The sequence below is a fragment of the Streptomyces sp. GS7 genome, from assembly GCF_009834125.1.
GTDB lineage: Bacteria > Actinomycetota > Actinomycetes > Streptomycetales > Streptomycetaceae > Streptomyces.
This window is the reverse complement of sequence record NZ_CP047146.1, coordinates 7,335,208-7,392,878: the sequence shown is the minus strand read 5'-3', so window position 1 is coordinate 7,392,878 and position 57,671 is coordinate 7,335,208. Positions and strand designations below refer to the sequence as shown.

Here is a 57,671-nt window from a genome sequence, read left to right as displayed (position 1 = left end):
AGCGGCTGCTGCGCGAGCAGTTGACGCTTTTCGCGGCCGGCGAGCCCGTACGGAACGTGGTCGCGACCGCCCCCTCACGGCTTGCGGGTCGCTCTACGAAGCCGTAGGACTGCAGGGGGTGTTCACTCTCCGCAGGGCTGTCACGCTCCGTAGAGAGGCTATGTCCCTGAGTGACGGATCTGGTGTATCGTCCCGATCGGGGATCGCGCCGGGATCGTGACGGCGCGGTACGAAAGATCCGGAACCGAGGGGGGCGACGGGCGATGTACTGCCGATGGATGATCCGCGAGACACGCGATCCACGAGTGCCCGCGGGAATGCCACAGGAACCCCGGGTGCGCCGGTCCCGAAGCGGTCCGTCGCGGTGGAACGGGAGAGAGCGGTGAGCGCCCAGGGGGCGACGCTCTCGCGGTCGCCCGCGCAGGTCGGCGGTCAGCCGAGTGCCGTCCCGCAGATCGCGCTGGCCGCCGTCTGCGGTGGCTACGCCATCGGCGCCTCCGTAAGCTGGGGTTCGGCGTATCTCGCCATGTTCATGGGGGACTTCGGGCTCAGCGTGGCCGCCCTCGTGGCGGCCGTCTCGTGCGGTCTGTACGCCCGCCGGTACCGCACCCCCTTCCGCCCGGCTTGGGCGCTGTTCGCCGTCTCCTCCGGCATGGCCGGTCTCGGCAACGCCGTCTGGGGCTGGTACGAGGTCATCAAGGGGGCCAGCGTGCCCAGCCCCTCGCTGGCCGACTTCTGTTTCCTGCTGTTCGCGCCGCCGGCCATCGTCGGGCTGCTGGTGCTCGCCAAGCGGCCGGTGACCCGGGCCGGTTGGGTCTGCCTGGGGCTCGACGCCTGGCTGATCGCCGGTTCGCTGCTGACCCTCTCCTGGAGCCTGGCGCTCGCGCACACCGCGCACTTCCAAGGCCGCTCGGTCGCCCGCAGCGCCCTGTCGCTGGCGTATCCGCTGCTGGACATCGTGCTGGTGAGCATGGTGCTGGCACTGCACTTCCGGCGTTCCTCCGTGCACCGCTCCGCGGTCAACACCGCGATCGCCGCACTGGCGTTGACGGTGCTGTGCGACGCGCTGTTCAGCTCGCCGCTGCTGCGCGACCACTACCGCTCCGGGCAGATCCTGGACGCCGGCTGGTTCGCCGGTTCGATGCTGCTCGCGTACGCCCCGTGGGTGGCCCGCCGCTCCGGCCGGGAGCTGGCCGGCGAGGCCGTCGCGCAGGCGGTGCGCCGCCCGCAGCCGCCCCCCGGCAGCCGCCCCATCGCGGGCTCGCTGGCGGCGCTCACCCCGTATCTGGCCGCCGCCGTCTGCACCCTCGGCATCCTCACCAACGTCCTGGACGGGCGGCGGATCGACCGCGTGGTGCTCTTCACCGGCTGCGCGGTCGTCCTGGCGCTGGTCGTCAGGCAGGGCATCATGCTGCTCGACAACATCACCCTCACGCAGGAACTGGCCCAGAAGGAGAACCACTTCCGCTCCCTGGTCCAGGGCTCCAGCGACGTCATCATGATCGCCGCCCCGACCGGTGTGCTGCGCTACGTCAGCCCGGCCGCCGCCGGTGTCTACGGCCGCGACGCCGAGGAACTGGTCGGCTCCGAGCTGGCCTCGCTGATCCACCCCGAGGACCTGGGGCGGGTGGTCCACGAGGTGCGCCGGTTCCTCGCCGCCTCGCCCGAGGCCGAGCCGACCACCCGTATCGAATGCCGCTTCCGGGCCGGCGAGCAGCGCTCCGGCGGTGACGGCTGGCTGAACGTCGAGTCCACGGTCAACCGCCACCACGGCGGCCTGATCTTCAACTCCCGCGACGTCACCGAGCGGGTCCGGCTCCAGGCCCAGCTCCAGCACAACGCCTCGCACGACGCGCTCACCGACCTGCCCAACCGCGCGCTGTTCACCGAACGCGTCACCAAGGCCGTCACCGGCCGCCGTGCCAGCGACCACGGCACCGCCGTGCTCTACATCGACCTGGACGGCTTCAAGCAGGTCAACGACACCATCGGGCACCAGGCGGGCGACGAGCTGCTGGTCCAGGCGGCCCGCCGGCTGGCCGAATCGGTGCGGGCCGGCGACATAGCGGCCCGGCTGGGCGGCGACGAGTTCGCCGCGCTCATCACCGGCGACGGCACCCGCGACCGGGCGGCCCGCGAGCACCGCATCCACGAGATCGCCGACCGGCTGCGCATCCGGCTCTCCGACCCGTACCGCATCGACGGGCGGGACGTCCGGGTCGCGGCCAGCATCGGTGTCGCCTTCGCCGACCCGGGCGTCAGCCCGTCGGGCCTGCTGCGCAACGCCGACCTGGCGATGTACCGCGCCAAGCAGGCCGGCAAGGGCCGGGTCGAGCTGTACGCCCCGCAGATGCAGGACGAGGTCACGCACCGCGCCGAGCTGGCCACGAAGCTGCGGACGGCCCTGCACGACGGGGAGTTCGCGCTGCTGCACCAGCCGGTGGTCGAGCTGGCCAGCGGGCGGATCACCGCGGTCGCCGCGCAGGCCCGCTGGCGCTCCGCCGAGGGCATCCTCTTCACCCCCGCCGAGTTCCTCCGGGTCGGCGCCCGCGGGCGGCTCACGGACGAGGACGGCGAGCGGGCCGCGGAGCTGGGCCGGTGGCAGCTGGAGGAGGCGGTCGCGCAGGCCGCGGTGCGGCACCGCGCCGGCCACAAGGCCCCGGTCGCGGTCCGGCTCTCCGCCCGCCGGCTGCTGGACCGCGCACTGCCCCCCAAGAGCATCGAGGCGATGCTCGTCCGGCACGGCCTCCCCTCGGGGGCGCTGGTGCTGGAGTTGTCCGAAAGTGATCCCCGCATTCCGCTCGACGACCTGGAGCGCCGGCTGGCCGCGCTCCGCCGGCTCGGCGTACGGATCGCGCTGGACGCCTTCGGCAGCGGCTGCGCCGCGATGGGGGCGCTGCGCCGGCTGCCCGTCGACGTGCTGCGGCTGGACCGCGAGCTGATCGACGGGGTGGTGGAATCCCCCCGGGTGCACAAGATCACCGCGGGGCTGCTGCGGATCGCCTCCGACCTCGGCATGCAGTCGGTCGCGGAGGGCGTCGACCTGCCCGAGCAGGTGCTCGCGCTGCGCTCCCTGGGGTGCACGCACGGCCAGGGCATGGCCTTCGCGGGGCCGATGGACGAGCACCGGCTGCGGCGGGCGCTGACCCGGGGGAGCTACCCGGTCCCGGACCTCACGGGCCCCGGCCGGGCGGTGGTGCTCAGCGGCAGCGGCCGGTCCGCCCGGCACGGCGGCGCGGCCGGTCCGGACACCCTGGCGCATCCCCCGTTGCGCTCAAATAGTGAGACCTCCGTCCCACCCACTTGACACTCGGTGCGCACCGGGGGGAGGGTCAGTGCCATGCGCACCCGAATTCTCGTACTTGGAAAGCGCGTCGGCTGAAGCTGGGCCCCTGACGAAGTCCAGCTGACCACACCGGCGCGCTCCCCTCGCTTGCCTCACGGCACGAGGGGTTTTTTGTTGCACAGCAACCTCACAAATCCGTCAAAACCCTCAGCTTCGAGAAGAGACGCAGATGACCGAGCAGGCCACCGGGGCCCACCATCCGCAGCCGCGGGCCCGTAACTCCGGCGGAGCGCAGAAGCCCGCGACCGTCGAGCACGTCACGGGCGCGCAGTCCCTCATCCGTGCGCTGGAGGAGGTCGGGGCCGACACCGTGTTCGGCATCCCCGGCGGTGCGATCCTTCCCGCGTACGACCCGATGATGGACTCCTCGAAGGTCCGGCACGTGCTGGTGCGGCACGAGCAGGGCGCGGGACACGCCGCCACCGGATACGCCCAGGCCACCGGCAAGGTCGGCGTCTGCATGGCGACCTCCGGGCCGGGCGCCACCAACCTGGTCACCCCGATCGCGGACGCGCACATGGACTCCGTCCCGCTGGTCGCGATCACCGGCCAGGTGGCCTCCAAGGCGATCGGCACGGACGCCTTCCAGGAGGCGGACATCTGCGGCATCACGATGCCGATCACCAAGCACAACTGGCTGGTCACCGACCCGGCCGAGATCCCCCGGACGATCGCCGAGGCGTTCCACGTCGCCTCCACCGGCCGCCCCGGCCCGGTCCTGGTCGACATCGCCAAGGACGCCCTCCAGGCGCAGACCACCTTCGTCTGGCCGCCGCACACCGACCTGCCCGGCTACCGCCCGGTCACCAAGCCGCACGCCAAGCAGATCCGCGAGGCCGCCCGGCTGATCGCCGAGTCCCGGCGCCCGGTGCTCTACGTCGGCGGCGGCGTCATGAAGGCCGGCGCCACCGCCGAGCTGAAGGTGCTCGCCGAGCTGACCGGCGCCCCCGTCACCACGACCCTGATGGCGCTGGGCTCGTTCCCCGACACCCACCCGCAGCACCTCGGCATGCCCGGCATGCACGGCTCGGTCGCCGCGGTCACCGCGCTGCAGAAGGCGGACCTGCTGATCACCCTCGGCGCCCGCTTCGACGACCGGGTCACCGGCAAGCTGGACTCCTTCGCGCCGTACGCCAAGGTCGTGCACGCCGACATCGACCCGGCGGAGATCGGCAAGAACCGCGCCGCAGACGTGCCGATCGTCGGCGACGCCCGCGAGGTCATCGCCGACCTGATCGTCGCGGTCCAGGCCGAGCACGACGCCGGCCACAAGGGTGACTACAGCGCCTGGTGGAAGGACCTCAACCGCTGGCGCGAGACCTACCCGCTGGGCTACGACCTGCCGGAGGACGGCAGCCTCTCCCCGCAGCAGGTCATCGAGCGGATCGGCAGGCTCGCCCCCGCCGACACCATCTACGCGGCCGGCGTCGGCCAGCACCAGATGTGGGCCGCCCACTTCATCGACTACGAGCGGCCCTCGACCTGGCTCAACTCCGGCGGCGCCGGGACCATGGGCTACGCGGTGCCCGCGGCGATGGGCGCCAAGGCCGGGATGCCGGACCGCACGGTCTGGGCGATCGACGGCGACGGCTGCTTCCAGATGACCAATCAGGAACTCGTCACCTGCGCGCTCAACAACATCCCGATCAAGGTCGCGATCATCAACAACGGCGCGCTGGGCATGGTCCGCCAGTGGCAGACGCTGTTCTACAACCAGCGCTACTCCAACACCGTGCTGCACAGCGGCCCGGACGCCGGCGCCGGGGCGCCCGGGAGCGGCTCGGCGGCCGGCACCCGGTGCCCGGACTTCGTCAAGCTGGCCGAGGCCATGGGCTGTGTCGCGATGCGCTGCGAGGACCCGGCGGAGCTGGACGCGGTCATCGCCAAGGCCAACGCCATCAACGACCGCCCGGTCGTGGTCGACTTCATCGTCCACGAAGATGCACAGGTGTGGCCGATGGTCGCCGCCGGCACCTCCAACGACGAGGTCATGGCAGCCCGGGGCGTGCGTCCCGACTTCGGCGACAACGAAGACGACTGAGCCAGGACGTCACGGACGCACGGAAGAAGAGAGAAGACGACATGTCCAAGCACACGCTCTCCGTCCTGGTGGAGAACACCCCCGGCATCCTCGCCCGGATCGCCGCGCTGTTCTCCCGCCGCGGCTTCAACATCGACTCGCTCGCGGTCGGGGTCACCGAGCACCCCGACATCTCCCGCATCACCATCGTGGTCAGCGTCGAGTCGCTGCCCCTGGAGCAGGTCACCAAGCAGCTCAACAAGCTCGTCAACGTCCTGAAGATCGTCGAGCTGGAGCCCGGTTCGGCCATCCAGCGCGAACTCGTCCTGGTGAAGGTGCGCGCCGACAACGAGACCCGCTCGCAGATCGTCGAGATCGTCCAGCTCTTCCGGGCCAAGACCGTCGACGTCTCCCCGGAGGCGGTCACGATCGAGGCGACCGGTTCCAGCGACAAGCTGGAGGCGATGCTCAAGATGCTGGAGCCGTTCGGCATCAAGGAGTTGGTGCAGTCGGGCACCATCGCGATAGGCCGTGGTGCCCGGTCCATCACGGACCGCTCGCTGCGTGCCCTGGACCGCACGGCCTGATCCGGCGGACCGCCGGACCGTATGCCGAGACCCCGCAACTTTCCCCGCCCCGCCCGACGTACTGTGTGGGCACCCGCTAGATCCAAGGAGATACCCGAAGTGGCCGAGCTGTTCTACGACGACGACGCCGACCTGTCCATCATCCAGAACCGCAAGGTCGCGGTCATCGGCTACGGAAGCCAGGGTCACGCCCACGCGCTGTCCCTGCGCGACTCGGGCGTCGACGTGCGCGTCGGTCTGCACGAGGGCTCCAAGTCCAAGGCGAAGGCCGAGGAGCAGGGCCTGCGCGTGGTGACGCCCGCCGAGGCCGCCGCCGAGGCCGACGTCATCATGATCCTGGTGCCGGACCCGATCCAGGCCAAGGTCTACGAGGAGTCCATCAAGGACCACCTGAAGGACGGCGACGCGCTGTTCTTCGGCCACGGCCTGAACATCCGCTTCGGCTTCATCAAGGCCCCGGCCGGCGTGGACGTCTGCATGGTCGCCCCCAAGGGCCCGGGCCACCTGGTCCGCCGTCAGTACGAGGAGGGCCGCGGCGTGCCGTGCATCGCGGCCGTCGAGCAGGACGCCTCCGGCAAGGCGTTCGAGCTGGCGCTCTCCTACGCCAAGGGCATCGGCGGCACTCGCGCCGGCGTCATCAAGACCACCTTCACCGAGGAGACCGAGACCGACCTGTTCGGTGAGCAGGCGGTGCTCTGCGGCGGCGCCTCGGCGCTGGTCAAGGCCGGCTTCGAGACCCTGGTCGAGGCCGGCTACCAGCCCGAGATCGCGTACTTCGAGTGCCTCCACGAGCTGAAGCTGATCGTGGACCTCATGTACGAGGGCGGCCTGGAGAAGATGCGCTGGTCGGTCTCCGAGACCGCCGAGTGGGGCGACTACGTCACCGGCCCGCGGATCATCACCGACGCCACCAAGGCCGAGATGAAGAAGGTGCTCGCGGAGATCCAGGACGGCACCTTCGCCAACAACTGGATGGCGGAGTACAACGCCGGCCTGCCGAAGTACAACGAGTACAAGAAGGCCGACGAGAACCACCTGCTGGAGACCACCGGCAAGCAGCTGCGGAAGCTGATGAGCTGGGTGGACGACGAGGCGTAAGCCCTCGGGACAGGGGGCCGCGGGGACTCCTCGCGGCCCCTCGTCCCTGCGCCGCCACCCCTTGTCCACCGCGTAGAACCACGCATGGGTGATCCTTACGCTTCGGTGCAGACTTCGCCCGGCTCCGGCTCCACCCCGGTGGTAAGGTCGGGCCGTGCTGAGCGAGAGCCAAGCCAGCGCAATAGCCTCCAATCTTTTTGGGGAAACCGGGCTGGTTCCAACCCGGCTGGTGTTGATCGCGTAAGACTCGATCGCTCGCTGAGCGGCCGGGCGGCGTGAGCCAGGAATCCCCTTCGTTCACCGAGGGGGAGGGTTCAAAAGCGCGTCAGGCTCACAGCGTCGTGCGTCTTCCACGCGGCTTTCCCCCCTTCACCGCCTTCGGCCGTCGGGACGGCCGTCCGCGAAGGACCAGTGAGGACTGAAGACCACGTGAGCACTGCCAACCCGGGTAAACCCGTTGTACTGATCGCCGAGGAGCTGTCGCCGGCCACCGTCGACGCCCTCGGCCCGGACTTCGAGATCCGGCACTGCAACGGCGCCGACCGCGCCGAGCTGCTGCCCGCGATCGTCGACGTCGATGCCATCCTCGTGCGCAGCGCGACGAAGGTGGACGCCGACGCGATCGCCGCCGCCAGGAAGCTGAAGGTCGTCGCCCGGGCCGGCGTCGGCCTGGACAACGTCGACGTCTCCGCCGCCACCAAGGCCGGCGTGATGGTCGTCAACGCCCCGACCTCCAACATCGTCACCGCCGCCGAGCTGGCCTGCGGTCTGCTGGTCGCCACCGCGCGCAACATCCCGCAGGCGAACACCGCCCTCAAGAACGGCGAGTGGAAGCGCAGCAAGTACACCGGCGTCGAGCTCAGCGAGAAGACCCTCGGCGTGGTCGGCCTCGGCCGGATCGGCGTGCTGGTCGCCCAGCGGATGTCCGCCTTCGGCATGAAGGTCGTCGCGTACGACCCCTACGTCCAGCCGGCCCGCGCCGCCCAGATGGGCGTCAAGCTGCTGACCCTGGACGAGCTGCTGGAGGTCTCCGACTTCATCACCGTCCACCTCCCCAAGACGCCGGAGACCGTCGGCCTGATCGGCGACGACGCGCTGCACAAGGTCAAGCCGAGCGTCCGGATCGTCAACGCCGCGCGCGGCGGGATCGTGGACGAGGCGGCGCTGGCCAGTGCCCTCAAGGAGGGCCGGGTGGCCGGCGCGGGTCTGGACGTGTACGCCGTCGAGCCCTGCACCGACTCGCCGCTCTTCGAGTTCGACCAGGTCGTCGCCACCCCGCACCTCGGTGCGTCGACGGGCGAGGCGCAGGAGAAGGCCGGTATCGCGGTCGCCAAGTCGGTGCGCCTGGCGCTCGCCGGCGAGCTGGTGCCGGACGCGGTCAACGTCCAGGGCGGCGTGATCGCGGAGGACGTCAAGCCGGGGCTGCCGCTGGCCGAGCGGCTGGGCCGGATCTTCACCGCGCTGGCCGGCGAGGTCGCGCTCCGCCTCGACGTCGAGGTGTACGGCGAGATCACCCAGCACGACGTCAAGGTGCTCGAACTCTCCGCGCTCAAGGGCGTGTTCGAGGACGTCGTGGACGAGACGGTGTCCTACGTCAACGCTCCGCTGTTCGCGCAGGAGCGCGGCGTCGAGGTGCGGCTGACCACCAGCAGCGAGTCGCCGGAGCACCGCAACGTGGTGACCGTCCGCGGCACGCTCGCGGGCGGCGAGGAGGTGTCGATCTCCGGCACCCTGGCCGGCCACAAGAACGTGCAGAAGGTCGTGGCGGTCGGCGAGCACTCCATCGACCTCGCGCTCGCCGACCACATGGCATTCCTGCGCTACACCGACCGCCCCGGCGTCGTCGGCACCGTCGGCCGCATCCTGGGCGAGGCGGGGATCAACATCGGCGGCATGCAGGTCTCCCGGGCCGACATCGGCGGTGAGGCGCTGGTCGTGCTCACGGTCGACGACACCATTCCGGCGAGTGTGCTGGCCGAGATCTCCGAGGAGATCGGCGCGACCTCGGTGCGCGCGGTGAACCTCACCCACTGAGCCACCGGCTTGCGCGGGTCGACGGGCCCGGACCCCGCTGCGGCGGAGTCCGGGCCCGTTGCCGTGCGCGCGTCGTACGGAGGGCGGGGCGGTGCCGCCCGCGGACGCCGGCCCCTGCCCCGTTCACCCGAATGGCCTAGCGGGTTCCGAGGGGGAGGGGCCCGCGAGTGCCGTTCGGCGGCCGCCGGAGCCGCCGGGCGCCGGGTCTCCCGAGTCGCTGGGGGGAGGGTCGCGGCGCGCAATGGGAACTGCGCGTGCCCCCGCCGGCGCGTGCGGAAGGAGACAGGACGCCATGAACGCACCCCAGGGTGACACTCCGCAGAGTCTGACCGGTCTGCACGTGGTGGACGCGGAGGGCGCCAAGGTGGGCATCGTCCAGCAGGTCTACCGGGACGATGCCACCAACGACCCCGAGTGGATCACCGTGCGCACCGGGCTGTTCGGCATGAAGGAGACCTTCGTGCCGCTCGCCGGGGCCCGGCGGACCGGCGACGAACTGCAGGTGCCGTACACCAAGGCGACCATCAAGGAGGCGCCGAGGATCGACGCGGACGGCCACCTCGACCCCTCCGAGGAGGAGCGGCTCTACCGCCATTACGGGCTGAAGCAGCCGGGGTCCGGCGGCGGCGACCCGGGCCCGGCCGGCGGCATCACCGAGGGCGCCGGCAGCGCCGCCGGCGCCGGCGGGGCAGCCGCGTCGGCCCGGCCCGCCGCGGCCGCCACGCCGGACCGGAGCACGCCCGGGACGGCCGGGGCCCGCGGCCGGGCCACCGGGGACCCGGTGCCGCACCGCACCCGCGCGACGGCCGGACACGGCGCGCCGGGCGGCGACCGCACCCGGGACGCCACCCGGCCGATGGCGGTGTCCCGCGGCCGTGCCGAGGGGGACGAGCGTGCCGATCGGGAAACGGCGAGCGGCACCGAACTCCCCAAGGAGGAGCGGGAGTTCGACGATGGCCGGGGCAAGGGCAAGGGCAAGGGCAAGGGCGAGGGGTCCGGGCCGGAGGAGCGGCGCTGAGCCGCGGCGGGGTCCGCCGGGCCGGGACGTCGAGCCGGCCCGCCGCCGGAACGCCGGAATCTGTACGTACGTATAAGACGCTCGTCTGGTACAGGTGTCTGGTGCGGCGGTAGGCTGCCCGCATGGGACACCGCGAAGATCTTCTGGAGGGCGCCAAGCGGTGCCTCCTGGAGAAGGGGTACGCGCGCACCACCGCCCGCGACATCGTCGCCGCCTCCGGCGCCAACCTCGCCTCCATCGGCTACCACTACGGCTCCAAGGACGCCCTGATGCGCCAGGCGGTGATCGCCGCCAGCGAGGAATGGGGCGCGGGGTTCGCCGAGGTGCCCGCGGACGGCGGGGCGCGGGCCGGGGAGGGCGAGCCGCTGGAGCGGTTCGCCGCGACCTGGGACACCGTCCTGCAACGCATCGCCACCGAGCGGGAGTTCATCGCCTCGCAGGTCGAGGTGCTGGGGCTGCTGCCGCGTGACGAGGAGCTGCGTACCGCCATCGGCGAGGTGCTGCCGGAGGGCGGCGAGGGGCTGGTCGCGGTCTTCGAAGGGGTGCCGGACACCGAGGTCGACGCGGAGACCGCCCGCGTCGTGGGGTCCTTCTACCAGGCGCTGCTGACCGGGCTGATGGTGCAGTCGCTGGTCACCCCCGACGCGCTGCCGTCGGGCCGGGACCTGGCGGAGGCGCTGCGCCGGGTGACCGCGGGCGAGGTCCTCGGCCCGGACGCGGGGGAGCGGTAGCGGGGCCCGGCGGCCACCGGAGCCCGGTGGCCGCCGTCGGCCGTCACCTGCCGGGCCGGCGCAGCAGCAGCTCCGTGTTGTGGTCGGTGGCGGCGCCGAGCTTGGCGTTCGGGGTGGCGTAGGGGTCGTTGTACGACAACTCGCGGTAGAGGGCGGCCAGTCCGGCGTCCGAGGTGTCGTGGACGTCGGTGACGTACGGGGCGGCGGACTCGACGAGCGTGGTGAACAGGGACAGTGTGCCGTCGCCGTTGTCGGCGAGCTCGATGATCCGGGCGTGCTGCGGATAGTCGACGTGGGAGGCGGTGTTGATCTCCCAGAAGGCCCGCTCGGGGACCGCGTGGCCGTGCGGGGTGATCCTGTTCTCGTGCGTGTGGCCGTTCACCCAGGCGACCACGTTCGGATAGCGCTGCAGCAGCGAGACCAGCGCCGCGCCGTCGTGGCGGAGCTCGAACGGGTGGTACGGGTCGGGCAGCAGATTGCCCATCGTCGCGCTGGTGTGGTGGCTGAACAGCACGATCAGCGAGTCGCCGGACCCGCCGCGCACGGTGCGGCCGTCGGTGTCGTACCAGCGGCTGCTGTGGGACTGCAGCTGCGACTCCAGCCACTTGAGCTGCGCGGTGCCCAGCGAACCGTCCGCGAATCCGGCCCTGTTGGTGGTGTCCAGGCTGATGCCGAGGACGCCCTTGGCGAGCGGGAAGGTGTAGTAGAGGTGGCCGCTGTCCGCCGCGTCCGCGGTGAAGCCGTGGCCGACCGGGCCCGCGCCGGTGTGCGCCGGGTCCAGGTGCGCCCGGGCGAACTCGGCGGGGCTGAACGGGCGGCGCCGCTCGTCCGGGGTGACCTTGCGGATCGCGCCCTCGCTGGTCAGCAGCTTGCCGAGCAGTGCGGCGGCCTGCCCCGGGTCGTGCTTGAGGGCGTCCGCGAGCTTGGCCGCGGTGGCGTCGTCGCAGCCCTCCAGCTTGCGGTCGCCGGTGTAGAGCGAGTTCAGCAGCCCGAGGTCGGGCAGGCTGCCCTCGATGCTGTCGTCGTGGTTGCCGACCGTGGTGTACCAGGGCATCTGCAGGCCGGGCGCGGTGAACGGGCGGCCCGCGCCCGACAGGAAGCCCGGTATCTGCGGCAGCCCCTTGGCCTTGTAAAGGTCCTGGAGGGGCAGTTCGGGGTTCCAGTAGTCGACGTTGCCGGAGTTCTGCACGCCCTCGTAGCGGGACGGGTCGCCGCTGCTGGGGGTGATCCGGCCGCCGCTCATGACGGTCAGATACCAGTCGAGCTCGATGTGCTCGTGGTTGTCGGTGTTGTCGCCGGTGGCCATCACCATGCCGAACGGCATGCCGGTGTACGGGCCCCGGCGGACCGCGTTGACCCGCTCGACCAGCGAGGAGGCGCCGCGCACGGTCAGCGCCTCCTGGGGGCGGCACGCGCTGTCGTTGAACTTCGCCAGGTACTCGAACCGCACCGGCGACTCGACGTCCGCCAGATGCAGATCGGTGAACTGCACGAACGAGGCGAGCCCGGTGCGCCGGTCGTCGCGCCCCGCGCCCGCGCCCGCCAGCTCACCGCGCACCACCAGCGGCCAGCCGGGGCCCGCCACCAGCCGCTTGTACGCCCCGCCGCCCACCGGCCGCGCGGCCTGTTCGAGGGTGGTCCCCCGGGTCCGTACGGCCCGCGCCGCGGTGACCGCCAGCGCCCGGTCGTACGCCCCGGCCGACAGCAGAGCGGCACCCGCGGCGACGGCGGACATCCTGGACATGAATTGGCGGCGGTTCATCCCGTGCATGAAGTCCCCCTGGGGTGGCGGCAGTTGGCGGCGATGGGTCGGTTCGCGGCTCGCGACGCTGCGCCCGCCGGTCGGGCGCAGCCGATGCGCCGTCACGCTACTTGCCAGTAGTCACGGGCAACAGGTCTTGCGCACGACGAGAAGATGGACAGTCGGTGCCGAAGGGACTGTCCGGTGGGTCGGGGGCGCAATGGTCCTGGCGCGCGATCAGCGCGCGACCTGCGGAATCAACCCGCCCTCAGCGGCTCACAGCCTGGCCGCCTTGAGCGCCATGTGGAGCAGCAGCCGGTCCGCGCCCTCGTCCAGGTCGAGGCCGGTCAGCTTCTTGACCCGGCCCAGGCGGTAGTAGAGCGTCTGGCGGTGGATGCCCAACTGCTGGGCGGTGCGCCCGGCCTGGCCCGCGCAGTCGAGGAACGCCTCGGCGGTCCGGGCGAGTTCGGCGTGCGCGGGGGACAGCAGCGGGGCGATGGCCGGGTCGGGTTCGGTGGCGGGGAGGGCGGTCAGCAGGCGGTACGCGCCGATGCCGTCCCACTGGGCGACGGGGCCCAGCCGGGGCTCGGCGCGCGCCGCGCGGGCCGCGTCCAGCGCCTGCCGCCAGGCGGCCGGCAGATCGGTCGGCTCGCGGGTGCCGATGCCGATGCCCGCGGCGCCGGGGCCCGGCCGCGAGCCGGTGCGGCCCCCGGCGGCCGGCGCCCCGCCCGCGCGCGGGGAGCGCAGCAGATGGTCGGCCACCGTATGGGCCGGGGCGAGCGAGCCGGTCTGGCGCAGCCGGACCAGCGCGGCCAGCGCGGGCCCGGCGGCGGCCGGGTGCCGCTGCCCCGCGAGGGCGTCGCCCGGCGCGGGCAGCGGGTAGGCCGCCAGCAGGCCGGGCAGGCTCGGCAGCGGTGCGGCGTCGGTCGCCGCGGTGTCCCAGGGGAGCACGGCCACCAGGGTGAGCGGGGTGCCCGGTATGAAGCGCAGGGTGTCGCGCAGCGCGTCCCGCAGCGCGACCGCCGCGGCGGGCCGCCCCGTGGACCGGGAGGTGAGCAGCTCCCGCAGCAGCTCGGCCAGTTCGGACCCGGCGCGGGACTCGTCGGCGAGCAGCGCGCCGATCCGGGCGGCGGTCTCCATCGCCTGGGCGATCCGGGGGTCGGGAGGGGTGCCGTGGCCGCCCAGCGCGAGGTCGGTCAGATGGCCGTCGTCCAGCAGCCAGACATAGCCGTGCACGATGCCGCGGTGCCGAACGGGCAGACAGATCCGGCCTTTGAAGACGCCGGCCGCCGGGTCCGGGGGAATGCGCAGCGGAGTCGTGGCACGGGCGATGCCGAACGCCTCGAACCAGGCGCGCACCGCCGCCGAGGAGCGGCGCTGGAGGATCGAGCGGGTCCGCACCGGGTCCATGACCTCGTCGTCCTCGCCCTCGTGCGCGCCGAACGCGATCAGCCCGAAGTCCCGGTCCTCCAGCGTCGCCGGGGCGCCGAGCGCCGCCGAGATCTCGTCCACGAGCTGCTGGTAGTCACTCCGCATCCGCCGTCCGGCCCTCTCCTGTCGCCACCGCCACTCCCTCCCCATTCTCATACATCTGTCTGAGATCCCGGCCACGAAGGCGTGACAGCTGTCGATGGCCGGAAAGTGGCGCGATCCTTAAATTTCAGGTGGCTCCCCTTGCCGCCGCGCCCGCCCACAAGGCGCCCGCCCCGGCAATTGTCATCCTGAATCATGGAGGTGCCCATGCTGGGTCCCGTGCTTCTCGCCGCCGCGCGCAGCGACAGCATCCGCCGCCTCGTCGCGGCTGCTCCGGTCACCCGTCCCGTGGTGGACCGCTTCGTCGCGGGCGAGCGCCTGGACGAGTCGATGGCGGTCGTGCGGACGCTGGCCGCCCGCGGGATGGAGGTCACCCTCGACCACCTCGGCGAGGACATCACCGACCCGGCCGAGGCGCTGCGCAACCGCGACGCCTACCTCCAGCTGGCCGAGGCCCTCAAGGAGCACGGGCTCGGCGCCAGGGCCGAGATGTCGGTCAAGCTCTCCGCCTTCGGCCAGGCGCTGTCCGGCGGGCACGAGCTGGCGCTGCGCAACGTCACCCCGGTGGTCGAAGCCGCCGCCGAGGCCGGCACGACCGTGACGCTGGACATGGAGGACCACACGACGGTCGACTCCACCCTCGCCATCCTCGGCGCCCTGCGCGAGCGCTTCCCCCAGACCGGCGCGGTGCTCCAGTCGTACCTCTTCCGCACCGAGGACGACTGCCACGCACTCGCCCAGGAAGGCTCCCGGGTGCGGCTGGTCAAGGGCGCGTACAAGGAGCCCGCGACCGTCGCCTACCAGGACAAGCGGGAGGTCGACCTGGCCTACGTGCGCTGCCTGAAGATCCTGATGGCCGGGCAGGGCTACCCGATGATCGGGTCCCACGACCCGCGGATGGTGGCCATCGGCCAGGAGCTGGCGCACCGCAACGGCCGCAAGCCCGCCGACTACGAATTCCAGATGCTGTTCGGCATCCGCGAGGCCGAGCAGCAGCGGCTGGTCGCGGAGGGGCACCGGATGCGGGTCTACATCCCCTACGGCACCGACTGGTACGGCTACTTCATGCGGCGCCTGGCCGAGCGCCCGGCGAACCTGACCTTCTTCCTCAGGTCCCTGGCCACCCGCGGCTGACCGGCTCATTTGGATTCCGGTTTACCTGTTCTTTTGGAACGCTTTGGGTAGATGCTGGACCCGAGGGCCTCTCGGGGCCAGCACCACCCGCCGCCCACCCGCCGTGGCAGCGCCCGCGGCACCCGACCGACGTACACCGACGTACGTAAACCGACGATCGAGAACCGACGATCGCAAGCGTAAGGAGACACGGCCGCTATGGACGCTGTGACCCAGGTCCCCGTGCCGGTGAACGAGCCGGTGCACAGCTACGCCCCGGGCAGCCCGGAGCGATTCCGCCTGGAGGCCAAGCTCAAGGAGCTGGCCGGCAACCCGATCGAGCTGCCGATGACCATCGGCGGCAGGCGGCGGATGGGCGGCGGCGAGCGCTTCGACGTCGTTCAGCCCCACCACCACTCGGCCCGGCTCGGCACCTACGCCAACGCCACCACCCAGGACGCCCGGGACGCGGTGGACGCCGCGCTGGCCGCAGCCCCCGCCTGGCGCGAGATGGCGTTCGACGACCGTGCCGCGATCATCCTCAAGGCCGCCGACCTGCTCGCCGGCCCCTGGCGCGAGACGATGGCCGCCGCCACCATGCTCGGCCAGTCCAAGACCGCCCAGCAGGCCGAGATCGACACCCCCTGCGAGCTGGTCGACTTCTGGCGCTTCAACGTCCACTTCGCGCGGCAGATCCTCGCCGAGCAGCCGCCGGTGAACTCCCCGGGCGTCTGGAACCGCTCCGACCACCGCCCCCTCGAAGGCTTCGTCTACGCGATCACGCCCTTCAACTTCACCGCGATCGCCGGCAACCTCCCGACCGCCCCCGCCCTCATGGGCAACGTCGTGGTCTGGAAGCCGTCCCCGACCCAGACGTTCGCCGCCGTGCTGCTGATGCGGCTGCTGGAGGAGGCCGGGCTGCCGCCGGGTGTCATCAACCTCGTCACCGGCGACGGCAAGGACGTCTCCGAGGTGGCCCTGACCCACCCCGACCTGGCGGGCATCCACTTCACCGGTTCGACCAGGACCTTCCAGTACCTCTGGAAGACGGTCGGCACCAACATCGAGAAGTACAAGACCTACCCGCGGCTGGTCGGCGAGACCGGCGGCAAGGACTTCATCGTCGCCCACCCCTCGGCCGACCGCGCCGTCCTGAAGACCGCCATGACCCGCGGCGCCTTCGAGTTCCAGGGCCAGAAGTGCTCCGCGGCCTCCCGCGCGTACGTCCCGGCCTCCCTTTGGAACGCCGGGTTCAAGGAGGAGTTCGCGGCCGAGGTCGACGCGCTCTCCATGGGCGACGTCACCGAGCTGGCGAACTTCATGGGCGCGGTCATCGACGAGCGCGCCTTCGCCAAGAACAAGGCGGCGATCGACCGCGCCAAGGCGGACCCCACCATCGAGGTCGTGGCCGGCGGCACCTACGACGACAGCGTCGGCTACTACGTCCGACCCACCGTCCTGGTCTCCACCGACCCGGAGAACGAGATCTTCAAGGACGAGTACTTCGGCCCCATCCTCGGCGTCTACGTCTACGACGACGAGGCCGAGGGCGGCTACGACGCCATGCTCACCCAGATGGAGTCCGCCTCGGCGTACGGCCTGACCGGCTGCGTCATCGCCCAGGACCGGGCCGCTGCCGCCGCCACCTGCGAGAAGCTGCGCTTCGCGGCCGGCAACTTCTACATCAACGACAAGCCCACCGGTGCCGTGGTCGGCCAGCAGCCGTTCGGCGGCGCCCGCGCCTCCGGCACCAACGACAAGGCCGGCGCCAAGCAGAACCTGATGCGCTGGACCTCCACCCGCTCCATCAAGGAGACCCTGGTCCCGCCGACCGACTACCGCTACCCGCACATGGGCTGACGCCCGCGCGCACAGCCACGGCCCGGTGCCCCCTCGGGGGTGCCGGGCCGTCGGCGTGGCGGGAAGGACGGGAAGGACGGGAAGGGGCGCCGTGGCGGGAAAGTGCGCCTGCCGTCTCAGATAGTAGGAAGCCCAAGTAATTGTGCAGACATCACGGCCCCGCTGTCCTAGCTTTGTAGATGCCGAACGTATCGCTGCATCCAGCGAATGCGGATGCGGCCCGGTGCGTATGCGCAGGTGACCCCTGCCGCGCCGAGGCCCCCGCTCCTTCCGGCCGCTTCTGGATCGACGCACCCCTCACGTTCTTCTCGGGGCTTTGGCATTGGAGATGCGCAACATGGCCGAGACCACTGTCCGCAGGACCCGTCACTCCGCCCGTCAGACCAACGACGCCGACCGCCAGAACGCCGCCGCCGCACTTCAGCGCGCGCTCGACCGCCGCGACAACGGCGGCGCTACGGGGCACTGACCCGCCCGGCCGAAGACGCCGCAGGGGCGCCCGGGATCCGTTCCCGGGCGCCCCTGCGCTGTGGAGGCCCGCCCGGCCGCACCGTCGCCCAACGGCTTGTCCGCATGCCGGACGTTACGTGTCAATCACTGGGACGCGGAGTAGGGTCCAGACATGTCTCGCAGCATTCGCCTCGCAGTGATCCCCGGTGACGGTATCGGCCAGGAAGTCGTGGCCCAGGGACTCAAGGTCCTGACCGCGGTCCTCCCGCAGGACGTCAAGCTGGAAACCAAGGAGTACGACCTCGGGGCCCGGCGCTGGCACCGGACCGGTGAGACCCTGCCGGACGCGGAGCTGGAGTCGCTCAAGCAGCACGACGCGATCCTGCTCGGCGCGATCGGCGACCCGTCGGTACCGTCCGGTGTGCTGGAGCGCGGCCTGCTGCTGAAGCTGCGGTTCGCCTTCGACCACTTCGTCAACCTGCGCCCGTCGAAGCTGTTCCCGAACACCGCGACCCCGCTGGCCGTTCGCGACGAGCAAAGGGGGGCGATCGACTTCGTCGTCGTACGCGAGGGCACCGAGGGCCCGTACACCGGCAACGGCGGCAGCCTGCGGACCGGCACCCCGGCCGAGGTCGCCACCGAGGTCAGCGTGAACACCGCCTACGGCGTGGAGCGGGTGGTACGGGACGCGTACGAGCGGGCCAACGCCCGCCCCCGCAAGAAGCTGACCCTGGTCCACAAGAACAACGTCCTGGTCTACGCGGGACACCTGTGGAAGAACATCTTCGACCGGGTCGGCCGGGAGTACCCCGAGGTCACCACCGACTACCTGCACGTCGACGCCGCGACGATCTTCCTCGTCACCCAGCCCGAGCGGTTCGACGTGATCGTCACCGACAACCTCTTCGGCGACATCCTCACCGACCTCGCCGCGGCCGTCACCGGCGGCATCGGCCTGGCCGCCTCCGGGAACATCAACCCCAGCGGCGCCTTCCCGTCGATGTTCGAGCCGGTGCACGGCTCCGCGCCGGACATCGCCGGCACCGGCAAGGCCGACCCGACCGCCACGATCCTCTCCGTCGCGCTGCTGCTGCGCCACCTCGGCCACGAGGAGCGGGCCGCCCGCATCGAGGCGGAGGTCGCCGCCGACCTGGAGGCCCGGGACGGCTCGGCCCGTACGACCGAGGAGATCGGCGACGCGATCGCCGCACGCGTGGCGGGCTGACGCCCGACGCACCGCAGCACCCTCGCAGCGCCGGGCCCGCCGTGGCCCGGCGCTGTCGGCATGGTCGGCATGGTCGGCCCTGTACAACCGGCGGGTTCGGCGCGACCATCGACGCGGACCGCACACACCGGTTCCGGCGCCGGACACCCACGCGCGATAATCGGACGAGGGGCCGGCGTCCGCCGAGAAACGTGGACGTCCCAGTAACGACCGGTACGCCCAAGCGATCGTGCGCACGGCCGCGCGGCAAGGGACTACGCAGTGAAGGACACGCATTCATGACGACGCCCGCGATCGAGCTCAAGCCCTCCTCGCACCCGCTGCCCGCCGCGGAGCGGGAGCAGATCCTGGCCGCTCCCGGTTTCGGCCGGCACTTCACCGACCACATGGTGACGATCAAGTGGACCGAGGGCCGCGGCTGGCACGACGCGGAGCTGGTGCCGTACGCGCCGCTCTCCCTGGACCCGGCGAACATGACCCTGCACTACGCGCAGACGATCTTCGAGGGCCTGAAGGCGTACCGCCAGCCCGACGGCGGCGTCGCCACCTTCCGCCCGGACGCCAACGCCCGCCGCTTCCAGGCGTCCGCCCGCCGCCTGGGCATGCCCGAACTCCCCGTCGAGACCTTCATCGCGGCGTGCGACGCGCTGGTCACCCAGGACAAGGCGTGGGTGCCGAACAGCGGTGAGGCGTCCCTCTACCTCCGGCCGTTCATGTTCGCCAGCGAGGTCGGGCTGGGCGTCAAGCCCGCCAACGAGTACCTCTTCCTCGTCATCGCCTCGCCCGCCGGCGCGTACTTCCAGGGCGGCGTCAAGCCGGTCTCGGTGTGGCTGTCGGAGGAGTACGTCCGGGCCACCCCGGGCGGCACCGGCGCGGCCAAGACCGGCGGCAACTACGCCGCGTCCCTGGTCGCCCAGGCACAGGCCGCCGAGCAGGGCTGCGACCAGGTGGTCTGGCTGGACGCGATCGAGCGCCGCTGGATCGAGGAGATGGGCGGGATGAACCTGTACTTCGTGTACGGCAACCGCATCGTCACCCCGGAGCTGACCGGTTCGCTGCTGCCCGGCATCACCCGCGACTCGCTGCTGACCATCGCCGCCGACCTCGGGTACGAGGTCTCCGAGGGCCGGATCTCGGTCGAGGAGTGGCAGGGCGCCACCGAGGACGGCACGCTGACCGAGGTCTTCGCCTGCGGCACCGCCGCGGTCATCACCCCGGTCGGCAGGGTCAAGTCGGCCCGCGCCAACTGGACGGTCGCCGACGGCGAGCCCGGCGAGGTCACCATGAAGCTGCGCAAGGCGCTGCTGGACATCCAGACCGGCGTGGGCGCGGACACCCACGGCTGGATGCATCCGCTGGGCTGAGCCCGGCCCCCGGCGACGCCGCAGGCCGCCACCGACGCTCCGTCGGTGGCGGCCTGCGCCATGAGCGGGGGAGGGGCCCCGGATCAGCGGACCTCGGCGGGGGACTCGGCGGCCGGCGCCTCCGTGCGGGGCGCGGGGACCGGGCGCAGCGGCGCGCCCGGGCGCGGTGCCCGGGCGGTGAGCAGGACGTAGACGATGCCGGCGGCGGCCGCGGCGAGCACGAAGCTGATGTCGATCCCGCCGGTGAAGGACAGCAGCGGGCCCTTGTAGAAGGGCGTGTCCACGCCCATCAGGCCGACCGCCGAGCCGACCGCCCAGGCGACGGTGGCCTGGACGTTCCAGCCGGCCCGGAACCAGTAGACGCCGCCGACCGTGCCGCGGTTGTAGACCTGGAGGGAGTCCGCGTCGTAGGTGCCGCGGCAGCGCACGAAGCCGATGACGGTGATCACCGCCCACGGCGTGCCGATGGCGGTCATCAGCAGCACGAACGACGTCATGGCGTCCTGCGCGGCCCACAGGAAGTGGCCGGCGTAGACCAGCGCGGTGGAGATCGCGGCGACCACGTAGGTGGCCTGGGTGCGGGTGGCCTTCGGCAGGATCGCGTCCAGGTCGAGACCCATGCTGTAGAGCATCAGGCCGGAGTTGCCGACCGAGCCGGCGGAGGCGTTGAGCAGCAGCAGGGCCAGGTACCAGAACGGCGCCCCGGCGACCAGCGGGCCGGCGTAGTCGCTGCCGTCCGCCCCGACCGCCAGGGCGCTGAAGGTGCCGAAGAGCTGCGGGACCAGCAGGCCGACCAGCAGACCGCAGTAGGTGGCCGCGAAGACCTTCTTGGAGCTGTGCCGGCGCGGGGAGATGTAGCGGCTGTAGTCGCCGAGCAGGGTGATGAAGGCGATCGGGCCGCTGAGGCCGGCGGACACCGCGGCCAGCAGCCAGGTCTGCCAGAAGCCGCCGAGCGCGTACGAGGTGCCGGGGACCGGGCCGGTGTGGAAGGTGGGCAGGTAGGCGAGCACGCCGACCGCGAGCAGGACGGTCAGCCCGACGGAGAGCAGCTTGCTCATCCGGAGCAGCACCCGGTAGCCGTAGACCGCGCCCACCGCGGTGGCGCCGGCCAGGAGTGCGTAGACCACCGCGTAGGCGGTGCCGTCGCCCGGCAGGCCGATGAGGCGGTGCAGGCAGCCGACCATCGCGTCACCGCCCACCCACAGGGTCAGCGCCGTGTAGCCGAGCGAGAGCAGCAGGCCGATCACCGAGCCGACGAGCCGGCCGCGGACCCCGAAGAACGCGCCGCTGCTGGTGGAGAGGTTGGTCGCGCTGCGCAGCGAGACCAGCGCGAGCGGGGCGGTCAGGACGGCGCCGAGGACGGTGCCGGCCGTGAGGGAGGTGACCGAGCCCCAGAACCCGAGGCCGAAGGAGACCGGTAGCCAGCCGAAGATCACCACGCCCAGGGCCAGGTTCGACCCGAGAAGGATCGAGATGAGGTCGCGAGGAGTGCTGGTGCGCTCCTCGTCCGGGATGGTGTCGACTCCGCGTTGTTCGATCGGCATGAGGGCTCCCCTGAGAGGCCGGAACAGATGGTGAGCGGTGCTGTGCGCGGTGCTCCGTGTGGTGGACAGTGCTCCGGAGCGGTGCCCCGGAGCGGCGCTCGCTGCTGCGAGATCATTTGAACGACGCTCTAGAAACGATCAATTCACGCCATGGACTAGAGCGACGCTCAATATGAGTCATGCGTCTGGCCTAGGTCAATGGTTTCGGAATGATGAATTCCGAGTTAGAGTGATGCTCAATTCGAGCGGGAGGATGGGACCGGATGCGGCTGACCCCAACAGAACGCGACCGGCTGCTGCTGTTCGGCGCGGCCGAGCTGGCCCGGGCCCGCCGGGCCCGCGGACTGAAGCTGAACGTGCCCGAGGCGACCGCGTTGATCGCGGACACAGTCTGCGAGGCGGCGCGGGACGGGCGCCGCCTCGCGCAGGCCATCGAGGCGGCGCGCGGCGTGCTCGGCCCGGACGACGTCCTGCCGGGCGTCGCCGACGTCGTCACCGAGGTGCACGTCGAGGCCGTCTTCGACGACGGCTCCCGGCTCGCGGTGGTCGGCGACCCGATCGGCGCCGCGGCCGGCCCCGCCGCCGGCGGTGCGGACGCGCCGCCCGCGCCCGGCGCGGTGCTCCCCGGCCCGGCCGACCCGGAGCCCGAACCCGCGGTGCTGCTCGCGGTCCGCAACACCGCGCCGGTGCCGATCAGCGTCACCTCGCACTTCCACTTCTTCGAGGCCAACCCCCGGCTGGAGTTCGACCGCGCCGCCGCGTACGGCATGCGGCTGTGCGTCCCGGCGGGCTCGTCGGTGCGGTTCGACCCCGGGGGCGGCTCGACGGTCGGCCTGGTGCCGATCGGCGGCGACCGGATCGCCATCGGCTTCGCCGGACTGGTCGACGGCCCGCTCGACGCGCCGGGAGCCAAAGCCGAAGCGCTGCGGCGGGCCGCCGCCTGCGGCTACCTGGGAGCGGAGGAGCGCGCATGACCATCGATCCCCATGAGTACGCGTCGGTCCACGGCCCACGGGCCGGCGACCGGGTCGTCCTCGGCGACTCCGGACTGGTCGTCCGGGTCGAGTCCGACGCCCAGAAGCCCGGTGACGAGTTCCTCGCCGGCTTCGGCAAGACCGCCCGCGACGGACTGCACCTCAAGGCCGCCGCGGTCCGCGAGACCTGCGACGTGGTGATCAGCAACGTCCTGGTCATCGACGCGGTCCAGGGCATCCGCAAGGTGTCCGTCGGCATCCGCGAGGGCCGGATCCACGCCATCGGGCGGGCCGGCAACCCGGACACCCTCGACGGCGTCGACGTCGTCGTCGGCACGGGCACGTCCATCGTCTCCGGCGAGGGCCTGATCGCCACCGCCGGCGCCGTGGACACCCATGTCCACCTGCTCTCCCCGCGCGTGATGGAAGCCTCACTGGCCTCCGGCGTGACCACGATCATCGGCCAGGAGTTCGGGCCGGTCTGGGGCGTCGGCGTCAACTCCCCCTGGGCACTGGGCCACGCCTTCAGTGCCTTCGACGCCTGGCCGGTCAACATCGGCTTCCTGGGCCGCGGTTCGTCCTCCGGGGACGCCCCGCTGGTCGAGGCGCTCGCCGAGGGCGGCGCCTGCGGCTTCAAGGTCCACGAGGACATGGGCGCGCACGCCCGCGCCCTGGACACCGCGCTGCGGGTCGCCGAGGACCACGACGTCCAGGTCGCGCTGCACAGCGACGGCCTCAACGAATGCCTCACCGTCGAGGACACCCTCCGCGTCCTGGACGGCCGCACGATCCACGCCTTCCACATCGAGGGCTGCGGCGGCGGGCACGTCCCCAACGTCCTGAAAATGGCCGGCGTCCCCAACGTCATCGGCTCCTCGACCAACCCCACCCTCCCCTTCGGGCGGGACGCGGTCGCCGAGCACTACGGCATGATCGTCTCGGTCCACGACCTCAAGACCGACCTGCCGGGCGACGCCGCCATGGCCCGCGACCGCATCCGGGCCGGCACGATGGGCGCCGAGGACGTCCTGCACGACCTCGGGGCGATCGGCATCACCTCGTCCGACGCCCAGGGCATGGGCCGGGCCGGCGAGACGGTCCGGCGCACCTTCGCGATGGCCGGCAAGATGAAGGCCGAACTGGGCCCGCTGGAAGGCGACGGCGCACACGACGACAACGCCCGCGTACTGCGCTACGTCGCCAAGCTCACCATCAACCCCGCCATCGCGCACGGCCTTTCGCACGAGATCGGGTCGATCGAGGTCGGCAAGATGGCCGACATCGTGCTCTGGAAGCCGCAGTTCTTCGGCGCCAAGCCGCAACTGGTGCTCAAGTCCGGCTTCCCCGCGTACGGCGTCACCGGCGACCCCAACGCCGCCACCGACACCTGCGAACCCCTCGTCCTCGGCCCGCAGTTCGGGGCGCACGGCGCGACCCCGGCGGAGATCTCCGTAGCCTTCGTCGCGCGCGCCGCGGCCGAAGCGGGCGGCGACGGCATGCCCACCCGCCGCCGCCGGGTCGCCGTCCGCGGAACCCGCGGAATCGGCCCCGGCAACCTGATCCGCAACTCCCGTGTCGGACAGGTGCAGGTCGACGGGCGCAGCGGACTCGTCACCCTCGACGGCGACCCGATGCGCTCCGAACCGGCCGACACGGTCTCCCTCTCCAGGCTCTACTTCCTCTGACGCCCGGAAACCGCACCGCCGTGTCCCGGCAGCGGCGCCCCCCTCGTCGCGCCGCTGCCGCCGGTACGCACCGCCCCGCCCGCACCGACGCTCCCCCCGAACCGTGAGGACCCCGTATGAACACCCCCGCCGCCGACGGATTCCGCATGCCCCCCGAATGGGCACCGCACGAGCGCACCTGGATGGCCTGGCCCGGCCCCAACTTCACCTTCGGCGCGGAGGGCGGCGAGGCGCTCGCCGAGGCCCGCACCGCCTGGGCCGCCGTCGCCCGCGCGGTCCGGCGGTACGAGCCGGTCACCGTGGTGACCGGCCCCGGCCAGCTGGCGGGCGCCCGCGCCCTCCTCGGCGAGGACGTCGACCTGGTCGAGCGCCCCCTCGACGACGCCTGGATGCGCGACATCGGCCCCACCTTCCTCACCGACGGCCAAGGCCAACTGGCCGCAGTGGACTGGGTGTTCAACGGCTGGGGCGCCCAGGAATGGGCCGCCTGGGACCGCGACGCGAAGATCGCCGAGCAGGTCGCCGGGCTCGCCGGGGCCCGCCGCTACACCACCTCGCTGGTCAACGAGGGCGGCGGCATCCACGTCGACGGCGAGGGCACCGTGCTGCTCACCGAGACCGTGCAGCTCGACCCGGGCCGCAACCCCGGCCGCACCAAGGAGGAGGTCGAGGCCGAGATCCACGCCCACCTCGGCACCACCAAGGCGATCTGGCTGCCCCGCGGCCTGTACGCCGACTACGGGCAGTTCGGCACCCGCGGCCACGTGGACATCGTCGCCGCCTTCGCCCGCCCCGGCGTGGTGATGGTCCACACCCAGCCGAACCCCGACCACCCCGACCACGCGATCTGCAACGAGATCGCCAAGCTCCTGCGCGCCTCGACGGACGCCGCGGGCCGCCCGCTGGAGGTCGTCGAGATCCCGGCCCCCACCGTCATCGAGGAGGACGGCGAGCCGGTCGACTACTCCTACATCAACCACCTGCAGTGCAACGGCGGCATCGTGCTGTGCGCCTTCGACGACCCGCGCGACGAGGAGGCCGCCGCGATCTTCCGCCGGCTCTTCCCCGGGCGCACCGTCACCCTCGTCGACGCCCGTACGATCTTCGCAGCGGGTGGCGGTATCCACTGCATCACCCAGCAGCAGCCGAAGGTCTGATGCACCCCTGACCGACCAGCCCGACCAGCCCGTCCCAGCCCGTCCCGACCCCGGAGGTCACCGTGCCCGGTCCCGAACGCCGCCCCCGGCGGCGCCTGAACCAGCCGCGCGAGCAGGTCCTGGCCGCGGCGATGGCCACCATCGCCGCGGAGGGGCTGGACCGGCTGACCATGGCCGGACTGGGCCGCGAGGTCGGGATGAGCAGCGGCCACATCCTCTACTACTTCGGCACCAAGGACGAGCTGCTGCTCCAGACCCTCCAGTGGAGCGAGGAGCAGCTCGGCGCCGAACGCCGAGCCGCCCTCTCCCGCCGCGTCCCGGCCCGCGAGCGACTGGACGCGCTGGTCGACCTCTACCTCCCCGAAGGCCACCGCGACCCGCGCTGGACACTGTGGCTGGAGGTCTGGGTCCGCTCCCAGAACGCCGACGACGAGACCCGCGAACGCCAGCTGGACCTGGAGCTGGCCTGGCACCGCGATCTGGTGGCCCTGCTGGTCGAGGGCGTCTCGAAGGGCGAGTTCCGCCCGGTCGACGCGGAGCGCTTCGCGACCCGCACCCGGGCCCTGCTCGACGGCTTCGGCACCCATCTCGTCGTCGGCCTGCCCGGGACGACCCGCGAGCAGGTGGACCGCGCGATACGGGAGTTCCTCGACGAGTCGCTCACCGTCCCGCAGGACTGACCACCGCCGGACCGGCCCACGGCCCACCGCACGCCGCGCCCGTGACCGCAACGCACGCAAGTACGCGTGATCGTTGCACACCCGGCTCTTGCCGACCCGGCCCGCTCTCCGCGACCGTGAGCGGCTATGGGACAAGCGCAATGGAAGAAGATCTGGGTCGGCTCGGCCGGCAACATGGTCGAGTGGTTCGACTGGTTCGTCTACGCGAGCTTCGCCGTCTACTTCGCCGATTCGTTCTTCCCGAAGGGGAACGACACCGCGAACCTCATGAACACCATGGGGATCTTCGCCGTCGGCTTCTTCATGCGCCCGGTCGGCGGCTGGGTGCTCGGCCGGGTCGGCGACCGCCGGGGCCGCAAGGCCGCACTCACCCTGACCGTCACCCTGATGTCCGCCGCGGCCATCCTCATCGCCGCCGCGCCCACCTACGCCGCGGCCGGCTACGGCGGCGTCGCGGTGCTGCTGCTCGCCCGGATGCTCCAGGGGCTGTCGGTCGGCGGCGAGTACGCGGCCAGCGCCACCTACCTCACCGAGGCGTCCGCGCCCGGCAGCCGCGGCTTCGCCTCCAGCTTCCAGTACGTGTCGATGACCGCCGGCCAACTGCTGGGCCTGGGGCTCCAGATCGTGCTCCAGCGCACGATGTCGGACGCCGCGCTGCACAGCTGGGCCTGGCGGATCCCCTTCGTCGTCGGCGCGCTCGGCGCCGCCATCGTCTTCTGGCTGCGCCGCAGCATGCTGGAGACCGAGGTCTACGCCGAGGACGAGGGCGCCCGGTCCGACCCGGACCGCGGCACCCTGAAGGCCCTGTGGGCCCACAAGCGCGAGGCGTTCCTGGTCATCGCGCTGACCATGGGCGGCACCGTGGCCTACTACACGTACACCACCTACCTCACCAAGTACCTCTCGGGCAGCGCCGGGATGTCCAAGCCGACCGCCTCCCTGGTCAGCTTCTGCGCGCTGTTCCTCTTCATGTGCCTCCAGCCGGTGGCCGGCCGGCTGTCGGACCGGATCGGCCGCCGCCCGCTGCTGATCACCTTCGCGATCGGCTCGACCTTCCTGACCGTGCCGATCATGGCGCTGCTCCGGCACGCCGGCTCCTTCTGGCCGGCCCTCGGCCTCTCGATGCTGGCCCTGGTGGTGGTCACCGGATACACCTCCATCAACGCCTGCGTGAAGGCCGAGCTGTTCCCGACCGGTATCCGCGCGCTGGGCGTCGCCCTGCCGTACGCCATCGCCAACGCGCTGTTCGGCGGCACCGCGGAGTACGTCGCCCTGTGGTTCAAGAACGGCGGTATCGAGTCCGGCTATTACTGGTACGTCTCCGGCTGCGCCGCGGTCTCGCTCGTGGTGTACCTGACGATGCGGGAGACGCGGACCATCGATCTGCACCGGGTCGGCACGGCGGCCGGCGACGACTCCGGGACACGCGTGCTCGCATCCTGAGACACCCGGCGGCGCGGGGGCGGTGGTGTGCCAAACTGCCCCCGTGCTCTCGTTCGCCATGATTATTGGCAGCAGGCGCGCCGGTCCGCAGTGACCGCCCCGTAGGAACCGGCTACGGCGCGGACACCGTCGTCCCAGACCCGCGCGCAGACCTCTCGCACCCGCGAGAGGTTTTTTCGTTTCCGGCCCACCTGCCGCCGGACGCGAAGCGCGAGGGATCATGGAGGGACGGTGGAACCGGTCATTCCGGTAGACCGAGATCCCCGACAGGAGCCAGACCAGCATGACGGACGCACGCGAACCCGCCCCCTCGGCCGACGTCCTCCCCGCCGGCGCGGTGCCCGACGACTTCCACGTCTTCGACACCACCCTGCGCGACGGCGCCCAGCGCGAGGGCATCAACCTGACCGTCGCCGACAAGCTGACCATCGCCCGCCACCTGGACGACTTCGGCGTCGGCTTCATCGAGGGCGGCTGGCCCGGCGCCAACCCGCGGGACACCGAGTTCTTCCAGCGCGCCCGCGAGGAGATCACGTTCCGGCACGCGCAGCTCGTCGCGTTCGGCGCCACCCGCAAGGCGGGCGTCCGCGTCGAGGACGATCCGCAGGTCGCCGCCCTGCTGGCGTCGCAGGCCCCGGTCATCACGCTGGTCGCCAAGTCCCACCTCGGCCATGTCGAACTGGCGCTGCGCACCACGCCGGAGGAGAACCTCGCGATGGTCCGGGACACCGTCGCGTACCTGGTGGCCCAGGGCCGCCGGGTCTTCCTCGACTGCGAGCACTTCTTCGACGGCTACGCCCTGGACGCGGCCTACGCGAAGCAGGTCGTGCGCACCGCGAGCGAGGCCGGCGCCGACGTCGTGGTGCTCTGCGACACCAACGGCGGGATGCTCCCGGCGCAGGTGACCGCCGTGGTGCGGACCGTCCTCGCGGACACCGGCGCGCGGTTGGGCATCCACGCCCAGGACGACACCGGCTGCGCGGTCGCCAACACCCTGGCCGCGGTGGACGCCGGCGCCACCCACGTCCAGTGCACCGCCAACGGCTACGGCGAACGGGTCGGCAACTCCAACCTCTTCCCGGTCGTCGCCGCCCTGGAGCTGAAGTACGGGCGCCGGGTCCTGCCCGAGGGCAAGCTCGCCGAGACCACCCGGATCTCGCACGCCATCGCCGAGGTCGTCAACCTGACGCCCTCCACCCACCAGCCCTACGTCGGCGTCTCCGCGTTCGCCCACAAGGCCGGGCTGCACGCCTCCGCGATCAAGGTCGACCCGGACCTCTACCAGCACATCGACCCGGCGCTGGTCGGCAACACCATGCGGATGCTGGTCTCCGACATGGCCGGGCGCGCCTCGATCGAGCTCAAGGGCAAGGAGCTGGGCATCGACCTGGGCGGCGACCGCGAGCTGGTCGGCCGGGTGGTCGACCGGGTCAAGGCGCGGGAGCTGGCGGGCTACACGTACGAGGCCGCGGACGCCAGCTTCGAACTGCTGCTGCGCGCGGAGGTGGACGGCAGGCCGCTGCGCTACTTCACCGTCGAGTCCTGGCGCGCCATCGTCGAGGACCGCCCGGACGGCACGCACGCCAACGAGGCGACCGTGAAGCTGTGGGCGAAGGGCGAGCGGATCGTCACCACCGCCGAGGGCAACGGCCCGGTCAACGCGCTGGACCGGGCGCTGCGGGTGGGCCTGGAGCGGATCTACCCGGAGCTGGCCACGATGGAGCTGGTGGACTACAAGGTCCGCATCCTGGAGGGCGCGCTGGGCACCGGCTCGATCACCCGGGTCCTGGTCTCCACCAGCGACGGGCGCGGCGAGTGGTCGACGGTCGGCGTCGCGGAGAACGTCATCGCGGCGTCCTGGCAGGCGCTGGACGACGCCTACGCGTACGGGCTGCTGCGGGCCGGGGTCGAGCCGCAGGAGTGAGTGCCCGTGGCACGTGCGGGCGCCGCGGTTGTCCACAGGCACCGGCGGGGGCCGGTGCGGGGCGTTACCTTCACCGCATGCGTGGTGGAGGCGGGGGAGGGGCCTCGCCACGGAGGTGGGGCGGAGTGGGTGGGCCCCTCCTTGGCCGGGGTGGGGATCTCCAGGTTGGGGAGAGGGAGGGGCCCTGCCAGGAAAGCGGCGGAGGCCGGCCGCTCTCCACGGCGGACCTCAGCCCTTCCTGACCGCCGAGATGTCGAAGGTCAGCTTGACCTTGTCGCTGACCATGACGCCGCCGGTCTCCAGGGCGGCGTTCCAGGTCAGGCCCCATTCGGAGCGGAGGATCTCGGCGCTGCCCTCGAAGCCGACGCGCTGGGCGCCGTAGACGTCGGTGGCCGCGCCGTTGAACTCCAGGTCGATGGTGAGCGGGCGGGTGACGTCCTTGATCGTCAGATCGCCGGTGACGCGGTACGTCTCACTGTCGAGCCGGTCGACCGCGCTGGAGCGGAAGGTCATCAGGGGGAACTGCTCGGCGTCGAAGAAGTCGGGGCTCTTGAGGTGGCCGTCGCGGTCGGTGATGCCGGTGTCGATGCTGGCGATCCGGACGTCGATGTTCGCGGTGGAAGCGGCCGGGTTGCCGCCGTCCAGCTTCAGCAGGCCCTCGTGTTCGCCGAAGGTGCCGCGGACGTTGGTGACCATGGCGTGCCGAACGACGAAGCCGATGCTGCTGTGGGCCGGGTCGATGGTGTAGTCGCCGGTCAGCGCGGCGAGCGCGGGGTCCGCCTCCAGTACGGCGGCACCGGCGGCGGCCGGGGCGTCGGGGGTGGCGGTGCGCTTGCGGTGGAACAGAGCCATGGCTCCTCCTCGGGGACGGTGTGCAGGCAGGGGGCACATGCAGCAATGTTGTTTAACCTTCAACGAGATTTACCGTAGCGGCATCTGGTTCAACTTTCAACCTCTTCTTTCCGGACTTCCCCCGGACGGGTGCGGATGCCGGCTTCCGGCGCGGCCATTGCCGCCCCGCGGGCCGCCGTGCTAGACCATCGGGAACTCCCAAGTGCGCAGCGCCACAGTCCGGTTGACGCCGTGGAGAGGACCGACCGTGCCGCCCGAACCCGCCCTGCCCGTCTGGACGCGCCGAGGATTCCTCGCCACCTCCACCGCGAGCGCGCTGGCCCTCGCGCTCGGCCCGGACGCGCCCGCCGCAGCCCGCACCGCCGCTCCGGACCGGGCGGCCGACGGCGCCGACACGGCCGACGGCGCCGATGCGTACGCCCTCCTCCGCCGCCGCTGGTGCGCGCTCGCCCTCGGCACCGGATACGACCCCGGCGCGGCCCCCTACGCCGCCGCCCTCAAGGAGACCGGAGAGATCGCCGCCGGCTTCCGGTCCCGGATGCGGCCGGAATCCGGCTCCCTCTGGCCGGACTGCCCCTACGACCCGCCCGCCGGCATCACCCAGAGCTACGGCCGGCTCGCCACGATGGCCCTGGCCTACGCCCAGCCCGGCACCGGCCACACCGGAGACCCGGCACTCGCCGCCGACGTCGTCGCCGGCCTCGACCACCTCGACCGCACCGTCTACCACCCCGCCACCACCCGCTACGGCAACTGGTGGGAGTGGCAGATCGGCAGCCCCCGGATCCTGCTGGACACCCTCGCGATCCTCGACGAACGCCGGCCCGGCGGGGCCGGCGACGCCCTGCGCGCCCGCTGCCTGGCCGCCGTCGACCACTTCGTCCCCGACAGCGCGCTGGGCGCCTACACCGGCACCAGCACCGGCGCCAACCGCGTCGACCTCTGCCGGGTGGTGGCCCTGCGCGGTGTCCTCGGCCGCGCCCCCGCCAAGATCGCACTGGCCCGGGACGCCCTCTCGCCGGTCTTCCCGTACGTCACCAAGGGCGACGGGCTCTACGCCGACGGGTCGTTCATCCAGCACACCTGGGTCGCCTACTCCGGCACCTACGGCGCCGTCCTGCTCGACGGCCTGGGCCGGCTGTTCACCCTGCTGCGCGGCTCCCCCTGGGAGGTCACCGACCCGCACCGGCAGGTCGTCTTCGACAGCGTCGAGCACGCCTACGCGCCGCTGCTCCACAACGGACTGATGATGGACAGCGTCAACGGGCGTGCCGTCAGCCGCGGTTACCTGCGCAGCGACGAGCGGCACATCCTGCGCAGCGACCACTTCCACGGCCATGCGCTGATCGCCGCCATCGCCCTGCTCGGCGAGGGCGCGAGCGCCGCCGAACGCGACCGCTGGCACGCCATGATCAAGGGCTGGACCGCCCGCGACCGTACGCTGCCGGTGCTCACCGACCGGCAGTACGCCGTCGCCGACCTCGCCCGCCTGGGCCGGATCGCGGCGAGCGCGGTGCCCGCCGCCCCGGAACCCGTCGGCCACCGGCTGTTCCCCGCCATGGACCGCGCCGTGCACCGCCGCCCCGGCTGGGCCGCCGGACTCGCCATGGCCTCCGACCGCATCACCTACTACGAGAACGGCAACGGCGAGAACCGGCACGGCTGGCACACCGGCGCCGGAATGCTCTACTGGTGGCGCGCGGACCGCGGCGGCGACCAGTACACCGACGCCTACTGGCCCACCGTCGACCCCTACCGGCTCCCCGGCACCACCGTCTCCACCAAGCCGCTCGCCGACAACGAGGGCGGCGGCTGGGGCGAGCCCAGACCCGCCGCCCGCTGGGTCGGCGGCACCACCGACGGCGAGTTCGCCGCCATCGGCCAGGACCTGCGCGGACTCGCCTCCACCCTCACCGCGAAGAAATCCTGGTTCGCCCTCGCGGACTGCGTGGTCTGCCTGGGCGCCGGGATCACCTCCCGCGACGGCGTCCCGGCCGAGACCGTCGTCGACAACCGCGCGCTGGGGGAGTCGGGCACCGCTGCGCTCACCGTCGACGGGGTGCGCCGGCCCGGCGCCCTCGGCCGCACCACCGCCTTCCGGCGCGCCCACTGGGCCCACCTCGCCGGGCACGGCGGCTGGGTCTTTCCCGGATCCCCAGGCGGAGCCCCGCTGCGGGTCCGGCGCGAGGACCGGACCGGCGCCTGGCGCGACATCAACAGCACCTCCGCCACCGAGCCGTACACCCGCCGCTATCTCACCCTCTGGCATGACCACGGCACCGACCCCACCGACGCCGGCTACGCCTACCTGCTCATGCCCGGCGCCACCGAGCGAGCCCTCGCCGCCCGCGCCGCCGACCGGTGCTGGCTGACCCTGCTCGCCAACGACGCGGGCCGGCAGGCCGTCGCCGTCGACTCGCTCGGCCTAACCGCGGCCAATTTCTGGCGGGCGGGCCGCGCGGGGCCGCTGGCGAGCAGCGGGCCGGCGAGCGTGCTGGTCCGCGAGCGGGGGCGCGGCATCCGGGCCGGGCGCACCGCCGTGGTGTGCGCCGCGGCCCCCGAGCGCACCGGGGAAACCCTGGAGATCACCTGGTCCCGGCCGGTGCGCGCGGTGCTCCGCCACGACCCGTCCGTCGAGGTGCTGACCGTCGGCGACACCCTGCGGCTGCGCCTCACCCCGGGCACCGCCTGTACCACACACACCTGCGAGGTGCGGCTCGGCTGACCTGGTCGGGGCGCTGTTTCCTACCGTTGGTCGGCACAACATCACCCGTTCGGCGTTTGTCGGCACCGTACAGACGCTGGACACCGCGTCCACCCGGCGACAGGCCGGTAGCCGCGCCTCGTGCAGCGTGGTTCTGTATTGCCTGCCCACCAAATGGCACCCGACGTTGTACGAAACCGACATCGGTGTGCGGGGCCTCGCCCACGTACCGTCGATACATGACCACTGTCGAAGATGCGCCCGCCGGTGCCAACGACGCCCGCGGGCGCGTCGCCGAACTGCACGCGATCCGCGAGCAGGTCCGGCGAGGCCCCAGCGAGCGAGCCACCGAAGCGCAGCGTGCCAAGGGCAAGCTGACGGCCCGCGAGCGGATCGACCTGCTGCTGGACGAGGGTTCCTTCAACGAGGTCGAACCCCTCCGCCGCCACCGCGCCACCGGCTTCGGCCTGGAGGCGAAGAAGCCGTACACGGACGGTGTGATCACCGGTTGGGGTACGGTCCACGGCCGTACCGTCTTCGTCTACGCGCACGACTTCCGGATCTTCGGCGGTGCGCTGGGCGAGGCGCACGCCACCAAGATCCACAAGATCATGGACATGGCGATCCAGGCGGGTGCCCCGCTGGTGTCGCTGAACGACGGTGCCGGCGCCCGTATCCAGGAGGGCGTCTCGGCGCTGGCCGGCTACGGCGGCATCTTCCAGCGCAACACCAAGGCGTCCGGCGTCATCCCGCAGATCAGCGTGATGCTCGGCCCGTGCGCGGGCGGCGCGGCGTACTCGCCCGCGCTGACCGACTTCGTGTTCATGGTCCGCGACACCTCGCAGATGTTCATCACCGGCCCGGACGTGGTCCGTGCGGTCACCGGCGAGGAGATCACCCAGAACGGCCTGGGCGGCGCGGACGTGCACGCCGAGACGTCCGGTGTGTGCCACTTCGCCTACGACGACGAGGCCACCTGCCTCGAAGAGGTCCGCTACCTGCTGTCGCTGCTGCCGGCCAACAACCGGGAGAACCCGCCGACGGTGGCCTGCGAGGACCCCGCCGACCGCAGCGGCGACGCGCTGCTGGACCTCGTCCCGGCGGACGGAAACCGGCCGTACGACATGCGCAAGGTCATCGAGGAGATCGTCGACGACGGCGAGTTCCTGGAGGTCCACGAGCGCTGGGCCACCAACATCATCTGCGCGCTGACCCGCATGGACGGACGGGTGGTCGGCGTCATCGCCAACCAGCCGCAGTCGCTGGCCGGCGTGCTGGACATCGAGGCGTCCGAGAAGGCCGCCCGCTTCGTCCAGATGTGCGACGCCTTCAACATCCCGCTCGTCACGCTGCTGGACGTCCCGGGCTTCCTGCCCGGCGTCGACCAGGAGCACGGCGGCATCATCCGGCACGGCGCCAAGCTGCTGTACGCCTACTGCAACGCGACCGTGCCGCGCATCTCCATCATCCTGCGCAAGGCGTACGGCGGCGCCTACATCGTCATGGACTCCCAGACCATCGGCGCGGACCTGACCTATGCCTGGCCGACCAACGAGATCGCGGTGATGGGTGCCGAGGGCGCCGCCAACGTCATCTTCCGCAAGCAGATCGCCGAGGCCGACGACCCCGAAGCCATGCGCACCCGCATGGTCAAGGAGTACAAGTCCGAGCTGATGCACCCGTATTACGCGGCCGAGCGCGGCCTGGTCGACGACGTCATCGACCCCGCCGACACCCGCCAGGTGCTGATCCGCGCGCTCGACATGCTGCGCACCAAGCACGCGGACCTGCCCGCCCGTAAGCACGGCAACCCGCCCCAGTAGCCCCGTACTTCACCGTCCTTCACCGCATCGACTTCGACGGAGAATCGAGACCGCCGTGAACCCTGCCCCGGGCACCGCCGCCCCCATCCGTGTCGAGAAGGGCCAGGCCAGCGAGGAAGAACTCGCCGCCCTGACCGCCGTTCTGCTGGCCCGCGCCGCCCACCGGCCGCAGCCGCCGGCCCGGCCGCGCGCCACGGCCGCCCGCTGGCGCCGGCTGGAGCGCCAGACCGGCTTCCACGGAGCGACCAGCTGGCAGCGCTGAACCGCGCGCCGTACGCCCGTACCGGCCGAGGGGCCCCGCATCGCAGCGGGGCCCCTCGGCCGTTTTCCGGGACCGGTCCGGCGGCGGCCGGATCAAGGCGTAGGTTCACCCCAATCCCGGGGAGCAGAGCTGTTCAAGCGGAGATCCTCGTGCTGGCATGCGCTCGTCATCCGCTCCTGGTGTGCCCGCCCAGCGGGGCCAGGACGACCGGAAGGAAGAGCCCATGCTCAGCACGCTCGGTACCGGCGCCGCGGCGGCGGCCCTGCTCCTCGGATCGGCACTCCCCACCTCGTCGCCCCGGTGGGGAGACGACCCGCCGGCCGGCAAGATCGTCATAGACGTCGCCACGGTCAACGGTTCGGGCTGCAGACCCGGCAGCGCCGCCGTGGCCGTCGCCCCCGACAACACCGCCTTCACCGTCACCTACAGCGAATACCTCGCCCAGGCCGGCGGCAGCAGCAAGCCGACCGACGCCCGCAAGAACTGCCAGATCGCCCTCAACGTCCATGTCCCGCAGGGGTTCACCTACGCCGTCGCGCGGGCCGACTACCGCGGATACGCCTCGCTCGCGCCGGGCGCCAAGGGCCTGGAGCAGGCCAACTACTACTTCCAGGGCGACCCGCAGACGGCCCGCGCGACCCACACCTTCAGCGGCCCCTACGGGACCGACTGGCAGACCTCGGACCAGACCGACGTCGACCAGCTGGTCTACGCGCCCTGCGGCGAGGAGCGCTACTTCAACATCAACACCGAGCTGAGGGTGGACGGTTCGCAGGCCGACCCGAAGGCCACCAGCTACATGGCCATGGACTCCACCGACGGCAGCATCAACACCCTCTACCACTTCGCCTGGAAGCAGTGCCCCGCCACCGGGTGACGGGGATCCGGGACGTCCCGAACGGCTGACACCGGGGTCCGCACGCGCGCGCGTGCGGACCCCGCGCCGTGGCGGCGCGGCCGCGGACCGCTGCGACCCGCGGTCCGCCGGGGCGGTCTCGTGCGCGCCGCTCCTCAGGCCGTGGGCGGCACGCCGGGCCGAGACCCCGCCGCGCCCCCGGGCACGACGAAGGCCCCCGCATCCGGCAGGTGTGCGGGGGCCTTTCGTCGTACGGCGGGTACGCCGGGCACGGGGGGTGCGGCGCGAGTGGTGCCGTAGGGCCGGGTCAGCGCAGGCGGGCCATCAGGGCGTGCTCCACGAGCGTGATGAGCGCGCTCTTGGCCTCGCTGCGGTGCCGGGCGTCGGTGGTGATGATCGGCGCGTCCGGGCCGATTTGCAGCGCCTCACGCACCTCGTCCGGTGTGTAGGGCTGGTGCCCGTCGAAGCCGTTGAGGGCGATGACGAACGGCAGGCCGCTGTTCTCGAAGTAGTCGACGGCCGGGAAGCAGTCGGCGAGGCGGCGGGTGTCGACCAGCACCACGGCGCCGATGGCGCCGCGGACGAGGTCGTCCCACATGAACCAGAAGCGGTCCTGGCCCGGGGTACCGAACAGGTACAGGATCAGGTCCTGGTCCAGGGTGATCCGGCCGAAGTCCATCGCCACGGTCGTGGTCGTCTTGTCCGGCGCGTGCGTGAGGTCGTCGATCCCCGCGGAGGCGGAGGTCATCACGGCTTCGGTACGCAGCGGATTGATCTCTGAGACGGCCCCGACGAACGTGGTCTTGCCCACGCCGAAGCCGCCCGCCACCACGATCTTCGCGGAGGTGGTGGAGCGGGCTGCACCGCTAGAGCTTGCGAAGTCCACTGAGCACCCTTTCGAGCAGTGTCACATCTGGCTGTCCGCCGGCGGTCTCGTCTCCGCCGGGCTGATGGATGGCGACGAGTCCGGCCTCCGCCAGGTCGGCGACGAGGATCCGGGCGACGCCGAGGGGGATGGAGAGGAGGGCCGAGATCTCAGCCACTGATTTGATCTCGCGGCAGAGGTGGCAGATGCGCTGGTGCTCCGGCAACTGCCCCTGCAGCTTGGCGGGCTCGGCGGTCGTGCTGACCAGCGCCTCGATGGCGAGCTGGTAGCGCGGCCGGGTCCGGCCCCCGGTCATCGCGTACGGCCGCACGAGCGGGTTGTTCGAGCCCGTGGGGGCCGGCTCGGGAGCCGGCCGGTGGGGCTGCACCGGCTGGATGCGCGGTGCCTGCGGCTGGTCGTACGGCGACGGCTCGTACGGCGCGGGCCCGGAGGGCCGGGAACCGTACGGGCCGGGCTGCTGCGGGGCGCGCTGCGGCGGCTGCGGAGACTGGGGCCGCTGCTGCCTGCGGCTCGGCGCAGACGGGAAGTTGAAGCGGTTGTGATGGGTGTCGCCCTGCGGACCGGACTCCTGTCCGGGACCGTACGGGTAGCCGCTCGGGGGCGTTGCCACGTCTCCTCCTCCAACTTGCCTGTCTGACGCCGGTCGCGCCACCGAACCCTATGGCCCGGTGGCGGGAAACGCACTGCCTGTCTGTTAGTTGAGAAGGCTGCCCTGCAGTTCGGCGCGCAGGTCGGGCGTCAGGACGGTGCCCGCGCGGTCGACCAGCAGGGCCATTTCGTAACCGACGAGGCCGATGTCGCACTCGGGGTGCGCCAGTACGGCCAGCGACGATCCGTCGGAGACGGACATGATGAAGAGGAAGCCGCGCTCCATCTCCACCACGGTCTGGTTGACGCTCCCGCCCTCGAAGATGCGGGAGGCGCCGGAGGTCAGCGACGTGAGGCCGGAGGCCACCGCCGCCAACTGATCTGCTCTGTCCCGAGGGAAGCCCTCGGACATGGCGAGGAGGAGACCGTCCGCGGAGACCACGACCGTGTGGGACACCCCGGGGGTGTTGTCCACGAAGTTGGTGATCAACCAGTTCAGATTCTGCGCCGCCTGGCTCATCGGGCTCACACTAACGCTCCTGATCGTAGGTGCTGCCGGGGCCGAAGCCCTGTTGGTCATTCTGGGGGACCCCCGAGGAGGGATCCATGCCGGCACTGCGTCCCTGCTGGACACCGCGGCGCAGATTGCTCAACCTGCCGCGGACGTCCTCCGGGGCGCGGGAGACCTGGGGGCCGCCCTGCGCGGTCTGCTCCGCGTTGCCCTCGACCAGGTTGGCCTTGGGCACCCGCCGGGGAAGGCCGGATGCGGTGACCCCGCCCGCCGTCGGCTTGCGCAGTCGCTCCGCCCGTTGCCAGCGCTCGTCGTTGGCGCTGCGCCAGACAGAGCCGTCGTCCTGGCCGGTCTCCGGTTCGGTCCGCTGCTGAGCCTGCGGGGAGCCGCCTCCGCGGCGCGGAAGGCCGGCGTCGGTCAGCGAGTGGATCGCGCTCGCGGTAGGGCCGGGACGCTCGAATGTTACGCGCTCAGACGCATCAGCGGGAGCGGCAGGTCGATTCCGGTCAGATTCCGCTTCGGTTCCGAAGTGGCCGTCGTACGTGGCGCGTTCGGCCCACTCGCCCGTCGGGCCGGGTTCCGGTGCGGTGAAGGGGTGCTGGCCGGTGGTCTGCGCCGGGTCCGGATCGCCGAACGCCTGGCCGCCGTGGGAGCGGTCGTTGTAGAGCGGCTGATCGGCCTCCGGATAGGCCGGCTCGGGGTAGCCGGACTCGGGGTAGGCCGGTTCGGGGTAGGCCGGCTCGGCGTAGCCCTGGTGGCCGGACGGCACCTCGTCGCGGAACAGCGGCCGGGCGTCGTCCTGGCCGCCGATCGGCTGCCCGCCGGTCGCCTGGGCCTCCAGCGCCGCACGCCGCTCCTCGCGGAGCAGCGAGCGGCCCACCGGGTCGAGCCCGCCCGCGCCGTCGCCGTGCCCGTAGGAGTTGTCGTCGAAGCCCAGCTCGGCCGCGGTGCGGTGGTCGCTCTCGTACGGCGTGTGCTGGTGCTCGGGGACGATCCGGGAGACGGTGAAGGTCTCGTCGAACTGGTCCTCGCCGCCACCGCCGTGGGTGATCGCCTCCGGCAGCATGACCAGCGACGTGGTGCCGGCCTGCTCGCCCGAGGGGCGCAGCTGGACCCGGATCCCGTGCCGGTCGGCCAGCCGGCCGACCACGAACAGGCCCATCCGCTGGGAGATCGCGGCGTCCACGTTCGGCGGGTTCGCCAGCTTGTGGTTGATGTCCGCGAAGTCCTCGGGGGTCAGCCCGATGCCCTTGTCGTGGATCTCGATCATGATCCGGCCGTCGGGCAGCCGGGTCGCGGCCACCTTCACCTTGGTCTGCGGGGAGGAGAACGTGGTGGCGTTCTCCAGCAGCTCGGACAGCAGGTGGATGAGGTCGGTCACGGCGGTGCCGTGGATGTCGCTCTCCGGGACCCCGCTGAGCTCGATGCGCTCGTACGACTCCACCTCGGACGTCGCCGCCCGCAGCACGTCGATCAGCGGCACCGGCTGGTTCCAGCGGCGGCCCGGCTCCTCGCCCGCGAGGATCAGGAGGTTCTCGCCGTTGCGGCGCATACGCGTCGCGAGGTGGTCGAGCCGGAAGAGGTTCTCCAGCTGGTCCGGGTCCGCCTCGTTGTTCTCCAGGTTCGTGATCAGCTCCAACTGGCGCTCGATCAGGCCCTGGTTGCGGCTGGAGAGGTTGGTGAAGATCGCGTTGACGTTGCCCCGCAGCAGCGCCTGCTCGGCGGCCAACCGGACCGCCTCGCGGTGCACCTGGTCGAAGGCGCGGGCGACCTCGCCGATCTCGTCGGTGGTGGAGATCGGGATCGGCGTCACCCGGGTGTCGACCCGGCCCGGGTCCGTACGGGAGAGCTGGTCGACCAGCATCGGCAGCCGCTGCTCGGCCACGCCGAAGGCCGCGTTGCGCAGCTCCCGCATGTTGCGGCTCATCCGGCGGGCCATCATCCCGGCCACCAGGAACGCGGCGATCAGGGCGGCCAGCACGATGCCCGATTCGACGAAGGTGGACTGCTTGGCGTCCGAGGAGATCTGCCCCGCCTCGTTCACCGCCTTGTCCGCCAGGTCCTTCTCGATGGACCGGTACATGTCGAACTTGCCGGTGGCGGCCTGGAAGTAGGCGTCGGAGGTGACACCCTGTGCGGCCAGCGTCTCCGGCGCCGCGCCGGACGCGATCAGCGTCGACATCTGGTCCATCGACGGCGGGGTGCGGAACGTCTGGCCGACGGCCTGAGCCTGCTCCTTTGCCCGTGCGATCTGCTGCTGCGCCGACTGCTGGAGCGCCGCGCCGTCCTTCTGGAGCCGCGACACGTCGTCGGGCGTACCGCCGGAGGTGTACTCGCCGATGGCGATGCCCTCCAGGTAGCGGTACGACGCGAACGCGGTCAGCTGCGTCTTGTGCTCCTTGCCGCCCTGCGGGGAGGCCGGGTCGACCAGGAGGTGGGTGCCGATCGAGCGCTCCAGCGACGCGGCGGCCTTCGCCAGCGAGATGGCGTAGACGGTGCGCCCGTAGGAGGTGATGTTGCCGGTGCCCAGGCCCAGCTCGTTGGCGAACTCCATGAGCGGGTGCTGGATCCCGACGTAGCCCTCTTCGGTCTGCACGCCCTGGAGCTTGGAGGTGAAGGCGACCTGCCGCAGCTGCGCCAGCTTGGGCTCGGTCTTCTCGAACAGCGCCAGCCGGCGCTTGAGGCCCGGCTTGTCGGGCATCGACTTCGCGGCCTCGTGGAACTGCGTCGCGGCGGCGTCGGTGGCGTCCCGCGCCTGCTGGACGACCGGGTCGTCCTTCTTGCCCTTCAGCAGCGGCGCCGCGGTGCGGTCCCGCTCGTCGATCAGGGCGTTGCTGTAGGAAAGCGCGGAGCGAACGAGTTTCGCGGTGTTCTCCGCGTCCTGTGCGTCCTGCCAGGTGCCGAAAGAGCCGTTTACCCGCAGGACGCCCAATATGAGGGCGAGGAGTACCGGGATCAGCAGAATGGCGTTCAGCCGCGTGGCCACCCGCCAGTTCCGCGGGGAGTACTTCCCGCCGCTGACCGGAGGCTTCGCGACCGGGTTCTCGGACGCGTCGGAAGCCGGTACGTCACCACTGCGGGGTGGCGGGGTGAAGTTGCCCCGCCGCGGTTCCTGCGGCTCGGGGCTCGACGTGCTTCGCCTCACTCGACCAACAACCTCTCGGCGCCGGCACGGTATTGCTGTGCCGTTTCTTCTGGGCGTTACTACTCCGGAGTTCAGCGAATTTCAGCACGTCAGGGCGGTGCGTTCCAAACACTGAACAAAGCTGGAGCAGTTACCGAAGGGTGCGAGATAAAAGGGGCGTTAGGGGCGAGGCGCGGCAAAAGGCGGGAGAAATGTGAGCGCAGCGAAGCCGGGCATGCGCGTGCGGTGTCGAAAGCGACCTGATTCACTGTCGAAACGTTATGAAGCCACTTTGCAGGCGTGTCGAAGGACACAGATCGCCGTACCCGTGAACGGTACGGGTCCAGGGCAGGCTTCATAGCCCCCCGTTGACGACTGCCGTCCGGCCCGCGCCCGATGCGCGCGGGCCGTCGGCGGCTACTGGAGCCGGGCCATCAGCGCGTGTTCCACGAGCGTGATCAACGCGCTCTTGGCCTCGGCGCGGTGCCGGGCGTCGGTGGTGATGATCGGCGTCCCCGGGCCGATCTGCAGCGCCTCACGCACCTCGTCCGGTGTGTAGGGCTGGTGTCCCTCGAAGCCGTTGAGGGCGATGACGAACGGCAGGCCGCTGTTCTCGAAGTAGTCGACGGCCGGGAAGCAGTCGGCGAGGCGGCGGGTGTCGACCAGCACCACGGCGCCGATGGCGCCGCGGACGAGGTCGTCCCACATGAACCAGAAGCGGTCCTGGCCCGGGGTACCGAACAGGTACAGGATCAGGTCCTGGTCCAGGGTGATCCGGCCGAAGTCCATCGCCACGGTCGTCGTGGTCTTGTCCTGGACGTGGCTCAGATCGTCGATCCCCGCGGAGGCGGAGGTCATCACGGCCTCCGTACGCAGCGGATTGATCTCCGAGACGGCCCCGACGAACGTGGTCTTGCCCACGCCGAAGCCGCCCGCCACCACGATCTTCGCGGAGGTCGTGGCGCGGGCCGGGCTCGCCTCGTAGCCGCCGTCAGAGCTTGCGAAGTCCACTGAGCACCCTCTCCAGCAGGGTCACGTCCGGCGTGCCGCCCGCCTCGCCGCTGCCGCCCGGCTGGTGGATCGCCACCATCCCGGCCTCGGCCAGGTCGGCCACCAGGATCCGGGCCACACCCAGCGGGATGTGCAGCAGCGCGGAGACCTCGGCCACCGACTTCACCTCGCGGCACAGGTGGCAGATCCGCTGGTGCTCCGGCAGCAGACCGGGCAGCTGGGACGGGTCGGCGGTGGTGCTCACCAGCGCCTCTATGGCGAGCTGGTAGCGGGGCCGGGTCCGGCCTCCGGTCATGGCGTAGGGGCGCACCAGCGGCTGGTCACCTTCGCTCCCGTACGGCGCTGAGCTGTAGGCGCCGTACGGGCCGGAAGTGGCGGGTGGCGGTGTCATGGGTCCTCCGGACGGGACAGCGGACTGTCGTCGGGTTGGGCCGGTGGGGGGTGCGGCATGCGAATGGTTGAGGGGTTACCGGGTGCGGTGCGGCGCTGCGGACGCCGCCGCGCACTCAGTTCAGCAGGCTGCCCTGCAGTTCGGCGCGCAGGTCGGGCGTCAGGACGGTGCCCGCGCGGTCGACCAGCAGGGCCATTTCGTAACCGACGAGGCCGATGTCGCACTCGGGGTGCGCCAGTACGGCCAGCGACGATCCGTCGGAGACGGACATGATGAAGAGGAAGCCGCGCTCCATCTCCACCACGGTCTGGTTGACGCTCCCGCCCTCGAAGATGCGGGAGGCGCCGGAGGTCAGCGACGTGAGGCCGGAGGCCACCGCCGCCAACTGGTCGGCGCGGTCGCGGGGGAAGCCCTCGGACATGGCGAGGAGCAGTCCGTCCGCGGAGACCACGACCGTGTGGGACACCCCGGGGGTGTTGTCCACGAAGTTGGTGATCAACCAGTTCAGATTCTGCGCCGCCTGGCTCATCGGACTCAACTAACGCTCCTGCTGGTGAGTGGGATCGACAATGCCGTGGTTGCCGGTGGACGACGTCCCGGCCTGCCGGCCCTGCTGGATACCGCGGCGGAGATTGGTCAGCCGCCCGCGCACCTCACTGGGCGCGCGCGAGACCTGCGGACCGTTCTGGGGGGACTGCTGCTGGGCGGTGCCCGCGACGAGGTTGGCGCGGGGGACCCGGCGGGGCAGCCCGGACGTGGTCACGCCGCCCGAGGCGGGCTGGCGTATCTGCTCGGCCTGCCGCCAGGTCTCGTCGTTCGGCGAGGTGCGCCACTGCGCCGTGGCGTCGGCCGGCGCCGGCGCGGCATCGCGGGCGCCGCCGGCCGGCCCCGCGGCGGGTGCCGCGCCGTCCTGCTCGGCCCCGCGGCGCGGCAGCGGCGCCGCCTCGGCGCGGTCCGCGCGGTCTGCGCGGTCGCCGGTCCGTGGCGGTACACCGGCGGCCGCCGAGGCCGGGTGGTTGAACCAGTTGGACTCGATGGTGTCGAAGATCGGCGTACGGCCGTCCCCGGGGCCGGCGTCCGCGCCGTCGAGCACATCGCCGCCGGCCGGGGCGGGGCCGGCCGCCGGCCGGTCGCCCTCGGGGCGCGCGAACTGGCCGGTGTCGTACCGGCCGGTGTCGCTGTCGGGTCGGGCGTACTGCCCGGTCTGCCCGCTGTCGCCGTCGGGGAGCGGGAACTGCCCGGTGTCGCCGTCCGGTCGGGCGTACTGGCCGGTCTGCCCGCTGCCGCCGTCGGGGCGCGGGAACTCCCCGGTGGCCTCCGGCTGCCGGGGCGCGAACGGGTCGGCGCCGTACCTGCCGGCGGTCTCCGGCCGCCCGGTGTCGTACCGGCCGGTGTCGCTGTCGGGTCGGGCGTACTGCCCGGTCTGCCCGCTGTCGCCGTCGGGGAGCGGGAACTGGCCCGTGCCGCCCGGCCCGTCGGCCGAACCGGTCCGCGCCGGCCGCCCGCCGCCCGCGCGCGGAGCCGGCCCGCGGGCCGCATCCGGGCGCGGTGCGCCGAAGTCGGGACGGGCGAACGCCGAGGTGTCGCCGGGGCCGGCGGCCGGGGCGGGCCGCTCGAAGCTGCCGGTGCCCTCGGGGTCCTCGTGGCCGCGCGGCTGGTCCTGCGCCTCGCGGGGCGCCAGCGGCCAGTCGTCGGAGGAGCCGCGGTCGCGGCGTACGCCGAGCGAACCGTCCGTCGGCCGGGCGGTGTCCCGGGGGTCCCGGGCGTCCTGGCCGGGGCCGCTGCCCGGCAGTTCGCCCGCGGCGTTCCGCGCCGGCAGCTGGGGCCGCTCGTCGCGGCCGGGCACGCCGGCGGGCGGGGCCACGGCCGGGGCCGGGGCGCCGTCCGCGCCACGGGTGGGCAGCGCGGGCCGCGCGCCGGCCGACCGGGCGTCGCCGCCGCGGGCCGGGGCCGTACGGCTGTCGGGAGCGGCGGAGCCGAACGCGTTCGGCGCGCCACCGGGGCCGCCGCGGCCGGGCAGCGCGGGCCGCCCGCCGGGACCGGAGCCCACCTGGCCGCGCGGCTGGAGTCCGGCCAGCCGGCTGGAGGGGCCGCCGGCGACGTCGCCGGTGCCCTTGGCGTTGCTCGGCGCCGGCTTCTTGCCGCCCTGGGCGACGTCGACCGGCAGCATGACCAGGGCGGTGGTGCCGCCGGAGTCGGACGGCCGCAGCTGGATGCGGATGCCGTGCCGCAGCGACAGCCGGCCGACCACGAACAGACCCATCCGCCGGGACACCGAGACGTCCACGGTCGGCGGGCTGGCCAGCCGCTCGTTGATCGCCGACAGGTCCTCGGGGGACAGGCCGATGCCGGTGTCGTGGATCTCGACCAGGACGCGGCCGTCGGGCAGCGCGTGACCGGTCACCTTGACCTTGGTCTGCGGCGAGGAGAACGAGGTCGCGTTCTCCAGCAGCTCGGCGAGCAGGTGCACGAGGTCGTTGACGACCCGGCCGGCGACCTCGGTCTGCGGTACCGCGTTCAGCTCGATCCGCTCGTACTGCTCCACCTCGGACGCGGCGGCGCGGAGGACGTCGACCAGCGGCACCGGCCGGGTCCACCGGCGGCCCGGCTCCTCACCCGCGAGGACGAGGAGGTTCTCGCCGTTACGGCGCATACGCGTGGCGAGGTGGTCGAGCTTGAAGAGGGAGGAGAGCTGGTCCGGGTCGGCCTCGCGGGACTCCAGTTCGGAGATCAGCGAGAGCTGACGCTGGATCAGACCCTGGGAGCGGCGCGAGAGGTTGGTGAACATCGCGTTGACGTTGCCCCGCAGCAGCGCCTGCTCCGACGCCAGCCGGACCGCCTCGCGGTGCACGTCGTCGAAGGCCGCGGCCACCCGGCCGATCTCGTCCCGGCTGTGCACACCGACCGACTCGACGGAGGTGTCCACGTCCTGCGGGTCGGCCTCGGACAGCTGCTTGACCAGCTCGGGCAGCCGGTCCTGGGCAACCTTCTGCGCGGTGTCCTGGAGGCGGCGCAGCGAGCGGACCATGGACCGGGCCACGACGAACGCGCCGACCAGCGAGACGCCGAGGACCAGCAGGATCACCGCACCGTTGATGATGGCGTCCTGGGTGGCTGCGTCGCGCAGCTCGCGGGACTTCTGGTCCATCTCGGACAGCAGCGAGGTCTCGATGCGGGACATCTCGTCGATCTTGACGGTGTCCGAGTCGTACCAGTCGAGGTACTTGTACTCCTGGCTGCGGATGCCGCTGGGGCTGTTGAACGCGCGGTGCGCGAACGCGACCGCGGCCTTGATCTCGTCGTTGTTGCCGTCCAGACCGCGGGTGAGCGCGCCGGCGTTGCCGCTGTAGATCTGCGCGAAGCGGTCGCGGGCGGCCTTCTCGTCGTCCTCGGCGGTGTGGCCGGCCTGCCGGTCGTTGGCGGACAGCTGGGGGCCGCCGGAGTGCGCCAGGCCCGCGCTGACCAGGGCGCGCTGCATCGACGCGTACTCCTTGGCCGACGAGAACGCGGCCAGTGCGCGGGTGCTGCGGATCATGTCCGGGTTGCTGGTGGCCAGCGCCATGTCCTGGGACAGCTGGAGCAGGGAGTTGATCAGCTGGTTGTAGGAGGTGACGGTCCGCGCGACGTTGTTGTCGTCGTTGTACGCGTTGGCGCGGATCTCGTTGAGGGTGTTGAGCTGGCGCCCGATCTCCAGGATGGTGGCCCGGACGCCGGCCATCGTGGTGTCGTCGGCCTTGATGTCCCCGGTGGCCTGGTTGAACGACACTTTGGCGCGGTCGGTCGCCTCGCGGGGCGCGACCACGTTGGCGTCGTCCTTGGCGTTGCCCGTGCCGGCCAGCGGGCCGGCCGACTTGTCCCGCTCGACCTGGAGCGCGTCGGCGAGCTCGGTCGCCTGACGCGTCATCTCGGTGAGCAGCTGCATCTTGTCCTGCTGGTCGATGTTGTCCAGCTGGGTCGCGATGCGCATGCCGCCGAGTGTGGTCGCGGCGACGACGGGAAGCGCGAGCAGGGAGACCAGGCGGGTGCTGATGCGCCAGTTGCGCAGCGCTATTCGGTTTCCGGGCCCGGTGGGGCTGGTCTTGGGCTTGCCACCGTCCGCGGCGTCCCCGCCCGGAGTCTGTGCGCGGTCGGTCTCGCCGCGCAGCTCCGGGTCAGCCGCAGCGTTGCCATCCCTCTTGAAACGTCCCTGCACTAGCGTCGCAACCTCTGGACCAGGCGTCCCCCCGCGCCAACGGCGGGACGGTGTCGAGTCGAAGGGGACCGCAAAGCCCCCCATGGCGGTCGTGAGTGACCGGCGGGCTGCCCCCTCTGGCCGAGAGAGCGGCACCACCGCGCGGCGCTCCTTCGCGCCCGTGCGCGCCGGCTTGAACGTGCGGCGGTCCGTGGAATTCCAGCACAGTGCCGGATCTCCAACAAGAGCGGAGCCGGTCGCTGTGACATGGGTGACGCAATGTACGGGACGTGTCACGACTTGTAGAAGACGCTGCCCCAGATTTCGGACTTTTACCCGCGAGTCGCGTACCCCCGTCCCCTGTCCCAGGTGCGGTGATCAGGAGCGGAACATGCGGTTCAATCCATCAATGTCCGTTTCGCCCACGGATGTTGATCATGGGAAATGCGGCATATGTCACATCGCTCGTGAGGAAACTCACAGGAAGATCGCCGACTTTACCGGCGTTCCCCAGGGAATAGCGCGCTTAGCCTGACGCTTTACACAGTTGCGTAAAACGACAAGCGCCTGACGGCGCGGTGGTCGTGACGTTCCGCAACCCTTCCCTGACACGACGCGAGGCATACAGCAGTGAAGACGACGATGATGTTCCGCAACATAGCCAACCCGCGGCGCACCACCCTGGCCCACCTCAAGGACGCCGACGAGCTCGGCACCATCGAGGTCCAGGAACACCCCGTCGACCTGCCCGGCCAGACCGCCAATCCGCGCCGCACCGTCCTGATGGACGCCCCGAAGCAGGACGTCCCGGCCTGAAAGGTCGGCGGAGCGGCAGTGCCCCCGCGATAGCCTGGAGTGTCAACTCCGGCCAGTGATCAATGAGGGGCAGCGGCAACCCGTGCGCATCGCCAGATTCTCCATCGACGGCAACGTCGGCTTCGGCGTCCTCGAAGGCGACGAACTCGACGTCATCAAGGGGCATCCCTTCGCGGAATTCGAGCGCTCGGGCCAAAAGGTCCCCCTCGACAAGGTCCGGCTGCTGCCGCCGGTCCTCCCCAACAAGGTCGTGGGCGTCGGCCGCAACTACGCCGAGCACGCCGCCGAGCTGGGCAACGAGGTCCCGGAGGTGCCGGTCACCTTCTTCAAGCCGTCCACCTCGGTGATCGGCCCCGGCGACCCCATCGCGTACCCCTCCTTCTCCCAGGAGGTGCACCACGAGGCGGAACTCGCCGTCGTCATCGGCCGGATGTGCCGCGAGGTGCCCCGCGAGCGTGCGAAGGACGTCATCCTCGGCTACACCTGCGCCAACGATGTCACCGCGCGCGACGTCCAGCGGCGCGAGAAGCAGTGGGCCAGGGCCAAGGGCTTCGACGGCTCCTGCCCCCTGGGCCCCTGGGTCGAGACCGGCCTGGACCCGGCGGCGATCGCCGCGGGCCTCGCCATCCAGTGCACCGTCAACGGCGAACAGCGCCAGCTCGGCCGCACCAGCGAGATGATCCGCCCGATCGAGGACCTGATCGTCCACATCACCGAGGCGATGACGCTGCTCCCCGGCGACGTCATCCTCACGGGCACCCCGGCCGGGGTCGGCCCGCTCAACGTCGGCGACGAGGTCGCCGTCACCATCGAAGGCATCGGCACTCTCACCAACAAGGTGATCAAGCGTGGCTAACGCGACCCCCGTCCGCGTCCGTTTCTGTCCCTCCCCGACCGGTAACCCCCATGTCGGCCTGATCCGTACCGCCCTGTTCAACTGGGCCTACGCACGGCACAACAAGGGCTCCCTGGTCTTCCGCATCGAGGACACCGACGCGGCCCGCGACTCCGAGGAGTCCTACAACCAGCTGCTGGACTCGTTCCACTGGCTCGGCTTCGACTGGGACGAGGGCCCCGAGGTCGGCGGCCCGCACGCCCCGTACCGCCAGTCGCAGCGGATGGACATCTACAAGGACGTCGCGGAAAAGCTCCTCGCCGCCGGCCACGCCTACCACTGCTACTGCACCACCGAAGAGCTCGACGAGCGCCGCGACGCCGCCCGCAAGGCCGGCAGGCCCTCCGGCTACGACGGCGCCTGCCGCGATCTGACCGCCGAGCGGAAGGCCGCCTACGAGGCCGAGGGCCGCAGCTCGATCGTCCGCTTCCGGATGCCCGACGAGCCGATCACCTTCACCGACCTGGTCCGCGGCGAGTTGACCTTCACCCCGGAGAACGTCCCGGACTACGGCATCGTCCGCGCCAACGGCGCGCCCCTCTACACGCTCGTCAACCCCGTGGACGACGCCCTGATGGGGATCACCCACGTCCTGCGCGGCGAGGACCTGCTCTCCTCCACCCCCCGCCAGATCGCCCTCTACCGGGCGCTGATCGAGCTGGGCACCGCCACGTCGATCCCCGCCTTCGGCCACCTCCCGTACGTCATGGGCGAGGGCAACAAGAAGCTCTCCAAGCGCGACCCGCAGGCGAGCCTCAACCTCTACCGCGAGCGCGGCTTCCTCCCCGAGGGCCTGCTGAACTACCTGGCGCTCCTCGGCTGGTCCTTCTCGGCGGACCAGGACCTCTTCACCGTCGGCGAGCTGATCGAGAAGTTCGACATCGCCGACGTCAACGCCAACCCGGCCCGCTTCGACCTCAAGAAGGCCGAGGCGATCAACGCCGACCACATCCGCCGGCTGGACCCGAAGGACTTCGTCGCGGCCTGCGAGCCCTGGCTCGCGGCGCCGTACGCCAACTGGGAGCCCGAGGACTTCGACCGGGCCGCGTGGGAGGCCGTCGCCCCGCACGCCCAGACCCGCCTCACCGTCCTCTCCGACATCACCGCCAACGTCGACTTCCTCTTCCGCAAGGAGCCCGTCGAGGACGAGGCGTCCTGGACGAAGGCGATGAAGGGCGACCCGGCGGCCCTGCTCACCACGGCCCGCGCCAACCTGGAAGCCGCCGACTGGGCCGACCCCGAGTCCCTCAAGCAGGCCGTCCTCGCCGCCGGCGAGGAGCACGGCCTCAAGCTCGGCAAGGCCCAGGCCCCGGTCCGGGTGGCCGTCACCGGCCGCACGGTCGGCCTCCCGCTCTTCGAGTCCCTGGAGATCCTCGGCAGGGAGCGCACCCTCCAGCGCATCGACGCGGCGCTCGCCAAGCTGGCCGGCTGACCCCGCGAAGCACCCCCCTCGGGCCCGGAAGCCGCACGGCTCCCGGGCCCGAGGCGTATCCGGGCACAATGGCCCCACAGGCAACGGGAAGGCCGCCCATGACCGTCCGCGCCGTCCTCTGGGACATCGACGACACCCTCTTCGACTACACGGGCTCCGACCGCACCGGCGCGCTGCGCCACCTGGAGGCCGAGGGACTGGTGGACGCCTACGGAGGCGTGGAGCCGGCGCTGGCCCGCTGGCGCGCGGCCATGGAGACCGAGTTCGCCCGCTTCCTCGCAGGTGAGGTCGGCTTTCTCGACCACCGCAGGGCCCGCGCCCGGACGTTCCTGGGCACCGAGCTCTCCGACGACGAGGCGGACGCCTGGTTCGCCCGCTACGTGGCCCACTACGAGTCCGCCTGGACGCTCTTCCCGGACTCCGGCCCCGCCCTGGAGGAGCTGGCGCCGCTGGTCCGCCAGGCGGTGCTCTCCAACTCCTCGACGGCCAACCAGGAGCGCAAGCTGACCACCCTGGGCATCCGGGAGCGCTTCGAGGCGGTGCTCTGCGCCGACGAGCTGGGACACGCCAAGCCCGCCCCCGAAGCCTTCCTCGGCGCCTGCGCGGCGCTCGCCCTGCCGCCGTCCGAGGTGCTCTACGTGGGGGACAACCTCGACGTCGACGGACGGGGTGCCCGGGACGCCGGACTGGTGGCCGTGTGGCTGGACCGCACGGCCGGTGGCGCACAGCCGCCTCCGGGGGTGCGCCGGATCGGCGGCCTGGCCGAGCTACCCGAGCTGTTGCGCGGAGTTATCGGTTTTGGAGCCCCGTCCGCGATCAGGTAATGTTCTTCCTGCGCCGCCCGAGAGGGCCGAAAGGTCCGGCCGGGAAGCGCAGATCAAATCAAGCCCCCAGCCGGGGGTTGCGCTTTGATGGCCTATGGTGTAATTGGCAGCACGACTGATTCTGGTTCAGTTAGTCTAGGTTCGAGTCCTGGTAGGCCAGCTCGCAGAGCTCATCTGCAAAGCCCCCGTTGTGTAGCGGCCTAGCACGCCGCCCTCTCAAGGCGGTAGCGCCGGTTCGAATCCGGTCGGGGGTACAGATCCTTCCCGGGGAGACAGCCAGGGTCGCACCCACTGTCACTCACGCAGGATCGCTAGGGCCCCCGTTGTGTAGCGGCCTAGCACGCCGCCCTCTCAAGGCGGTAGCGCCGGTTCGAATCCGGTCGGGGGTACTGGTCTAAACCACCATGGGCTATGGTGTAATTGGCAGCACGAGTGATTCTGGTTCATTTAGTCTAGGTTCGAGTCCTGGTAGCCCAGCGCAGTGTGTCGCTTCGGCACGTGTCTCGATGACATCGCTCAACTGCAGCAAGACTTGCCCCCGTTGTGTAGCGGCCTAGCACGCCGCCCTCTCAAGGCGGTAGCGCCGGTTCGAATCCGGTCGGGGGTACAAGAAGAAGGCCCCCCGCGTATGCGAGGGGCCTTCTCGCTGTCTCAACCGCCGTGTGCGGGGCCCGGATCGGGATTCCCCCGCGGCTCGACCGGGCCGGCTCGACCGGGCCGGCTCCGCGCCGTCCGCGGCGAGTTGGGCCGCCGGTGGCGGTTGCGGCCCGCGGGCGGTGGGCAGTTGGCGCCGACGGGAGCCGGTGTGCGCCGAGGGGCGGCCGGCCGGTCGTCGCGGGGGCCGGCCGGTCGTCGCGGGGGCCGGCCGGCCGGCGGGGCGCTCAGGCGCCGTTGCGGCGCAGTCCGTCGGAGAGGCGGGCGGCGGCGTCGATGACCGCCTGGGCGTGCATACGGCCCGGGTGGCGGGTCAGCCGCTCGATCGGGCCGGACACCGAGACGGCGGCCACCACGCGGTTGGAGGGGCCGCGTACGGGCGCGGAGACGGACGCCACGCCGGGCTCCCGCTCGCCGATCGACTGGGCCCAGCCACGGCGCCGTACGCCGGACAGCGCGGTGGCCGTGAAGCGGGCGCCCTGGAGGCCGCGGTGCAGCCGCTCCGGCTCTTCCCAGGCCATCAGGATCTGGGCGGCCGAGCCGGCCTTCATGGGCAGCGTGGAGCCGACCGGGACGGTGTCCCGCAGTCCGGACAGCCGCTCCGCCGCCGCCACGCAGATCCGCATGTCGCCCTGCCGGCGATAGAGCTGGGCGCTCTCGCCCGTCACATCGCGCAGATGCGTGAGCACCGGCCCGGCCGTGGCCAGCAGGCGGTCCTCGCCGGCCGCCGCGGCCAGCTCGGAGAGCCGGGGGCCGAGGATGAAGCGGCCCTGCATGTCCCTCGCCACCATCCGGTGGTGTTCCAGTGCCACGGCCAGCCGGTGGGCCGTGGGTCGTGCAAGCCCGGTCGCCGCGACCAGCCCGGCGAGGGTGGCCGGACCGGACTCCAGAGCGCTCAAAACCAGAGCTGCCTTGTCGAGAACGCCGACGCCGCTAGAGTTGTCCATGCAACGATACTCGCGTCTCACAGTGTGAAACGCAAGTTCAATTTTCCAGGGAAGTCGTCAATCTGTAGGTGCGGCCCTCGACCAGGGCCCGGCGTCAGGCCCGTCAGGGGACATTCGCGGGCATCGCGCACAGACGAGCAAGGCCGGCACAGCGGCCGGCCGGAGGGAAAGCGATGGGACGGACACTTGCGGAGAAGGTCTGGGACGACCACGTCGTCCGGCGCGCGGAAGGCGAGCCCGACCTCCTCTTCATCGATCTGCACCTGCTGCACGAGGTCACCAGCCCGCAGGCGTTCGACGGCCTGCGCAAGGCCGGCCGACAGGTGCGCCGGACGGATCTGACCATCGCCACCGAGGATCACAACACCCCGACCCTCGACATCGACAAGCCGATCGCCGACCCGGTCTCGCGCACCCAGCTGGAGACGCTGCGCAAGAACTGCGCGGAGTTCGGCGTCCGCCTGCACCCGCTGGGCGACGTCGAGCAGGGCGTTGTCCACGTCGTGGGACCGCAGTTGGGACTGACCCAGCCCGGCACCACCGTGGTCTGCGGTGACAGCCACACCTCCACCCACGGCGCGTTCGGCGCGCTGGCCTTCGGCATCGGCACCAGCCAGGTCGAGCACGTCCTGGCCACCCAGACGCTGCCGCTGGCGCCGTTCAGGACCATGGCGATCACGGTGGAGGGCGAGCTGCCCGAGGGCGTCACCGCCAAGGACCTCATCCTGGCGATCATCGCGAAGATCGGCACCGGCGGCGGCCAGGGCTACGTCATCGAGTACCGCGGCCAGGCCATCGAGAAGCTGTCGATGGAAGCCCGGATGACCATCTGCAACATGTCGATCGAGGCGGGCGCCCGGGCCGGCATGATCGCCCCCGACCGGACCACCTTCGACTACCTCCAGGGCCGCGACCACGCCCCCGAGGGCGAGGACTGGGACGCCGCGGTCGCGTACTGGAAGACGCTGCGCACCGACGACGACGCGGTCTTCGACGCCGAGGTCGTCATCGACGCCGCCTCGCTGTCGCCGTTCGTCACCTGGGGCACCAACCCCGGCCAGGGTGCGCCGCTTTCGGCCAGCGTCCCCGACCCGGCTTCGTACGAGGACGCCTCGGAGCGGCTCGCCGCCGAAAAGGCCCTGGAATACATGGGGTTGACAGCAGGTCAACCGCTGCGCGAGATCACCGTGGACACCGTCTTCGTAGGTTCGTGCACCAACGGCCGGATCGAGGACCTGCGCTCTGCCGCGGCGATCCTGGAAGGCCGTTCGGTCGCCGAGGGCGTACGCATGCTGGTCGTTCCCGGCTCGGTGCGGGTCGCCCTCCAGGCCGTTGCGGAGGGCCTGGACAAGGTGTTCACCGCGGCCGGCGCCGAATGGCGGCACGCGGGCTGCTCGATGTGCCTGGGCATGAACCCCGACCAGCTGGCGCCCGGTGAGCGCTCCGCGTCCACCTCCAACCGCAACTTCGAGGGCCGGCAGGGCAAGGGGGGCCGCACGCACCTGGTCTCGCCCCAGGTGGCCGCCGCAACGGCGGTTCTCGGCCATCTGGCCTCACCCGCCGACCTGTCCGACGCCGTCGCCGAGCCCGCGGGAGTCTGAGAACCATGGACGCTTTCACCACCCACACCGGCCGGGCCGTTCCGCTGCGCCGCAGCAACGTCGACACCGACCAGATCATCCCGGCCCACTGGCTGAAGAAGGTCACCCGCGACGGCTTCGAGGACGGGCTGTTCGAGGCGTGGCGCAAGGACTCCGAGTTCGTCCTCAACCAGGCTGCGTACAAGGGCGCCACCGTCCTGGTGGCGGGCCCCGACTTCGGTACCGGCTCGTCGCGCGAGCACGCCGTCTGGGCGCTGCAGAACTACGGCTTCAAGGCCGTCATCTCCTCGCGGTTCGCGGACATCTTCCGCGGCAACTCCCTCAAGAACGGCCTGCTGACGGTGGTCCTGCCGCAGGAGACCGTGGACCGCCTGCAGAAGCTGGTGGAGGCCGACCCCACCGTCGAGGTGACCGTCGACCTGGTCGGACGGCAGGTCCGTGCGGAGGGCGTCACCGCGGACTTCGAGCTGGACGAGAACGCCCGTTGGCGTCTGCTGGAGGGTCTGGACGACATCAGCCTCACCCTTCGGGAGGAGTCCGCCATCGCGGAGTACGAGGCGAACAGGCCCGGATTCAAGCCGCGTACGATCGAGGTCTGACCTCGGGTTTTATGGCTCAAAGCCTTATTGCGTACGATGCGCCCCCTGTGCAGTTGGCAGGGGGCGCATCGGCTTGTCGAGGCAGCTGTTGAGGCCCCGTGAAGCGACAACTCGCCGCAGATGGCACAATTAGCGCATGGAACGCGACGACCAACTCAAGCTCTATGGTCTCGTCGCCGACCGACTCAAGGACGCACACGCAAGAGTGCGGACACTGCAAGTCCCGGAGGGCGTACGGATGGCGCTGACCCGGAAGCTGCTCGTCATCACGGCCGCGGCTAAACACGATCTTGCGGACGCGGCAAGGCGTCTGGAGTGGTTCATGCATGACCTCGACGAAGGTCGTTATCCCGAAGATGTGCATGCCGACGGAAGTCCGTGAAGGTCGAGTCCGTTGCGGCACAAGGGTGATTAGCCCGTTTCGTGTTTGATTTGCGGTATATATCTGCCTAACGTGCGAAAAAGCTTGGAAACTTTCGTTCCAGCAATGTCTCCGAAGGGGAAGACGTGAACAAGGCGCAGCTCGTAGAAGCCATTGCCGACAAGCTCGGCGGCCGTCAGAACGCCGCGGATGCGGTGGACGCCGTACTGGACGCAGTCGTCCGTGCAGTTGTCGCCGGCGACCGGGTTTCGGTTACCGGATTCGGCTCGTTCGAGAAGGTCGACCGTCCGGCCCGATACGCCCGCAACCCGCAGACGGGTGAGCGCGTGCGGGTCAAGAAGACCTCGGTGCCGCGTTTCCGCGCGGGCCAGGGCTTCAAGGACCTGGTGAGCGGTTCGAAGAAGCTCCCCAAGGGCGGCGAGGTCTCCGTCAAGAAGGCCCCCAAGGGCAGCCTGACCGGCGGCGTGGCCATCAAGAAGGCCGCGGCGAAGAAGGCCGCGGCCAAGAAGGCCGCCGCGAAGAAGGTCACCGCCAAGAAGGTCACGGCGAAGAAGGTCACCGCGAAGAAGGTCACCGCCAAGAAGGTCACGGCGAAGAAGACCGCCACGAAGGCCGCGGCGAAGAAGGCCGCACCGGCGAAGAAGGCCGCCGCGAAGAAGGCCACGGCGAAGAAGACCGCGCCCGCCAAGAAGGCGACGGCGAAGAAGGCTCCCGCCAAGAAGGCCACGGCGCGCAAGACGACCGCCAAGAAGACCACCGCCCGCAAGCGGTAATTCCGCAGCGGAACGCCATGCGCCGGGCCGGTCTCCCTTCGGGGAGCCCGGCCCGCGGTGCGCCGCCCGCCGGGCGGCCGTCTAGGCTTCCCCCATGCAGGCCACCGCGTACACCTACGACGACGAGACCCGCTCCGGCAGCGTGCTGCTGGACGACGGGACCCCGCTGCCCTTCGACGCGGCGGCCTTCGACGCCGGCGGCCTGCGCCTGCTCCGGCCCGGCCAGCGGGTCCGGATCGACGTCACCGGCGAAGGGGACGCGCGGCGGATCGTGCTCGTCACGCTCCAGACGCTGTGACCTGCGGCGGCGCCTGATCGCCCTGGTCGTGCCGGCCGCGCGCGGCGGCCGGCAGCCGGCGCGTCTGGTGCGCGGTGTGCGGGCCCACGCCCAGCACCAGCGCGGCCCGCAGGTCCTCCCCGGTGTCCACGTCCCGGCGTACCGACGGCACGTCCGGTGAGGTGATCTCGTACGCCCCGGAGGCCCGGTGGCGGACCCGCGAGGCCCCGCCGAATGCCGGGTCCAATTCCACACCGGAAGTCGCGGTCAGAAGTGTTGTCCCGATATCTGCCGCATCCGCGAGAAATGCGCGGGGAAATAGCGATGCGGAATGGAGCACCTGTGCCAGCTCGGCCGGGCGCAGTGCGGGAAGGTCGGCGTTCAGCGCGGCGATGGGCGCACCGGGGCGACGCGCCCGTACCACGGCCGCGCCATGGGCCAGTGCGGCATTCAGTCCGTTGGCCGGAGCGTCCGGCACTATGCGCGCCCCCAGAGCCGCCAAGCGCTCCCCGGCCAGCGGGTCGTCCGTGACAACCGCCACATCCCGCACGTCCGCGCAGGCCAGCGCGCCCGCGACGGTATCCAGGGCGAATGCCAGCGCCAACCGCGGCCGGAACTCGTCGCCGGCCGCCGGGGAGAGCCTGCTCTTGGCCCGCACCAGCGGTTTCAGCGGCACCACAAGGCTCCAGCCCACATCCGCTCCGTCTCTTCGCATCGGGATCATTCTCACCTGTTGCCGCCGCCTTTCCGGAGCGGCGGGGTTACGGTGTTCTCGACATAGCGGGTACCTGGGGCGACACTTGTGCGGCTGCCGGCTCGCAGCAGCTTCGCAGGTCCCACAAGGAGGGTGTCCCAGTGTCCCGCCGCAGAATCGGCTTCTGGTACCGCTTGGCCGCGGTCATCTGCAAACCGCCGCTCTTGGTTCTGTTCAAGCGGGACTGGCAAGGAATGGAGCACATTCCGGCCGACGGCGGTTTTATCACCGCGGTCAACCACAACTCGTATCTTGATCCGCTCTCCTATGCGCACTATCAGTACAACACCGGGCGGGTCCCCCGATTCCTCGCCAAGGCCGGACTCTTCAAGAGCGGCTTTGTGGGCCTGATGATGCGCGGAACCGGACAGATCCCCGTCTACCGGGAAACCACCGACGCCGCCACCGCGTTCCGGGCCGCAGTGAACGCGATCGAGAAGGGCGAATGCGTCGCCTTCTACCCCGAGGGCACCCTGACCCGCGACCCCGAGATGTGGCCCATGCAGGGCAAGACCGGCGCCGCCCGGGTCGCGCTGCTCACCAAGGCCCCCGTCATTCCGGTCGCCCAGTGGGGCGCGAACGACGCGATGCCGCCGTACGCCAAGGAGAAGAAGCTCCGGCTCTTCCCGCGTAAGACGCTGCGGGTCAAGGCGGGACCGCCGGTCGACCTCGGCGAGTTCTACGGCAAGGAGCCCACCGCCGAGGTGCTGCGGGCCGTCACCGAGGCGATCATGGCCGCGATCACCGCGCAGCTGGCCGAGGTCCGCGGCGAGCCCGCGCCGGCCGAACCGTTCGACTACCGCAAGGAGATCGCCCGGGAGCGGCGCGCCGCCCGCGAGGCCGCCAGGGCCCGGGCCGCCGCCGACGCCGCCCTGGAACCGGCCGAGTCCACCGCACCGGCCGCCCCCGCGCCGCAGTCCCTCAGCAACCGGCAGGCACAGGAGGATGAAGGCAAGTGACGCGCTGCGCCGTCTTCGGCACGGGGTCCTGGGGCACCGCATTCGCGATGGT

48 protein-coding genes and 5 tRNA genes (2 of these 53 only partly in view) are annotated in these 57,671 nt (G+C 71.5%); 39 read left to right on the top strand and 14 right to left on the bottom strand.

All coding sequences use genetic code 11. The annotated features are described in order from the left end of the window. The 8 genes from GR130_RS32045 to GR130_RS32005 form a co-directional block, all read left to right on the top strand. On the top strand, positions 1-107 hold the 3' portion of the coding sequence (locus tag GR130_RS32045) for a 2-hydroxyacid dehydrogenase (RefSeq protein ID WP_159507938.1). Its footprint begins 886 nt before the window's first position; only the last 107 of its 993 coding nucleotides appear in the window; its start codon lies beyond the left edge, outside the window; the stop codon is at positions 105-107. 275 nt (positions 108-382) lie between these two features. Continuing rightward, complete coding sequence (locus tag GR130_RS32040) at positions 383-3,307, top strand: putative bifunctional diguanylate cyclase/phosphodiesterase (protein ID WP_443043706.1); 2,925 nt, start codon at positions 383-385, stop codon at positions 3,305-3,307. Positions 3,308-3,515: 208 nt separating this feature from the next. Beyond that, positions 3,516-5,387 (top strand): acetolactate synthase large subunit, encoded by a 1,872-nt coding sequence (locus GR130_RS32030; protein ID WP_159507935.1) that lies wholly within the window; start codon positions 3,516-3,518, stop codon positions 5,385-5,387. A gap of 41 nt (positions 5,388-5,428) precedes the next feature. Further along, positions 5,429-5,953, top strand: a complete 525-nt coding sequence (gene ilvN, locus GR130_RS32025) for an acetolactate synthase small subunit (protein WP_043266247.1) — start codon at positions 5,429-5,431, stop codon at positions 5,951-5,953. 99 nt (positions 5,954-6,052) lie between these two features. Next, positions 6,053-7,051, top strand: coding sequence for a ketol-acid reductoisomerase (gene ilvC, locus GR130_RS32020; RefSeq protein WP_159507934.1), 999 nt, complete (start codon positions 6,053-6,055; stop codon positions 7,049-7,051). A 429-nt stretch (positions 7,052-7,480) separates the two neighbouring features. Then, positions 7,481-9,085 (top strand): phosphoglycerate dehydrogenase, encoded by a 1,605-nt coding sequence (gene serA / locus GR130_RS32015; protein ID WP_159507933.1) that lies wholly within the window; start codon positions 7,481-7,483, stop codon positions 9,083-9,085. A 292-nt stretch (positions 9,086-9,377) separates the two neighbouring features. Next, positions 9,378-10,103, top strand: coding sequence for a PRC-barrel domain-containing protein (locus GR130_RS32010; RefSeq protein WP_159507932.1), 726 nt, complete (start codon positions 9,378-9,380; stop codon positions 10,101-10,103). Between the two features lie 122 nt (positions 10,104-10,225). Then, positions 10,226-10,834, top strand: a complete 609-nt coding sequence (locus GR130_RS32005) for a TetR/AcrR family transcriptional regulator (RefSeq protein WP_159507931.1) — start codon at positions 10,226-10,228, stop codon at positions 10,832-10,834. Positions 10,835-10,877: 43 nt separating this feature from the next. Here the strand turns inward: GR130_RS32005 and GR130_RS32000 are convergent, their stop codons facing one another. Both GR130_RS32000 and GR130_RS31995 read right to left on the bottom strand, forming a co-directional pair. Continuing rightward, complete coding sequence (locus GR130_RS32000) at positions 10,878-12,596, bottom strand: TIGR03767 family metallophosphoesterase (RefSeq protein ID WP_328707576.1); 1,719 nt, start codon at positions 12,594-12,596, stop codon at positions 10,878-10,880. 255 nt (positions 12,597-12,851) lie between these two features. Next, the gene (locus GR130_RS31995) at positions 12,852-14,111 is read right to left on the bottom strand and encodes a PucR family transcriptional regulator (RefSeq protein ID WP_159507929.1); all 1,260 of its coding nucleotides are present in this window, start codon (positions 14,109-14,111) and stop codon (positions 12,852-12,854) included. A gap of 204 nt (positions 14,112-14,315) precedes the next feature. Here GR130_RS31995 and GR130_RS31990 point away from each other — a divergent pair, with 204 nt between their 5' ends. From GR130_RS31990 to GR130_RS31975, 5 genes are all read left to right on the top strand, one after another. Beyond that, on the top strand, positions 14,316-15,242 hold the full coding sequence (locus GR130_RS31990; protein WP_159507928.1) for a proline dehydrogenase family protein: 927 nt from the start codon (positions 14,316-14,318) through the stop codon (positions 15,240-15,242). A gap of 198 nt (positions 15,243-15,440) precedes the next feature. After that, positions 15,441-17,081: an L-glutamate gamma-semialdehyde dehydrogenase gene (gene pruA / locus GR130_RS31985; protein WP_159507927.1), complete on the top strand. Its 1,641-nt coding sequence runs from the start codon at positions 15,441-15,443 to the stop codon at positions 17,079-17,081. Between the two features lie 337 nt (positions 17,082-17,418). Continuing rightward, entirely contained in the window at positions 17,419-17,550 is a 132-nt protein-coding gene (locus GR130_RS41445) for a hypothetical protein (protein ID WP_268249797.1), read from the top strand. A gap of 153 nt (positions 17,551-17,703) precedes the next feature. Then, positions 17,704-18,756 carry a 3-isopropylmalate dehydrogenase gene (locus GR130_RS31980; RefSeq protein ID WP_159507926.1) on the top strand — a complete coding sequence of 351 codons (1,053 nt, stop codon included), beginning with the start codon at positions 17,704-17,706 and terminating at the stop codon, positions 18,754-18,756. A gap of 278 nt (positions 18,757-19,034) precedes the next feature. Next, on the top strand, positions 19,035-20,120 hold the full coding sequence (locus GR130_RS31975) for a branched-chain amino acid aminotransferase (protein WP_159507925.1): 1,086 nt from the start codon (positions 19,035-19,037) through the stop codon (positions 20,118-20,120). An 83-nt stretch (positions 20,121-20,203) separates the two neighbouring features. On the opposite strand, the gene GR130_RS31970 is transcribed toward GR130_RS31975, so the two are convergent. Then, on the bottom strand, positions 20,204-21,664 hold the full coding sequence (locus GR130_RS31970) for a cytosine permease (RefSeq protein WP_159507924.1): 1,461 nt from the start codon (positions 21,662-21,664) through the stop codon (positions 20,204-20,206). Positions 21,665-21,927: 263 nt separating this feature from the next. Here GR130_RS31970 and ureA point away from each other — a divergent pair, with 263 nt between their 5' ends. The 6 genes from ureA (at position 21,928) to cimA (ending at position 29,527) form a co-directional block, all read left to right on the top strand. Next, on the top strand, positions 21,928-22,638 hold the full coding sequence (ureA, locus tag GR130_RS31965) for an urease subunit gamma (RefSeq protein WP_159507923.1): 711 nt from the start codon (positions 21,928-21,930) through the stop codon (positions 22,636-22,638). Further along, entirely contained in the window at positions 22,635-24,323 is a 1,689-nt protein-coding gene (locus tag GR130_RS31960; protein ID WP_159507922.1) for an urease subunit alpha, read from the top strand. Before ureA ends, GR130_RS31960 begins: the two co-directional genes overlap by 4 nt. A 116-nt stretch (positions 24,324-24,439) precedes the next feature. Beyond that, positions 24,440-25,480 (top strand): agmatine deiminase family protein, encoded by a 1,041-nt coding sequence (locus GR130_RS31955; protein WP_159507921.1) that lies wholly within the window; start codon positions 24,440-24,442, stop codon positions 25,478-25,480. A 62-nt stretch (positions 25,481-25,542) separates the two neighbouring features. Next, on the top strand, positions 25,543-26,160 hold the full coding sequence (locus GR130_RS31950) for a TetR/AcrR family transcriptional regulator (RefSeq protein ID WP_159507920.1): 618 nt from the start codon (positions 25,543-25,545) through the stop codon (positions 26,158-26,160). 126 nt (positions 26,161-26,286) lie between these two features. Beyond that, the gene (locus tag GR130_RS31945; protein ID WP_159507919.1) at positions 26,287-27,603 is read left to right on the top strand and encodes an MFS transporter; all 1,317 of its coding nucleotides are present in this window, start codon (positions 26,287-26,289) and stop codon (positions 27,601-27,603) included. 283 nt (positions 27,604-27,886) lie between these two features. Continuing rightward, a complete protein-coding gene (gene cimA, locus GR130_RS31940; protein ID WP_159507918.1) occupies positions 27,887-29,527 on the top strand; it encodes a citramalate synthase in 1,641 nt (546 codons plus the stop codon). 228 nt (positions 29,528-29,755) lie between these two features. Here the strand turns inward: cimA and GR130_RS31935 are convergent, their stop codons facing one another. Next, positions 29,756-30,379: a YceI family protein gene (locus GR130_RS31935; RefSeq protein WP_159507917.1), complete on the bottom strand. Its 624-nt coding sequence runs from the start codon at positions 30,377-30,379 to the stop codon at positions 29,756-29,758. Between the two features lie 247 nt (positions 30,380-30,626). On the opposite strand from GR130_RS31935, the gene GR130_RS31930 reads away from it, so the two are divergent. From GR130_RS31930 to GR130_RS31915, 4 genes are all read left to right on the top strand, one after another. Next, positions 30,627-33,104 carry a polysaccharide lyase 8 family protein gene (locus tag GR130_RS31930; protein WP_159507916.1) on the top strand — a complete coding sequence of 826 codons (2,478 nt, stop codon included), beginning with the start codon at positions 30,627-30,629 and terminating at the stop codon, positions 33,102-33,104. 218 nt (positions 33,105-33,322) lie between these two features. Continuing rightward, positions 33,323-34,906, top strand: a complete 1,584-nt coding sequence (locus GR130_RS31925) for an acyl-CoA carboxylase subunit beta (protein WP_159507915.1) — start codon at positions 33,323-33,325, stop codon at positions 34,904-34,906. A gap of 55 nt (positions 34,907-34,961) precedes the next feature. Then, on the top strand, positions 34,962-35,168 hold the full coding sequence (locus tag GR130_RS31920) for an acyl-CoA carboxylase epsilon subunit (RefSeq protein WP_159507914.1): 207 nt from the start codon (positions 34,962-34,964) through the stop codon (positions 35,166-35,168). Positions 35,169-35,391: 223 nt separating this feature from the next. After that, complete coding sequence (locus GR130_RS31915) at positions 35,392-36,045, top strand: DUF4360 domain-containing protein (RefSeq protein WP_159507913.1); 654 nt, start codon at positions 35,392-35,394, stop codon at positions 36,043-36,045. 286 nt (positions 36,046-36,331) lie between these two features. On the opposite strand, the gene GR130_RS31910 is transcribed toward GR130_RS31915, so the two are convergent. The 8 genes from GR130_RS31910 to GR130_RS31875 all read right to left on the bottom strand — a co-directional run bounded on the left by GR130_RS31910 (position 36,332) and on the right by GR130_RS31875 (position 46,727). Then, positions 36,332-36,910 carry a GTP-binding protein gene (locus GR130_RS31910; RefSeq protein WP_073447656.1) on the bottom strand — a complete coding sequence of 193 codons (579 nt, stop codon included), beginning with the start codon at positions 36,908-36,910 and terminating at the stop codon, positions 36,332-36,334. Beyond that, a complete protein-coding gene (locus tag GR130_RS31905; RefSeq protein WP_159507912.1) occupies positions 36,891-37,520 on the bottom strand; it encodes a DUF742 domain-containing protein in 630 nt (209 codons plus the stop codon). Before GR130_RS31905 ends, GR130_RS31910 begins: the two co-directional genes overlap by 20 nt. A gap of 84 nt (positions 37,521-37,604) precedes the next feature. Then, positions 37,605-38,018, bottom strand: a complete 414-nt coding sequence (locus GR130_RS31900; RefSeq protein WP_018087204.1) for a roadblock/LC7 domain-containing protein — start codon at positions 38,016-38,018, stop codon at positions 37,605-37,607. A gap of 10 nt (positions 38,019-38,028) precedes the next feature. Then, a complete protein-coding gene (locus tag GR130_RS31895; RefSeq protein WP_159507911.1) occupies positions 38,029-41,154 on the bottom strand; it encodes a sensor histidine kinase in 3,126 nt (1,041 codons plus the stop codon). Between the two features lie 396 nt (positions 41,155-41,550). Next, complete coding sequence (locus GR130_RS31890) at positions 41,551-42,144, bottom strand: GTP-binding protein (protein ID WP_159507910.1); 594 nt, start codon at positions 42,142-42,144, stop codon at positions 41,551-41,553. Then, the gene (locus GR130_RS31885) at positions 42,125-42,535 is read right to left on the bottom strand and encodes a DUF742 domain-containing protein (RefSeq protein WP_016576235.1); all 411 of its coding nucleotides are present in this window, start codon (positions 42,533-42,535) and stop codon (positions 42,125-42,127) included. The genes GR130_RS31890 and GR130_RS31885 overlap by 20 nt, the downstream gene beginning before the upstream one ends. 115 nt (positions 42,536-42,650) lie before the next feature. Beyond that, positions 42,651-43,064 carry a roadblock/LC7 domain-containing protein gene (locus GR130_RS31880; protein ID WP_018087204.1) on the bottom strand — a complete coding sequence of 138 codons (414 nt, stop codon included), beginning with the start codon at positions 43,062-43,064 and terminating at the stop codon, positions 42,651-42,653. A 9-nt stretch (positions 43,065-43,073) separates the two neighbouring features. Beyond that, positions 43,074-46,727 carry a sensor histidine kinase gene (locus GR130_RS31875; RefSeq protein WP_159507909.1) on the bottom strand — a complete coding sequence of 1,218 codons (3,654 nt, stop codon included), beginning with the start codon at positions 46,725-46,727 and terminating at the stop codon, positions 43,074-43,076. 609 nt (positions 46,728-47,336) lie between these two features. Here GR130_RS31875 and GR130_RS31870 point away from each other — a divergent pair. From GR130_RS31870 to GR130_RS31830, 9 genes are all read left to right on the top strand, one after another. Beyond that, positions 47,337-47,522: a hypothetical protein gene (locus GR130_RS31870; protein ID WP_159507908.1), complete on the top strand. Its 186-nt coding sequence runs from the start codon at positions 47,337-47,339 to the stop codon at positions 47,520-47,522. Positions 47,523-47,604: 82 nt separating this feature from the next. Next, entirely contained in the window at positions 47,605-48,378 is a 774-nt protein-coding gene (locus GR130_RS31865) for a fumarylacetoacetate hydrolase family protein (protein ID WP_159507907.1), read from the top strand. Next, complete coding sequence (gene gltX / locus GR130_RS31860; protein ID WP_159507906.1) at positions 48,371-49,849, top strand: glutamate--tRNA ligase; 1,479 nt, start codon at positions 48,371-48,373, stop codon at positions 49,847-49,849. The genes GR130_RS31865 and gltX overlap by 8 nt, the downstream gene beginning before the upstream one ends. A gap of 98 nt (positions 49,850-49,947) precedes the next feature. Then, on the top strand, positions 49,948-50,673 hold the full coding sequence (locus GR130_RS31855) for an HAD family hydrolase (RefSeq protein WP_159507905.1): 726 nt from the start codon (positions 49,948-49,950) through the stop codon (positions 50,671-50,673). Positions 50,674-50,761: 88 nt separating this feature from the next. Continuing rightward, positions 50,762-50,833, top strand: a tRNA-Gln gene (locus GR130_RS31850). A 21-nt stretch (positions 50,834-50,854) separates the two neighbouring features. Continuing rightward, positions 50,855-50,927 (top strand) — tRNA-Glu (locus tag GR130_RS31845). Between the two features lie 62 nt (positions 50,928-50,989). Further along, a tRNA-Glu gene (locus GR130_RS31840) sits at positions 50,990-51,062 on the top strand. Positions 51,063-51,078: 16 nt separating this feature from the next. Further along, positions 51,079-51,150: transfer RNA gene (locus GR130_RS31835), tRNA-Gln, on the top strand. 57 nt (positions 51,151-51,207) lie between these two features. Then, positions 51,208-51,280 (top strand) — tRNA-Glu (locus GR130_RS31830). 274 nt (positions 51,281-51,554) lie between these two features. On the opposite strand, the gene ndgR is transcribed toward GR130_RS31830, so the two are convergent. Next, on the bottom strand, positions 51,555-52,274 hold the full coding sequence (ndgR, locus tag GR130_RS31825; RefSeq protein ID WP_159507904.1) for an IclR family transcriptional regulator NdgR: 720 nt from the start codon (positions 52,272-52,274) through the stop codon (positions 51,555-51,557). A gap of 173 nt (positions 52,275-52,447) precedes the next feature. Between ndgR and leuC the strand changes: the two genes are divergently transcribed. From leuC to GR130_RS31800, 5 genes are all read left to right on the top strand, one after another. Then, a complete protein-coding gene (leuC, locus tag GR130_RS31820) occupies positions 52,448-53,875 on the top strand; it encodes a 3-isopropylmalate dehydratase large subunit (RefSeq protein ID WP_159507903.1) in 1,428 nt (475 codons plus the stop codon). A gap of 5 nt (positions 53,876-53,880) precedes the next feature. After that, on the top strand, positions 53,881-54,474 hold the full coding sequence (gene leuD, locus GR130_RS31815; RefSeq protein ID WP_159507902.1) for a 3-isopropylmalate dehydratase small subunit: 594 nt from the start codon (positions 53,881-53,883) through the stop codon (positions 54,472-54,474). A 136-nt stretch (positions 54,475-54,610) separates the two neighbouring features. Further along, positions 54,611-54,856, top strand: coding sequence for a hypothetical protein (locus GR130_RS31810; RefSeq protein ID WP_159507901.1), 246 nt, complete (start codon positions 54,611-54,613; stop codon positions 54,854-54,856). Positions 54,857-54,981: 125 nt separating this feature from the next. Beyond that, positions 54,982-55,629, top strand: coding sequence for an HU family DNA-binding protein (locus GR130_RS31805; protein ID WP_159507900.1), 648 nt, complete (start codon positions 54,982-54,984; stop codon positions 55,627-55,629). Between the two features lie 94 nt (positions 55,630-55,723). Continuing rightward, entirely contained in the window at positions 55,724-55,927 is a 204-nt protein-coding gene (locus GR130_RS31800; RefSeq protein WP_159507899.1) for a hypothetical protein, read from the top strand. On the opposite strand, the gene cofC is transcribed toward GR130_RS31800, so the two are convergent. Continuing rightward, positions 55,908-56,630 (bottom strand): 2-phospho-L-lactate guanylyltransferase, encoded by a 723-nt coding sequence (gene cofC, locus GR130_RS31795; RefSeq protein ID WP_159507898.1) that lies wholly within the window; start codon positions 56,628-56,630, stop codon positions 55,908-55,910. The genes GR130_RS31800 and cofC overlap by 20 nt on opposite strands. Before the next feature lie 131 nt (positions 56,631-56,761). Between cofC and GR130_RS31790 the strand changes: the two genes are divergently transcribed. Further along, positions 56,762-57,619 (top strand): lysophospholipid acyltransferase family protein, encoded by an 858-nt coding sequence (locus GR130_RS31790; protein WP_159507897.1) that lies wholly within the window; start codon positions 56,762-56,764, stop codon positions 57,617-57,619. After that, on the top strand, positions 57,616-57,671 hold the beginning of the coding sequence (locus GR130_RS31785) for an NAD(P)H-dependent glycerol-3-phosphate dehydrogenase (RefSeq protein ID WP_159507896.1). The gene runs 946 nt beyond the window's last position; only the first 56 of its 1,002 coding nucleotides appear in the window; its start codon is at positions 57,616-57,618; its stop codon lies off the right edge, out of view. The genes GR130_RS31790 and GR130_RS31785 overlap by 4 nt, the downstream gene beginning before the upstream one ends.

What these genes read in the sequence shown, in the direction of transcription:
- GR130_RS32030 (WP_159507935.1), top strand. Translation starts at nt 3,516, where the DNA reads ATGACCGAGCAGGCCACCGGGGCCCACCATCCGCAGCCGCGGGCCCGT.
- ilvN (WP_043266247.1), top strand. Translation starts at nt 5,429, where the DNA reads ATGTCCAAGCACACGCTCTCCGTCCTGGTGGAGAACACCCCCGGCATC.
- GR130_RS32010 (WP_159507932.1), top strand. Translation starts at nt 9,378, where the DNA reads ATGAACGCACCCCAGGGTGACACTCCGCAGAGTCTGACCGGTCTGCAC.
- GR130_RS32005 (WP_159507931.1), top strand. Translation starts at nt 10,226, where the DNA reads ATGGGACACCGCGAAGATCTTCTGGAGGGCGCCAAGCGGTGCCTCCTG.
- GR130_RS32000 (WP_328707576.1), bottom strand. Translation starts at nt 12,596, where the DNA reads ATGAACCGCCGCCAATTCATGTCCAGGATGTCCGCCGTCGCCGCGGGT.
- GR130_RS31995 (WP_159507929.1), bottom strand. Translation starts at nt 14,111, where the DNA reads ATGCGGAGTGACTACCAGCAGCTCGTGGACGAGATCTCGGCGGCGCTC.
- GR130_RS31990 (WP_159507928.1), top strand. Translation starts at nt 14,316, where the DNA reads ATGCTGGGTCCCGTGCTTCTCGCCGCCGCGCGCAGCGACAGCATCCGC.
- pruA (WP_159507927.1), top strand. Translation starts at nt 15,441, where the DNA reads ATGGACGCTGTGACCCAGGTCCCCGTGCCGGTGAACGAGCCGGTGCAC.
- GR130_RS41445 (WP_268249797.1), top strand. Translation starts at nt 17,419, where the DNA reads ATGGCCGAGACCACTGTCCGCAGGACCCGTCACTCCGCCCGTCAGACC.
- GR130_RS31980 (WP_159507926.1), top strand. Translation starts at nt 17,704, where the DNA reads ATGTCTCGCAGCATTCGCCTCGCAGTGATCCCCGGTGACGGTATCGGC.
- GR130_RS31975 (WP_159507925.1), top strand. Translation starts at nt 19,035, where the DNA reads ATGACGACGCCCGCGATCGAGCTCAAGCCCTCCTCGCACCCGCTGCCC.
- GR130_RS31970 (WP_159507924.1), bottom strand. Translation starts at nt 21,664, where the DNA reads ATGCCGATCGAACAACGCGGAGTCGACACCATCCCGGACGAGGAGCGC.
- ureA (WP_159507923.1), top strand. Translation starts at nt 21,928, where the DNA reads ATGCGGCTGACCCCAACAGAACGCGACCGGCTGCTGCTGTTCGGCGCG.
- GR130_RS31960 (WP_159507922.1), top strand. Translation starts at nt 22,635, where the DNA reads ATGACCATCGATCCCCATGAGTACGCGTCGGTCCACGGCCCACGGGCC.
- GR130_RS31955 (WP_159507921.1), top strand. Translation starts at nt 24,440, where the DNA reads ATGAACACCCCCGCCGCCGACGGATTCCGCATGCCCCCCGAATGGGCA.
- GR130_RS31945 (WP_159507919.1), top strand. Translation starts at nt 26,287, where the DNA reads ATGGGACAAGCGCAATGGAAGAAGATCTGGGTCGGCTCGGCCGGCAAC.
- cimA (WP_159507918.1), top strand. Translation starts at nt 27,887, where the DNA reads ATGACGGACGCACGCGAACCCGCCCCCTCGGCCGACGTCCTCCCCGCC.
- GR130_RS31935 (WP_159507917.1), bottom strand. Translation starts at nt 30,379, where the DNA reads ATGGCTCTGTTCCACCGCAAGCGCACCGCCACCCCCGACGCCCCGGCC.
- GR130_RS31925 (WP_159507915.1), top strand. Translation starts at nt 33,323, where the DNA reads ATGACCACTGTCGAAGATGCGCCCGCCGGTGCCAACGACGCCCGCGGG.
- GR130_RS31915 (WP_159507913.1), top strand. Translation starts at nt 35,392, where the DNA reads ATGCTCAGCACGCTCGGTACCGGCGCCGCGGCGGCGGCCCTGCTCCTC.
- GR130_RS31900 (WP_018087204.1), bottom strand. Translation starts at nt 38,018, where the DNA reads ATGAGCCAGGCGGCGCAGAATCTGAACTGGTTGATCACCAACTTCGTG.
- GR130_RS31885 (WP_016576235.1), bottom strand. Translation starts at nt 42,535, where the DNA reads ATGACACCGCCACCCGCCACTTCCGGCCCGTACGGCGCCTACAGCTCA.
- GR130_RS31880 (WP_018087204.1), bottom strand. Translation starts at nt 43,064, where the DNA reads ATGAGCCAGGCGGCGCAGAATCTGAACTGGTTGATCACCAACTTCGTG.
- GR130_RS31855 (WP_159507905.1), top strand. Translation starts at nt 49,948, where the DNA reads ATGACCGTCCGCGCCGTCCTCTGGGACATCGACGACACCCTCTTCGAC.
- ndgR (WP_159507904.1), bottom strand. Translation starts at nt 52,274, where the DNA reads ATGGACAACTCTAGCGGCGTCGGCGTTCTCGACAAGGCAGCTCTGGTT.
- leuC (WP_159507903.1), top strand. Translation starts at nt 52,448, where the DNA reads ATGGGACGGACACTTGCGGAGAAGGTCTGGGACGACCACGTCGTCCGG.
- leuD (WP_159507902.1), top strand. Translation starts at nt 53,881, where the DNA reads ATGGACGCTTTCACCACCCACACCGGCCGGGCCGTTCCGCTGCGCCGC.
- GR130_RS31810 (WP_159507901.1), top strand. Translation starts at nt 54,611, where the DNA reads ATGGAACGCGACGACCAACTCAAGCTCTATGGTCTCGTCGCCGACCGA.
- GR130_RS31800 (WP_159507899.1), top strand. Translation starts at nt 55,724, where the DNA reads ATGCAGGCCACCGCGTACACCTACGACGACGAGACCCGCTCCGGCAGC.
- cofC (WP_159507898.1), bottom strand. Translation starts at nt 56,630, where the DNA reads ATGATCCCGATGCGAAGAGACGGAGCGGATGTGGGCTGGAGCCTTGTG.